Source organism: Spirillospora albida (assembly GCF_000718255.1).
GTDB lineage: Bacteria > Actinomycetota > Actinomycetes > Streptosporangiales > Streptosporangiaceae > Spirillospora > Spirillospora albida.
The window spans coordinates 1-55,941 of sequence record NZ_JOFJ01000010.1 but is presented as its reverse complement, the minus strand read 5'-3'; the positions used below and the strand labels follow the sequence as shown (position 1 = coordinate 55,941).

Sequence of the window (55,941 nt, the reverse complement as noted above, 5' to 3'; positions counted from 1 at the left end):
AACCCCGCTCCCTGAGTCCGGCTGCAGCGCTAAGGGTCATCGCTCCTCTGGGGTGCAGGCCCGGGTGGTGTCGATCTCAATCGACCGTTGGCCGGCGCGGCTTTGGCGAGCGCGGAGTGGACCGGTTCTCGGCCCGACCGGCGATGACGCGGCGAACACGACGCCCTTGAACGCTGGACCGGTGTCGGCAACCAAAATGATCTCGCTGGCCTCGCCGTGATCGGGTCGACCCAACGACTCGGCCGGCATCCGTTCTCGCAACATCCTTACCGAAGGCTTCGGACGGTGCTTCACCCCAGCCGCGAACGTCTTGTTTCCGCAATACAGTGATGTCGTGAGTGTGGCGAGGCCGGTGGGTGCGTCCAGTGAGGGCGTGCGCAAGAGCATGCAGAGCAACAAGGGGCGCGACACCAAGCCAGAGTTGGCGCTCCGTCGTGCCGTCCATGCGCAAGGGCTGCGCTACCGGGTGTCCGTCCGTCCCCTGCCGAAGATCCGCCGCACCGCAGACCTGGTGTTCACCAAGATCAAGGTGGCGGTCTTCATGGACGGCTGCTTCTGGCACGGCTGCCCGGAGCACCACACGAAGTCCGCCACCAACGCCGCTTATTGGGCGGACAAGGTGAAGACCAACCGCCGCCGCGACGCCGAAACGGATCGCCTCCTTCACGAGGCCGGCTGGACGGTCATCCGGATCTGGGAACACGAGGACATCGCCGAGGCCGCCGAGCGGATCACCCACACGGTCCACGACCTCCGAGGCAATACCTGACTGGACCCGTGAGTGTTCATTCGGGTAGGTCGAAGAAACCGGCCTTCGCTCGCTTGATGAATTGCGTCCACGCCGGTCTATCGAAGGCGAGGGCCGGGCCGTTGGAAGCCTTGGAATCGCGTGCGAGGTGTGTGCCGTCCAGGACGGCGACCTCGACGCAACTTCCTCCGTTGTTGCTGCGTCTGCTCTTGCGCCAGGCAAGCCCGGAGTGCGCGGCGGCCGGGGAGTGTGTGTCGGATGAAGCGATCATGTGACCTCCCGAATCAGTCGCTCGACGAAAGCGAGGGACTCGTCCGGACCCATGGCCTTCGCTCGCAACTGGTCGAAAATCGCATTGTATCGAGCGACTTGGAGGCTTTCCTCCAGGTACAGAGCCCCGGTCTGCGATTCCATGTACACCACATCGAGATCGAGGGACTCGGGGAAGCCGAGGATCTCGAAGGGCCCGTCCATCGCAGGGTGCATGCCGGCTCTGAACGACAGCACCTGGATCGTGACGCAGGGGAGTTTCGCTCGCTCGACGATGTACTCGAGTTGCTCCCTGTGGAGTCGTCCGTCGCCGGGCGAGCGGAGGAGGGCGGCCTCGTTGATGATCGTCCAGTACGAAGGGGCGTCGGGCTTCTCGAGACGGGCCTGGCGCTCGGCGCGCACAGCCAGCTTTCGTTCCACGTCATCCGGTGTGCTGACGGATATGGACCTGGCCATGAAGGACCGATAGTAGGCGGGAGTCTGGAGCAGGCCATGGATCAGCTCCGACTGATATGTGCGGATGGCGGTGGCCTCGGTCTCCAGGCCGAGGAACGGCTCGAACCATGCGGGGACGGCGTCGCCGTAGCTGTGCCACCAGCCCTTGCGGCGGGCGTCGCGGGCCAACTGGATGATCGCGTCCGTCTCCTCCTGGCGTTCCGGGCCGACGAGACCGTAGTGAACGAGGAGTGCCCGGACGTCGGGAACACGGATCGGGATGTTGCCGCGTTCGATCTTGATCTGCTTGGACTCGGACCAGTCCATCTCGTTCGCGACCTCGAGCTGGGTGAGGCCGGCCTCCTCGCGTAGGCGACGGAGCTTCTGGATCAGCAGCCGGTGCCGCACGGTGGTGGGGGTTGCCGCTCCCATGGGATTGTCCTTTCTTGTCGCGCTTTGTCGCCAATGCCAGCGGTGGTGACAGGGAAAGGGCTCACACTTTCCACCTGGAAGTTATTGCGATCATGACTTGGCGGGTGGAGGGTGTGGAGCGTCATGTGGTTCCGCATTGAACTCTAGTTGCATCGGTGGTCGGTCATCAGGCGAAGTACTGCAGGTCGTCCACGGCATCTGGGTTGCGTGATCCGTGATTGCCGTGCAAAGGCCATCAAATGGAAGGAAGTGGACATTGGAGAAGCGAGAAATGAGATCGGGCTCTCCGGGAGAGTGGCTCTGGGGGCCGGAGGCGATGCGCTGGCGGCGCGTCTTCTCGGGCCGAGCCGACCAGGTGAGGTCGGCGCGCGACTTCGCGACGCTGCTGTTCTCCGGCACCGGCCGCGAGGACGACGTCGCCACCGTCGTGGCTGAGCTGGCGGCCAACGCTGTCCGGCATTCGCGATCGGGGTTGCAGCACGGCTGGTTCGGGTTGGAGATCACCCTGGCGCGGGTCGCCTACATCGCGGTGACCGACCAGGGCGGCGGCTCGGTACCGCTCGTCCGCACCGAGTGCGCTGCGGACGAGCTGGCGGAAAGCGGTCGCGGGTTGCTCATGGTGTCGCAGCTGGCTCTCGCCACCGGAATCCACGGCAGCCCCCGCATGGGATTCACCGTGTGGGCCGACATGGACCTGCGGTGCACCGACCGGCAGGTTTCGCTGGCTTCGTGAGGAGGGTCCAGCCTGCCGCTAACAGGCTGGACCCCAGGGCAGGATAGTCAGCGTCTGCCGCAAGGGGTCGGTTCCCAAGGACCCGTGGCCGATCACCAGGTAGTCGCGGCCGGGCTAGCGACGCGTCCAGCTTGCGCATGAAGTGCAGGGGACGGGGTCTGGGCGGCGGACTATGCCCGCCACCAGATCGCCTTCGTGGAAACCGCTGCCTTTGCGGGCTCGGATGACGCCCAGGAGGCGGCCCTCCACAAGAAGGTCGTCCGGGCCCGGGGTCGGGTCGGGACGTCCCGGACGCTCGTCTCATCGGGCTTTCCTGGCACAACCGTGATCGCCTTCATCGGCGGGTCCCTCATCGTCGCCATCTGTCCCGCCTACCCAACGCAGTAGTGCAAGACGCTCAGCGTGCTCGAAGGAACCCGTCGCGGCGGGGGTCCCTATGTGGGTGACGGATATGAAGCGAGCCGTCCGGGCTGGTGTCGGGTGCATCTGCTCGGTGGCTGGGGGCCGGGCGTGTCTGGAACGGGTCTGCGGCGATCAGCAGGTTCAGGAGGACGGGGCCCAAGGCGACGCTGAAGAGGGCGTCGGTTAGCCAGTGCTGGTCGTCCAGCGTGACGGCCGCTGCGGTTATGGCACCGGTCGTCAGCGCGATGATGTGGCGGCGCCGGGTTGGGATGGCTCGCGCCGCCCTGGGGAAGGCCACTACGGCGAGTTCGAGGATGACCCAGATGAGCAGGAACCCGTTCAGCGTGTGGCCGGACGGATAGGCGTCCCCGTACGTGAAGATCACGTCCCTGCCGCTGAAAGGTGACGTCCGCGGGATCACCGCCTTCAGCTCGAGCTGGAGCACCGATAGGGCTACGACGATCAGGGTGGCGGCTACGAGTGGCCGCCATGAGCGGGTCCGCAGCGCCGCGATGACCGCCAGCGGGACCATGACGGCCAGGAGGTCGGCTCGCTGACCGATGATGACCGCGTCGGCGACGGGTGACTGCGTGTGGGCGTCGCAGAAGCGGTGGACGATGTGGTCGAGTCGCCTGAGCGGGCCGTTGAGGGCCACGTCCAGGGTGATGAGCACCATGGCCAAGGCCGGCAGCCCATACCTGCGCATGCTTCGTGTATCCCCGGGTTTCCGGCTGCAATCGCGTGCACGGTCGAGCGGAGGTTGTGGCGCGGACGCGTCAGAAGAGGGCCGCCTTCGCGATGGCCTCCTCCGGGGTTTCGGCGTAGGCCACGCCTTCGACGGGGTTGCCGTCGGCGTCGGTGATGCGCCAGCCGCCGAGCTGGACGACCGTCTTGCCGCGCCGGCGGGCCAAGGCCAGCTCGGACAGGGTGGCCCAGGAGCCGCCGATCACGATCACCGCGTCCCCGGCCAGGGCGATGATCGCGTTGCGGGCTTCGCCTATGCCGGTGGGGATCGCGAGAGTCAGGTACGGGTTGGCGCCATCGCGGGTGGGCTGCGACAGGATGCCGATGACCAGGCCGCTCGCGGACGCGGCTCCTTCGGCGGCCGCCTCCATCACGCCGCCGTAGCCGCCGCAGATCAGCGCGGCGCCGCGCTCCGCGACGAGTCGGCCGACCTCGCGGGCCTGGGAGAGTTCCTGTGGCGTCGCGTCACGCGGTCCGCAGACGGAAACCTGGATCATGTCGCAGAGCCTTCCCCGATTCAGGGGCGGAGACGGTCGGCGATGAGCGCCTGCTGGGCGGGGTTGGCGGTCAGGGTGAGTGCTCGGCGGTCTGCCGCGTCCGCTTCCTCGTGTCGTCCCAGGTCACGTAGCAGATCGGCGCGAGTGGCGTGGTACAGGTGATAGCCGTCCAACACCAGGGAATCGAGCTCCGCCAGGGCCGCGGTCGGGCCTTGGACGTACCGCAGCGCGATCGCCCGATGCAGCCGGACGACCGGTGTCGGCGCCATCGCCAGCAGCATGTCGTACAGGACGAGGATCTGCGCCCAGTCCGTGTCGTCCCATGACGGCGACTCGGCATGGCACGCGACGATCGCGGCCTCGACTTGGTACGGCCCCGGCCGATGGTGTGCTGCAGCCCGTTCCAGCAGGTGAATCGCGTCCGCGATGGCATCGTGGTCCCAGCGGGTTCTGTCCTGGTCTTTCAGCAGGACGAGACGTCCAGCACCATCGAAGCGCGCCGCGATGCGGGCTTGATGTAGGCGGACCAATGCCAATAGTCCCAGCACCTCGGGCTGCTTCGGCATCGACCAAGCCAGGGTGGACGCAAGGAATTCGGCGTCCGCGGTCAGGTCGGGCGCGTGCGGACGGACGCCGCTGCTGGTCAGGTACCCCTCGTTGAACAGCAGGTACACGACGGACAGGACCTGCCCCAGCCGTCCCGGCAACTCGGCGTCCGGCGGCACGCGGTAGGGAATCCCCGCGTCCGTGATCTTGCGCTTCGCCCTGGTGATGCGCTGCGCGACCGTCGTTTCCGGGACGAGGAACGCGGCGGCGATCTGCGCGGTCGTCAAACCGCAAACGGTGCGAAGCGTGAGGGCCACCTGGGCGGTTTCGGGGAGCGCCGGGTGGCAGCACGTGAAGATCAGCTTCAGGCGGTCGTCCGGCTCTTCCGGTACCGGCCATTGCAGGCGGGCGAGCTTGTCCCGATAGTTCGCCTGGCGCCGCAGAACGTCCAGCCCTCGACGGCGGGCCACCGTGAGAAGCCACGCATCCGGGTGATCGGGGATTCCCTCCTCCGGCCAGCGCCGGAGAGCGATCTCGATCGCGTCCTGAACCACGTCCTCCGCGGCTGCGAAGTCACCCAGGACGCGAATGAGGCACGCCGTCAGCCGGCCCGCGTGTTCCCGAACAACGCGAGCCAGCTCGACGTGCACCTCGTCCATGGTCAGGTGAGCGGACGGATCTCGATGACCGGGCATGCGGGCCACGACTTCGCCATGGCGAGAGCCTCGTCGAGGTCGGCGACCTCCAGTTCGGCGTAGCCGCTCACGACCTCCTTGCCCTCGACGAACGGGCCGTCCGTGATGACCGGGTCGCCTCCCGAGAGCCGCATGGTGGTGGCGGTGTGCGGGGGAGCCAGGTGGCCGTGGTGGACGATCTTCGGGGCGTGCTCGGCGAACCATTGGGACACGCGCTCGTACGCCGCCTGCCGGTCGTCGCCGGACATCTCCGCGAGTTCTTTGGCGTACTGCTCGGTCTCGACGAACATCAGCACGTACTTCACGGGTTCCTCCCTGGTGAACGGTATCCGTCAGGCGGGCAGCGGGGCGTACAGGTAGACGCCGTTTCCTCCCGGGTCCAGGACGGCGGCGAGGCGCATGCCCCAGTAGGCGTCCCACGGCTCGATGGAGCTCTCGTATCCGGCCGCGGTCAGTTCGGCGTACTTCGCGTCCACGTCCGCTGGGGCGGGCGTCTGGAAGGACAGGTAACTGCGGGGGCCGCCGGACGTCGGGCTCCAACCGGGGGCGGTCGAGGCATGGGACTCCTCGGTGTCGAGCATCAGGTGGAGGCCGTTGGGCAGGTCGCAGCCCGCGTGGTCCGGGTACTTCGGGTCGACCTCGAATTCCAGGCCGAGCAGCCGGTAGAAGGCGGTCGCCTTTTCGATGTCGGTGACGATGAGGCCGACGATGTCCATCGACAGGTTCATGGTCTGCTCCTTGGTCGAACGTGCTGTCCTTCACCCCCCAGACGAACGGCGGAGGCACCGGCACGACACGTCCAGGAGATTTCTCCGGACGCGGAAGTAGAACTTGTTCTTGCCGAATCCGGCCTGCGGCGAGCACCCTGTGTCCCATGGACCTGATCACGCTGGAAGAGATCCGCCGCCTCAAGGCCCGCTACCTGCGCTGCGTCGACCTCAAGCTGTGGGACGAGTTCGCCGAGGTCTTCACCGAGGACGCCGTCGCCGAGTACGACACGCCCGTCCTCGGCAAGACGCTCAGGCTGGGGGGACGCGACGCGATCGTCGGCTACATGCGCAAGAACCTCGGCCCCGGGAAGATCAGCACGCACACCGCGAGCAGCCCCGAGATCGACATCGACGGCGACCGCGCCACGGGCATCTGGGCCCTGGACGACTCGATCATCATTCCGGAGTCGCGGCTGCTCATCCGCGGCGCGGCCTTCTACCACGACGTCTACCGGCGGGGCGATGACGGCGCCTGGCGCGTGGAGAAGACCGGGCACACGCGCACCTACGAGTACATGGTCTCCCTGGACGACATGCCCAGCCTGAGGTTCACCGCCGGGACATGACCATTGACGGTGGCTAGAACGCGTTCTAGTCTCCGAGATCCAGCCGTTCACCGGCGCGGGCCGCGCCGGTGATTCCCAGGGAGCAGGGAGCCCGGTGGCCACCGACTCGACCCCCACGCCATCCACGCGCGCGTTCACCGAGGCGGTCGCGGAGGCGGAGCAGATCATCCGTTCGGCGCCGCACGTCAAGACCGAGCAGGACCTGGCCGAGGGCCTCGACTACCTCGCCGGCAGCATCAAGGCGTCCCTGCACATGGTGGCCGCCTACCAGCACGATCATCCGTTCTTCGCGTCCTCGACCGGCCCCTACACCAAGCTCGGCCTCGACAATCCGGACACGCTCTACTTCCACGCCTACATCCGCGACGACGCCGAGTACGTCGTCACCGGACGGCGGGGGACCACCGCCGACCTCAGCTTCCAGGTCATGAACGGCGACTACTCGCCGTCCCGGTCGCCCGACAGCCTCACCGCGTTCGACGACCGCGAGCTGGACATCGCCGAGGACGGCTCGTTCCGCCTCACGTTCGGCCCGCCGAAGCCGGACGCGGGACCCGGCTACGTCGCGCTCGCCCCCGGGTCCGCGATGCTGATCGTCCGGGAGGTGTTCAGCGACTGGGAGAACGAGCGTCCGGGCGAGATCCGCATCCACCGCGCCGACACGCTCGGGGCGTCGCCGCAGCCGGTGTCGGCGGCGCGGATGGCGCGGCGGTTCGACATCGCGGGGAAGATGCTGGTGTCGCGGATCCGCACCTTCCTGGCCTTCCCGGAATGGCACTACCTGCAGCTGCCGGTGAACACCATGACGGAGCCGCGCCCCACTCCGGGCGGCCTCGCCACGCAGTTCTCTTCCGTCGGGCATTACGACCTGGACGACGACGAGGTCATGGTGATCACCGTGCCGGCGGCCGGCAAGGACGTCGCGCCCTACCAGGGGTTCCAGCTCGGCAGCATGTGGTACGTGTCGCTCGACTACATCAACCACCAGACGAGCCTCACCGCCGACCAGGCCCGCGTCGATCCCGACGGCAAGATCCGGTACGTGGTCGCCGAGCGCGACCCCGGCCTCGCCAACTGGATCGAACGGACCGGCCACCGGCGCGGCTACCTGCAGTTCCGCTGGCAGCGCATCACCCGCGACCTCACCGCCGAGGACGGCCCGGAGGTCGAGGTCATGCCGTTCGGCGAGTTGCCGAAGCGGCTCCCGTTCCACGACCGGCAAAAGGTCGGCCCAGAGGAATGGGCAGCCAGGATCGCGGGCCGCCAGGTCGCCGTGGCGCGCAGGATGCTCGGCTGATGGCCGCCGAAACGACGTCCGGCGGGCTGCTGGCCGACCGCGTCATCGTCGTCTCGGGGGTCGGGCCGGGGCTCGGCCGGAGCCTGGCCGTCCGGTGCGCCGAGGCCGGTGCGGACATCGTGCTCGCCGCGCGCAACGAACGCCGGCTCGCGAAGGTCGCCGCGGAGGTCGAGGAGGCCGGGCGCCGCGCGCTCGCCGTCCCGACCGACATCACGGACGAGGCGGCCTCCGTGCGGCTCCTCGAGAAGGCCCACGAGGCGTTCGGGCGCGTCGACGGGCTCGTGAACAACGCGTTCGCGGTCCCGCCGCTGATCGACCTCGCCGAGGTCGACCTGGACGGCGTCCGGGCCGGGTTCGAGACGAACGTCCTGTCCGCGCTGCGCCTCACCCGCCTGTTCGCGCCCGCGCTCGCGGCCCACCACGGCTCCGTCGTGATGATCAACTCGGCGGTGCTGCGGCACTCCCGCCGGACGTTCGGCGCCTACAAGATGGCGAAGGCCGCGCTGCTCGCGATGGCGCAGAGCCTCGCCACCGAGCTCGGGCCGTCCGGCGTCCGGGTCAACACGATCGCGCCCGGCTACATCTGGGCCCCCAACCTCAAGTGGTACTTCGAGCAGCTGGCGAAGGAACGCGGCGTCCCGGCGCAGCAGATCTACGACGAGATGGCCGAGACCACCGACCTGCGCAGACTCCCCGAGCCCGACGAGATCGCGGACGCCGTGGTGTTCATGCTGTCCCCGCTGGCCCGCGCGGTCACCGGGCAGTGCCTGGACGTCAACTCCGGCGAATGGCACCACTGAGCCTCCGAACGGAAGGAACCCGATGACCCCGGGCCGCGACAGCGTGGGCACGGTCGAGGACCTGCACGCCTCCGCCAGCAAGATCACCGGTATGTCCGAGTTCGGCGACGACGGTTATGTCGAAGGGCTGGAGGTGCTCCTGGAGTCGTTCGCGCGGGACGCGGCGCTCACCCCGTTCGGCAACCGTGCGCAGAGGTCGATGCTGCGCGGCGCCCTCGCCGCCCGGCTCTGGTCGGAGTCGGCGTGGCGGAAGCACCCCGAGTACGCGGACGTGCCCGTCCAGCGGCCCATCTTCGTCACGGGCCTGCCCCGCACCGGGACGACCGCGCTGCACCGGCTGCTCACCGCCGACCCCGCGCATCAGGGGCTCGAGGTGTGGCTGGCGGAGGTGCCGCAGCCGCGCCCGCCGCGCGACACCTGGCCCGACAACCCGATCTTCCAGGCGATCGACGCGGGCTACCGGCGGCACCATGTGGAGAACCCCGAGTTCATGGGCGTCCACTACATCTCCGCCGACGCGGTCGAGGAGTGCTGGCAGCTCCTCCGCCAGGACTTCCGCTCGATCTCCTTCGAGTGCCTCGCGCACCTGCCGACGTACTCGTCCTGGCTCGCCGGCCGGGACTGGACGGACGCCTACCGCCGCCACCGCCGCAACCTGCGGCTCATCGGGCTGAACGACCCCGGCCGCCGCTGGGTCCTGAAGAACCCCAGCCACCTGTTCGCGCTGGACGCGCTGCTGAAGGTCTACCCGGACGCGCTGATCGTCCAGACGCACCGCGCCCCGCGCACCGCGATGGCGTCCATGTGCAGCCTCGCCGCGCACGCCACCGCCGGCTGGTCGGACGTCTTCACCGGCGCCACGATCGGACGCGACCAGCTCGACCTGTGGTCACGGGGCCTGGAGACCTTCCGGGCGGAACGCGCCCGGCACGACCAGCGCCAGTTCTTCGACGTCCACTACGAGGACTTCGTGACCGACCCGATCGGGACGGTCGAGGCCATCTACACACACTTCGGCCTGCCGCTCACCGACGAGGCGCGGACGTCCATGACGTCCCTGCACTCCGAGAGCACCACGGGCGCCGCCCGCCCGGCCCACCGCTACACCCTCGAGGACTTCGGCCTCACCGCCGCCGAAGTCGACGACCGCTTCGCCGACTACACCGCCACCCTCAACCGCTGACCTCCACGCGGTGCGCGGAGCAGCGCGAACGCCCGGACGGGCCGACCGGACGATTCCGCGTGGTCAGGCCGGGTACCGGGTGGCTTCGTCCAGCTTGGAGACTCCCGGCTCGCAGACGGCCTGCGACTTGGGCGGCACCTCCTGGCCGGTCGTGAGGTCCTCCAGCGGTGTGCGGGGCGGCAGCGTGCGCCACCGGCCCGCCTCGTCCTCGTTCTTCAGGTTCTCGCCCATGTGACCATGATGCACGGAGCGCGCCCGCCCTGGCCACCGTCCCGATCCGGGATCGGCCGAGGTCCGAGGGGGGCTCGCGTGCCGCGCGGACGTGGACCGGCCGGGGGCGTGCGGCCGGTCCGCGTCCGGCTCCCGTCAGGGCTCGGGCATCCTAGCGGTCGCCGGCCTTCTGGCGATCTTCGATCCCGGGAGGGGTCAGAGGGTGCCGGCCAAGGCGGCTTCCAGTTGGACCCGTTCGAACTGGACCGCCATCGCTTCGGCCACGGCGCGGATGCCCGACATGGGACGGACCATCACCGTGAACTCGGTGATCTTGCCGTGCTCGTCGAAGCGGAGGACATCGACACCCTGGACCTCCAGGCCGTTCACGGTGGCCCTGAAGAGGAAGGCGTGGTCCCGGCCGTCGCGGGCGGCGATCTCGCGGTGGTAGCGGAAGTCCTGGAACACCCGCAGGACGCCGTACAGGATCGGGAGGGTGTTGGACTTGCCCCGGTAAGGCCGGTACATGACCGGGCTGAAGAACGCGACGTCGTCGGCGAGCAGCGCCCCGATCGCGTCGATGTCCCGAGCCTCGACCGCCTGACGGAAGGGGTGCATCACGCCTCCAGAGCCCCGAGGTGAGGTGATATCCGACGATAAGGCGGCTCGGCACCGTCCGTCCAGCATTGGTTGGTAAATTAGTTGGTTAATCAACCAGGTGAGTAAGGTGTCGCCATGGCACTGCGCAACGCGATCATGGCCGCGCTCCTCGAAGGCGAGGCGTCCGGCTACGACCTGGCGAAAGGGTTCGACGCCTCGGTCGCGAACTTCTGGATGGCGACGCCCCAGCAGCTCTACCGGGAGCTGGAGAAGATGGCGGTGGACGGGCTCATCGAGGCGCGGATCGTCCGGCAGGAGCGCCGCCCCGACAAGCGCGTGTTCTCGCTGACGGACGCCGGCCGCCGCGCGTTGCGCGACTTCACCGCCGCCCCGACCAGGGCAGGGGCGATCCGGGAGGAGCTGATGGTGAAGGTCCAGGCCGTGGACGAGGGCGACGTCGACGCGGTGCGCGCCGCGATCGCCGAACGGAAGGCATGGGCGCAGGCCAAGACCGCCCGCTACGAGCGCCTGAGGGCGCGCCTTCTGGACGGCCGTTCCGAAGCGGAATTCCTCGCAACGGCCGAACGCGTCGGCCCCTACCTGACGCTGATGCGCGGCATGTCATTCGAGGAGGAGAACACCCGCTGGGCCGACCGCGCACTCGCCGTCCTCGAACAACGCTCCACCCGCGTCGGCTGAGCGAGGCGGGACGCGGCTCAGGACACCTTCGACAGCGACGGCCGCTTCGCCGTCCGCCCGTCCCCCGAGGAGCGGCCGCGGATGCGCCGCAGCATCCACGGCCCCAGGAACGCGCCGACCCACGCCGCCTCCCTTCCGACCTTCGCCCACACCCGGGGTGGCGGCAGGGCGGGCAAGGGGTCGGCCCAGGACGCGTCGCTGCCCGGCAGGCCGAGCGTGTGCGCCACGGCGGCGGCGATGCGGGCGTGCCCGAGCGGGGTGGCGTGGATGCGGTCGGTGCTCCACAACCGGGGGTCGACGGTCACCGGATGGTGGAACGTGTCCACGACCAGGACGCCGTGCCGCTCCGCCGCGTCCACGATCCGGGCGTTGAAGTCGATCACCCGGGGGCGCAGGTGCCGGACCAGCGGCGCGATGCGCGCCACGTCCGGGAACGTGAACGTGACGACCTGCGCTCCGGCCCCGGTGAACGCCGCGTACATGGCCTCGAGTTCCGCGGTCACCGCATCGGCGGAGAATCCGGGACGGACCATGTCGTTCATCCCCGCCATCACCGTCACCAGATCGGGCCGCAGCGCCAGTGCGGGAGCCAGTTGCTCGGCCCGGACCTGCGCCGCCACCCGTCCCCGCACGGCGAGGTTCGCGAACCGGAAGTCGGGTTCCAGCGCGGCGAGCCCCTCGGCGAGCCGGTCGGCCCACCCGCGGTACCCGGTGACCTCGTCCCCGTCGTTCAAGCCCTCGGTCTGACTGTCCCCGACCGCCACGTACCTGAGATAGCCCATACCGGACGATGCTAATCAACAAGATGAATAGTCGCCATGGCGACTAGATGCGGCCATCGCGCCGCCGGGTGGCGGTACCGGGCCTTGCGGCGCGTTCAGCCGCGGATGTAGCCGATGACCAGTTCGGCGAGCTCGTCCACCATGCGCTCGCGCGGGATGGGCGGGCGGTCAAGGACGTACTTGATGGACAGCAGGCCGACGGTCTCCGTGATGATCCACAGCGTCGCGTCGATGTCGAGGTCCTCCCGGAACTCCTGCCGGTTGAGCAGCAGGTAGACCCGGACGAGGTCGGTGAGGCGCCGCTGGAGCGCCGCGAGCTTGTCGAACGGGCCCAGCCGCGGGATCTGCTCGACGATGACGCGCAGCAGGTCCGCGTGCTCCTCGAACAGCCGCAGCTGGACGTCGAGCAGCGCGCGGCCCGCCACCTCCCACGACCCGGCCATCGTCGTCTCGATCTGCGCGCCGAGCCGCTCGGCCAGATGGTCCGCGAACCGGTCCAGGACCGCGACGACGATCGCGTCCTTGTTCGGGAAGTACTGGTACAGCGACCCGTTGCTGATCCCCGCCGCGCTCGCGATCCGGTTGGTGGACGCGCCGTCGTAGCCGCGCTCGCCCAGAACACGAGTGGCGGCGTCCAGGATCCGCTCGACCGTCTGCCGGGAACGCTCCTGACGGGGGATTCTGCGCGGTGAAACCCCTGGCGAACGGGTCATCGGCCATCGCCTCCCGAAACGCGACTTGTAAGCGACCAATTATTCACGTTCAACTTATAGGGAGAGAACCCCGCTGTCAGGAGGTGGCGCACATGACTTTGATCCATGAGACCCCGGCCGAGACGTCCAGGCGCGCTGAGCCCGTCCCCTTCGGCCCGGGTTCGCTCATGTGGGACACGATGGGCCTCTACACGTCCGCCATCGCGGGCAACAGCGTGTTCATCCTCCAGGTGATGCACCCCGCGATCGGCACCGTCGTCGACAAGCTGTCGAGCTTTCGCACCGACCCGGTCGGACGGGCCGCGCGCAGCTTCGCGTCCGTCCAGACCTGGGTCTACGGCGGGAAGACAGCGATCGAGGAGGGAAGGCGCCTGCGCGAGATGCACAAACCCCTCAGCGCGGTGGACGAGGACGGCAACCGCCACCACGCGCTCTCCGCCGAGCCGTGGGCATGGGTGCACCTGACCGGTTTCTACGCCGCCGTGACCGCTTCGCGCTACTTCGCGCCCGCCCCGATGACGCCCGCCGAGGAGCAGCAGATCTTCGACGAGTTCATGCGGCTCGGCCGGATCCTCCAGGTGCCGGAGCGGATGCTCCCCGCGACCATCGACGACTACTGGACGTACTTCGACGCGATGGTCAACGACACCCTCGTCCCGCACAAGGTGGCGCACGAGGTCCTCGCGCAGATGGGCGAGGTGCCGCCGAACGTCCCGAAGGCGCTGCGCCCCGCCATCGCGCCGCTGAGCAAGGCCGGCGGGCGCCTGGGCCGCCTCATCACGGTCGGCACCCTCCCGGAGGCCGCGCGCGAGAAGCTGGGCGTCTCCTGGACCGCGTCCGACGAGCGCCGGCTGCGCCTGGTGGCCCAGGCGATCGGCCGCGGTACCCCCCACCTGCCGGAACGCGTCCGCTACATGCCGATCGCCTACCGGGCCCGCCAGGCCGCCCGCGCCCAGGCGCGCCTGGAGCGTACCCTGGCCCACCGCCCCATGTGAGCCGGACGCTCCCCCGTGCGCCAAGATGAGCGCATGGGACAAGTCGTGGCGACTGCGGAGAGAACGCTGAAGGCGACCCCGGAGCGGGTGCTCGAGGCCCTGGGCGACTACACGGGCGTGCGGTCCAGGACGCTGACCGAGCACTTCAGCGAGTACGAGGTGCGCGAGGGCGGCCAGGGCGAGGGCACGGTGGTGCACTGGAAGCTGGCCGCCACCAGCAAGCGCGTCCGCGACTGCCTGTTCACGGTGAGCGCGCCCGCCCCCGGCACCCTCGTCGAGCGCGACGCGAACTCGTCCATGGTGACCACCTGGACGGTCTCGCCCGCCGACGAGGGCGCGCGCGTCCAGGTCAAGACGACCTGGGACGGAGCCGGCGGCGTGGGCGGCTTCTTCGAGCGGACCTTCGCCCCCAAGGGCCTCCGGGCCATCTACGAAGCCCAACTCGCCAAACTGGCCACCGAGCTGACTGAGTAACCGTCCACGATCGCGAGATGCATCGGCGGCCCATGTGAGAGACAGAAGTCATGGACGTCTCTCCGAAGGTTTGGCACAGCCTTCTCGCGGCGGGCACCGAGCGGCCATTCGCAGCAGGTGAAGTCCTGCTCCGGCAGGGTGATCCGCCCACACACGTGCTCTTGCTGGTGACCGGGCGAGTGAAGATCGTGCTCGGGCTTCCGGAACAGGACATGCTGCTGGCCGTACGGTGGCCGGGCGAGCTGCTCGGTGAGATCGCCGTGCTCGGCGGCGAGGACGATCACCGTTCCTCGACCGTCGTGGCCCTCGAACCCTGCCTCACGCGCGTCCTGACCGCCGACCGGTTCCGTGCTTTGATCCGGACGGCGGGGCTCGAGGTGGAACTGCTGCGCCTGGCCATGCGCCGCCTCCGCGAAGGCGAGGCATGGCGCGCCGAGATCGCCACACTTCCCGCCGGGCCGCGCGTGGTCCGGGCGCTCCTCCGGCTGGCGGCGCCGAAGGCGTCGGGACCGTTGGACGTGGGACTCGGACAGGCGGAGATCGGCCAGGCGGTCGGGCTGTCCCGAGGCATGGTCGCCGCCGAGCTTGCACGCCTCCGCGACCGCGGACTCGTCACCACGGCCCGCCGCCGGGTCGTCATCACCGATCCGGCCCGGTTGCGCGCGCTGGCCGAATCGGGCCACGGCAGTGTCTGATTTCGAACAGCGCTCCTGACGCACTGTCGCCACAGTGGTGCGGACACCAGCGGCCACTTGGAGACAGGACCATGGAAGAGTTCCGCGCACTGCTCGTCGTCGACGCCGAGAAGTTCAGCGCGCACCGCGATGCGCAGCTGCCCGAACTCCATATGCGGATCCGGCATGCCCTGGAGGCGGCGTGCACCGCCAGCGGGCTCGGTGAGACGTGGAGGGCCGTCCGGTTCATGGAGAGCACCGGAGACGGCATCCTGGCCACGCTGCCGCACGAGTACATCCCCGCGCTGATCGATCCGTTCCCGCGCCGTCTCCAGGAGACCCTGGCCTCGTCCGCGGCGGAGCGGCGGGCGCGTGGCCTGCGGCTGCGGCTCCGCGTCGCGTTGCATTTCGGCCTGGTGGACGACGAGCGTCCGGACGCGCCCGGCATCTCCACCGCGACCATCGACGTCAACCGGCTCCTGGACGCCGCGCCGCTGCGCGACGCGCTCGGCACCAGCGACCCAGAGGTCACCTTCGTGGCGTTCCTCCTCTCGGCGGAACTGTTCACGACGTATGTCGCGGGGGGCCGCACCGGGCTCCGGGAGAGCCAGGTCACCCCCGTCACGGTCAAAGTCAAGCAGTACGAGCGACCGGCCTACCTCTACGTGCCGGTGCCGTCGACGGCCACCGGCACAGCGGCGCCGTCCGAAAGCGATCCCGCCGGAGGAGCGCCGCCCGCGCCCCCGATACCGTCGATCAGCGGCGTCACCATCAGCGGGGATGGCGCGCAGAGCGCGTTCGGCAACACCGTCGGCGGTGACTTCCACCAGGAGCGCTCGTGACGACGATCGAGGACGTCACGATCACCGGGGATGGCGCGCAGAGCGCGTTCGGCAACACCGTCTCCCGCGACCTGATCCTCACGCAGCTCACGTTCGTGCGCGGGCGTCCGTCGATGGTGCTGTCCGAAGCCGAGGTCGTCGAGCGCGTCGCTGCGTACGTACCGGTCCTCAACCACGACGAGATCGTCGAGACGCTGAGGCGCTCCCACGTGGTCGCGCTGGCCGGTCCCGCTGGTGCGGGGGCGGCGACGGCGGCCATCGCGGCGCTGCGGCAGCTGCGGCCGGGGCTGCCCATCCGCCTGTTCTCGACCGGAGAAGACGACGTAGAGGAGATCGGCGCCACGGAGCCGCGCGGCTACCTGGTCCGTGCGGGCGATGAGGAGGAGTCGCGGTTGCGGTCCTGCCTGGAAGCAGTACGCGCGTCCGGCGGCTTCCTCCTGACCGTCGGTACTGCGGCCGAATTGCGACGCTTCGCGGATTTTCTCCGGCCCGTCCCGGTGCAGCCTCCTCCAGCGGATGAGGTCTACCGGCGCCGGCTGCTCCGGCGCGGGCTCGGTGAAACCTGCTGGCCCGACTGGCCGCAGGCCCGGGAGCTGCTGAAAGACGCGCTGCCCGGGGATGCCCGCAGGCTCGCCGACCTGGTCGCCGACCTACATTTGGAGGGCGGCGACGAGCGCGATGTGTCGCGCGCCTACCGAGGATGGGCCGAGCAATTGCGAGGCTGGTTCGGCGTGCACTCCGCGCACCGGGACCAGACCCTGATGGTGGCCGCCGCGACGATCACACCGGCCGACGAGACGAGTGTCTATGGGGCTGCGCTGTCGCTTGCCCGCCAACTGAAGGTGGAGGTGGCGGGGGGCGGGCTCGCCTGGTGCCCGTCCACCGGACTGAGCGAACTACTGGACGCCGAACGCGAGGACGGCCGGATCGTCTTCCGCCGGCCGGGCTTCGCGCAAGCGGTGCTGCGGCACGTGTGGAACGACTACCCGCTGGCACGGCTGGACCTGCTGGCCTGGCTGTCGTCCCTGCCTGCGGACGATGCGATCGCCCTTGAGGCCCCGCTCCGGATCAGGATCGCGAGCGTCTTCGCCGACCTGGCCGCAGAGCACGGAGCGGTCGAAAAGGTCGTGCAGACGGCGGGGCGGTGGGCGGGTGGTGCACAGCGTGCGGATCTGGCCTACGTGGCGCTGGCCCGGACGTGCCTTCATCCTCTCATCGGAGGCCGGATCCGCCGCAGGCTCTACGAGTGGTCGAAGGAACGGCGTGCACCGCAGACGCTGAAGCTCACGGTCGTCCGTGTGTGCCAGGTCCTGGGCGAGACGCACATGTCGATCGCGCTCACCCGCCTCAAGCACCTGGCCACCCACGGGGACGAACAGGTCCAGGACGAGGTGTTCGAGGTGGTCCGCGCGCTGTCGGAGACTCGCTCCAGGGTCGTCTTCGAGGCGGTCATCGCGTGGTGCCACAGCGCCACCACGCTGTCCGGCGGGGATGCGGCCCGCCGGATACGGGTCGGGCTTCGCGTTCTGCTGTTCCTCCTGGGCATCGGCGAGTCCTCGGCGCGCCCGGCGGCCGAACCGGCCGTCCACCGGGTCGTCGCGCTGATCGGGCGTCTGGCGACGCGCGACGACGCGCAGGTCCGCGCCGAACTGCTCGCGGCGGCGCGGGGGCTGGCCGCCGCGCACCCCATGGTCGTCCTCGAAGCGTCGCTGGCCTGGGCGGGCAACTCCGAGGCGTACCGGCCCGACCAGGCCGTTGCGCTCGCGACCACGGCGACGGAGCTGTTCTTGGCGCTGGCCGCCGAGCGGGACGTGGAGGGCTTGCCGGTGATCCTCACGGGAACGGCCTCGGTCACCCCGACGGACTGCCTGGCGCCCTGGAGCGTGGCGTTGTCCGCTGAAGCGGCGGCGGAAGCGGGATACGCGCGGGACGCCGCCTTCCGGAACTTCGAGGACATCACGCGGCTCTGGCTGGACGCGGCCTGCAGAAGGCCCGGCCTGCGGCAGGGCATCGTTTCCCTGTTCGTCCAGGCAGCCGACCATGATCCCGCACGTAGGCGGCTGGTGATGGAGATCGTCCAGAGGTGGTCGGGGCAGGATTCCGAACGGCGGCGCGTCAAGGAAGACGTCGATGTATGGCTGCTCCAGCCTGAATGGAAACGCCTCCTGCTCCGGCTCTGGGTGCGGCTTCGTAGAGCGGCCACGGGTGAACGGTGACAAGGGCCTCCGCTGTGGGGAGGAGGCGGGTGGCCGAAGCGACTGCCGTCGGGCTGGTCAGGCGTCCGAGCCAGGCCCAGTGCCCGTTGAGGTGCGTGAGCGGGCGTCCGCGGGGACGGTGAAGGTGCACGGGAGGCGTTTGTAGCCGTTGATGAAGCCCGAGAGCAGGCGGTCGGGTTCGCCTGCGGTGATGTCGGGGAGGCGGGTCAGCAGCTCGCGGAACATCACCGTGATCTCTCTGCGGGCGAGGTTGGCGCCGAGGCAGAAGTGCGGCCCGGGGCCGCCGAACCCGATGTGCGGGTTGGGGGAGCGGGTGATGTCGAAGGTCTCGGGGTCGGAGAAGACGGTCTCGTCCCGGTTCGCCGCCCAGTAGAACAGCTGGACCTTGTCGCCCTTGCGGAAGCGGTGACCGGCGAGCTCGTGGTCGCGGGTGACGTTGCGGCGCATGAAGATGACCGGGCTGCTGTAGCGGACGATCTCCTCGACCGCGCCGCCGATCCGCGCGTCGAAGTCGGCCAGCAGCAGCTCGCGCTGGTCGGGGTGGTCGGTGAGCAGTTTCAGGCCGTGCGCGAGCGCGTTGCGGGTCGTCTCGTTGCCGGCGACCACCAGCAGGAGGAAGAACGCGCCGAACTCGCGGGGGCTCAGCCGTTCGCCGTCGAGGTTGGCGTTGACCAGCAGGGACGTCAGGTCGCCGGTGGGGTTCGCACGCCGCTGGCGGCCGATCCGCGCGGCGAGGCGGTGCAGTTCCCAGCCCGCCCGCGACACCGTGCCCAGCAGCCGGACGGTGGCCAGCCGCCCCATCTTCGCCCGGCCGTCGACGTACTCGAGGCCGGCGCCGACGTACTCGGGGTCGGAGTAGCCCACGATGATGTTGGTCAGCTCGATGACCCGCCGGTGGTGGCGGGCGGGGATGCCGAGCATGTCGCAGATGACCTCGGTCGGCAGCCGGGACGCCACCTGGTCCACGAAGTCGCACGGCCCGGTCCGGATGAGTTCGTCCACGATCCGCGTGGCCCGCGCGGCGATGTCGTCCTCGGCCTTGGCCAGCATCTTCGGGGTGAACGCGCGGGAGACGATCCGGCGGATCTTGGCGTGCCGCGGATCGTCCATGTCGATCATCGAGTTGAAGTACTTGTTCATCCAGTTCGGCATGTCCGCCGGGGCGGTCGCGCTCGGCTCGCTGGAGAACACCTCGGGCAGCCGGCTGATCTCCGCGACGTCGGAGTGCCGGACGATCGCCCAGTAGCCGGGGCTCTGCGGCAGGAACGGCATCTTGGGCAGCTCGAAGAACCGCGGGCCGCGCGTGCGCAGATCCGCGAACACCGCGGCCCGCTCGTCCAGCGGACGCGCCCAGAACCGCAGGTCGCTCAGGTCCGTCGTGGCCGTGTCGGCCGCCGCAGTGCCCATGGTGCCCCTCCCGTCTTCTGGTGATGACGCACACCAGAATTTATGGTGTCAACCATCACCAACTTTCGCCGGGCATGTCAAGGGGTGGGGCACAATCGGGACCATGAGCCAGCAGCGACCGGCCACGCGGCCTTACAGGGGAGTGCCGGCGGCCGAGCGGAAGGCTCAGCGGCGCGCCGCCCTGCTGGCGGCGGCGTGGGACATCCTGGGCACCGAGGGCTGGCAGACCGTGACCGTCCGCGGTGTCTCGGCCCGCGCCGGCCTCAACGACCGGTACTTCTACGAGAGCTTCCCCGACCTGGACGGCCTGCTCCTGGCGGCCGTCGACGACCAGGCCGCCCGCGGCATGGCGGCGATCCTGGCGGCGGTCCGCGGCGCTCCGCGCCACCTCGGGGTTCGCACCCGCGCGGCGGTGACGGCCGTCTTCGACTTCTTCGCCGAGGACCCGCGCCGCGCGCACGTCATGGCCCGCGAGTTCGCCGCCTCGCCGTCGCTCCAGGACCGGAAGTACACGATCATCCACGGGGTCGCCGGGAACTTCATCGCGGAGGTCCACGAGATCCTGGACGACGTCGCCCTGTCGCCCCAGGACCTCCAGCTCACGGCGCTCACCATCACCGCCGGGATCTGGGAGACCATCACGCTGTGGCTGCGGGGGGACATCGTCACGAGCCGCGAGCATCTCATCGACTACATCGTCGCGCTGCTCCTGGCCACCACGGCCCTGCCGCCGACGCTCGACGCCCAGCTCCCCTGAAAGCCCGGCCGACCGGCGCTTCGGTACCCCCTACGGGGAGGCCCGCCAACCGGCTCGCCCCATCCCCGGCACCCGCCTAACCGTTCCGTCCCGCTTCCCGGTCTCCTAGCCGTGTGTGTCGTGTCGTTGGGACGCTCGTGCGCTGTCGGCGACTGGTCCGGACCTGATCTCCCGCCGGTGCGGCACGCTAGGTCGGGACTCGCCGGCAACCACGTCCCAAGACAGATCGCGGACGACCGCTTGGTCTGGAGGTTCCGCGGCTCACGGCAAGTGCATGTCCCTCTCCGGCGTCCGGGGGCGCCTCCCAGCGGGCCAGTTGTAGCCCGCGACGTCCTGGGGTTCGAGGGGCCCAGGTGTTCTCACGGCCGCTGTCGGCGGATCTCGCGAGCTCATGAATAACTCATTTTCTGGTTGTTCACCTGCTGAAATGAAGACGAGATCCCCAAAACGTCTGCTGCGACCCCCCAAAACGTCTGCTGTCTTGCTAGAGTGGTCCTGCTGGTGTAGACCTGCAGGAGGGTTGGCCGGAGTGAGCACCTCGTGGGCGTGGCTTCTCGCCGCGTCGATGACGATGAACGTGGCGTTGGTGGCTGGCATCCTTGAGTACGCACGGCACAAGGACCTGCTTGGTGCTGTGCAGAGCAGCGGCAGCGCGTCCGCGGTGGTGGCCGCGATCGCCGTTGCCATCGTTCTCGCTTATCGTCGCTGACGCGGCAGGATGGGATGGATGGAAACGACAAGGCATCAGGTCGACAGGCTGCTGCGGGCAGTGGACCTGTTGCGCGAAGACGGCGGCCAGGAGGCGACTCAACAACTCGTCTTGGCCGCCGTCTTCCTACGATATGTCGCGGACGTAGCGGATGATCCGCGGGGACGCCCAACCTGGGAACATCTGAAGCGTCAACTGCATGAATCGGATCCTGGCGTGGTTTTGCGTACCGCGTTGGGTGCCTGGAGCGGCGTATACGGGAACCTCACTGTTGATCTTCGTGACGAGTCGGACTTCGCATCACTGAGATCGCATGCCCATCGACGTGCGGAGGGCGCGCTCCGAGGGCTCATCGACCTCCTCGACACGATCGACCTACCGCCGTGGAAGCTGTACGAGGAGTGTCTCGCCCGGTTCTCAGAGGATCGTGTGGGAGGGGAGTACTTTACACCTCGCGAAATCGTCAGGACGATGGTGGAACTCGTGAAGCCGCGCCCGACAGAGAAGGTCTATGACCCAGCCTGTGGATCCGCAGGTTTGTTGATCGCGGCGGCAGGCTCGGCGTCACTCCAAGACAGGAAGCCTGCAGATGCTCGCACTCCCAGGCTGGCAGGGCGGGACATCCACCAGGGCAACCTTAAGGTCGCGGCGATGAATTTGATACTTCATGGATTGGAGAACGATCTGCCGCACGGGCTTGAGTTGGGAAATAGCCTTTCGTATGGCTCGTGGCCGGGCGAGCAGTACGACGTTGTCCTCGCCAATCCGCCCTTCGGATCGTCCCGCTGGCAGGAAAAATTGGACCGCCGATCCATATCCTGGCGCTATGGCGAGCCGCCCAAGAACCATGCTGACTTTGCATGGGTTCAACATGTGCTGGGTTCTCTCAATCCCACCGGTCGCGCTGCTATTCTGCTTGCCAATGGAGCATCTTTCAGGGGTAGTGCCGAACATCGTATTCGCGCCGGACTGGTACGGGATGATGTTCTCGCCGCTGTCATTCAGCTTCCATCTGGGATCTTCCCTCATACTCGCATTCCTGCTTGCCTATGGGTTTTCAACAAGCGAAAGCGAGATCATTCCAAGGGGCGAGTTCTTTTCGTCGATGCCCAGGATGTAGGCGTCCAGGTCAGCCGGAGTAGGCGTGTCCTGACCGAAGAAGACGTTATGCGGGTCATGGGTACGTTCAGGGATTGGTCAGAAGGAAGAAAGAACGACGATCCGGAGTGGTGTAGAGAAGTATCGCTTGAGGACATCGAGGCGGCGGAGTATAACCTCGTCCCATCCCGCTATGTTCGGCCGGCGGTCACAGTAGCCCAGCCTGGCGATGGCGAGCGGCGTGTGCGCGAACTTACCGAGGAGTTGCATAGGCACTTTGCGGAAGCGTCACGCCTGGAGCAAGAACTTCGTGATGTCCTGGGGGAATTTTGAGTAGCTCTTCGCAGAGAAGCGCGCTCGCTGAAATCCCCGGCGTGGAAGTAATCGGATACGGGATCAATCGTCCCGGGCCGCCGACCCCGGGAGGCATTCCGATGGTCAGGGCGGGCGACATCGTCGATAGTCGTATTACTACCGCGGACATTGTCAATGTTGAACGCGAAATCGCAGAAGTTCGCCATCCTCGAACGCTTCTTTGGCCTGGTGATCTGCTCGTTGTGCTAGTAGGGCGGATCGGCGATGCTGCCGTTGCCGGGCCCGAGCACGCTGGCTGGAACATCGCGCGGTCGGTGGCCCTGATCCGTTGCACTGAGCCGGAACTCGCCCAATGGTTGAGGATCTGGCTCCGTATGCCCGCAGTGCGTTCTTGGTGCGAGGCGCAAGCCGTGGGCACGGTGCAGCGGACGCTTGGGCTCAAGGCATTGCGAGAACTGCCGGTTGTGCTGCCACCATCAAGTGATCGGGATGAGATACTGCGCGTGATTCAGGCCGCCGAGAGCCGGTCTGAGATCAACGACCGGATCGCGCGGACGGCCGTCTCGCTAGCGGACGCGCATTTTAATGTCCTGGCAGCGGACAAGAAAAGTTGGACTGGAAGGACCTTTGGACGCGTTCTACGTGAAATTCAGGCCGGGACTACGCAGCGATCAACCGGCCGACTGGCAAATTCGTCTTTTGTTGCGCCCGCAGACATCTTCAATAGCTACTTGCCCCACTTGGCAGCACCAGACAAAATCGAACCTTCTGAAGCCCGCAGCGCGATCCTTGTTGCCCCTAAATCGGGTCATGTGTATGCCGTGGTCACGCGGTCACCGGTCATCGCGGGCCGCGGAGTTCTCCAGTTGACGCCACGGAGAGACGATGAGGTCTGGTGGTTGCTACATGAGATCCGCTCAAGGAGCGTTGAACTGTCGCAGTTTGCCCAGGGCACGGCTGCCCGTGAGCTCAGTGCGAGGTCCTTCTCTCAAGCCAAGGTTGTTTGGCCGCCAGATAACGTCATCAGGCGTTTTGCGCGGATCGCGAGAGTGCTGCACGAGCGAGCGCAGGAAGCTCGAAATGAAAACAGTACTCTGGAAGTTCTACTTGAGGCCTACCTCAGCATGAAAAGTGAGACCTTCGGGTTCATTGCAGGCACCAAATGTGGCCCCAGCCCAGTAATTATGTGAAGCTCTAAGTGTTTGATGGCCGACATTGATGTCGCTGCATAGAGGGCTTACGAGATGCCAGCCGCACGGTAAAGCTGCAGCACCGTGCCGGGGCGACTCCTCTACCGGATCCGCATCGGCGCTACCGTCTCTACATCAGTACGGGCGCCAAGCACAACTCCAACCCATCCGCCCAAGATGGCCAGGAGTTACCACATATGGCCTAGGGAGATGCAGTGGCGCTAGGTTACTGCCATGCATCACATGCGGACTGCACTGTATTTGGACTTTGACAATGTTTTCAGCGGTCTGTGTGAGTTGGATCCGCTGGCGGCTGAGAGATTCGCGACGGACCCCGGGGCGTGGCTGCGGCGGCTATCGGAGATCTCGGAGTCTGGGGCGCGGCGGCGATGGCTCGTGCTGCGGTGCTACCTGAATCCCAGCGGTTACGTGCCGATGGGTACGGAGCGTAGGTACTTCTCCCGCTACCGGGCCGCGTTCGTGCGGGCCGGGTTCGAAATTGTCGACTGCCCGCGATACAACGCGACGAAGAACGGAGCAGACATCAGGGTGGTCGTCGACGCGATCGACGCGATGTTGACGGAGCCGGTGTGTGAGGAGTTCATCATCGCCTCGGGCGACTCCGACATGACGCCGCTGCTCCAACGGCTGCGCCGCGCGGACCGGCGTACGCTCATCATGTCGCCGCTGGACGCGGCCGAGGCGTACACCTCGATCGCTGACCAGGTACTCAACGGTCATCAGATGCTCGCGCTCGTCCAAGGCGAATCCATCGACCTGGACGACGACTCGAGCGGAGAGATAACGTCGGAAGGCGACGGCACCGGACACCCGGGAACCGTTGCCGCCCATAGTTCCGGCGCCTACGAGTCTTTCAGGTCGATCGTGTCGCGGGAGTACAACGGCGCTGCCGAACCGCTCAATCTCGCGTCGCTGGCGCAGCAGGTGCGCGATGAACTGGGCGCCGCTGCGATCGGTCCGAACTGGTTCGGCCTCGGCGGCTTCGCCAGGGCGTTGTCGAGCCTGGACCTGCCGGGCCTGACTATGTCCCAGTACTTGCTGTGGGACGGAAGCCGGCACCAGCCGCCCGAAGGCGGCACGCAGAAAGTGCCGGTGCCGGAGCCCATCGAGCGTCTCGGCGACCTGATGAACCTGCCCCGGCTCCCCCAGGACTGGTGGCCCGCTGTCTACGGTGCGCTCTCCGACTACGCGTCCGAGCACACGTTCAACATGACCGAGTGCACTGCCTGGTCGCGGGACAGACTGGCGGACCACGGCCTGCGGGTGAGCCGCCAAAACATCGGGTTCGTCATGAACGGCGCGGCCAGAGGCGGCTCCCCGCTCTACCGGGATCCCCCGCCGACTGCGGAGGAGATCCGTGAAGCGTTCGTACGCAGCGTCCTGAAGCGCATTGACTCCAGCGAGACGGCGTTCTCCGAGGAGGACCTCGCCGTCGTCCAGGAGTGGCTGGACGCGCCGGTGGACCATGCGGCAAGCGGCCCGGAGTAGGGGAGATGACCGCTGAGCGGGTCTGGAAATCCACGGCGCCGTGCCAATCAGCAGGGTCCCTTGGGGCCTCCTGGGTGCGAGGCGGCAATACGATCCAGGTACGCCCCCCAACACTTCTCTCTAGCCCACCCGGAACCGGCATAGACGGTTGGCCACGGTGCGGTCACCGTGTCGACGGCTCGATCACCACTGTTGAGTTCGGAACGTCAGTCAACGACCCGCCCCGCGGCGGGGTCAGGGGAGGCGAAGCGGGACGGGATTGTGGCGGGCGCCGGGGGTGGGACGAACCGGTTGGTGAGCATCCTCGTAGGGGTACGTCACAGAAGGGTGCAGGCGCGCCGGGTACCGTCTCCGCAGTGGCGGGCGGACAGCTGGTGATAAGTTGCTCGTTCGGAGTTGGCGCCTGATGATCGTCGCCTTCCGGGCCGGGGCCCGATTGGAACAAATCCCGCTCCTCACCTGCCGGGCCTCACTTTGGGAAGCAGGTTCAAACTTCAAAGCGTGAACACTCAGCTACGGCTGGCCTGATGGCGGTGCAGGGCTATGGACTTCTCGGTCGGTGGTGGGGGCTGCAAGGACAAGCCGCGGCGAAGGCGGAGATGCCGAGGGTTCTTCTCGGTCGTACCCGCCGGCGCACACACCAGATTTGCATACGTGCGACCAGCGTCTTCGTCTGGGCGCTTAGTCATGGAAACAGGTATTCCTTGGTGATTCCCCAACGCCAGAGCCGGGTCACATTGTGAACCATGGAGACTTAATCTCGCCATCCCATCCGCTGAGTCCGCTACCGCGGATCGAGGGCGACGATGGCCTTCTTAATAGCCGAGGTTAGTTCGCCTTTGAGTCGATTGTCGTAAAAATTACTGGTGAAGGCACCGTGTGCGGGCCCGTCGTGGCTGAGGAGGATGGGCAGGGAGTCCCGGAGCAGTGTGCGCAGGCATGCGTCGAGGCCAGCTGCGCTGAATGCGATGGCGGCTCGTACTTGGTCGCGGTGTAGTTCGGAAATCGCTCCGCGTGGGTCGTTTTGTGCAGCGCGTAGGTCGTTCAGGGTGGTGAAAGTGATCCCCTCTGGGCGGTAATAGGCGGCCGACGCGCAAGAGCACTCGGTGAATGAGGCGCGACGCGAGGGTATCAACGCTATCCGGCAACGTAGTTTCGGCTTCTCAGCGCTTCAGTTTTCCGATGCGTGCTGCTGATCCAGGCTCGCGGTGACGGGTGCTGGATTGTGGCCGGCGAGTGCAGAAAGTCGGGGGGCCTGTGTGCAAGCAGCCGAGCCGCGCTGACCAGTGAGGCGATGGGGGCGTCCCCGCGCCCAGCAGTCACAGTCATCTCGGTGAAGTCTACATTGAGACTGGCCAGGGACCCGTCATCGCCATCCCGGTGGAGGTGGACTTCGGTCACGTGGAAGCTGTCCTCAAGGGAGGCTCGCATACGCGCCACGTCTGTGCTGACATCGCCGCTTCCCTCGGCCCCGACGTAGTAGACCGCGTAGATCTACTGCGCGAGTGCGAGACCGCTGATCAGCGGAGAGATATCGTCCCAGCTCGCGGCAGCGCTGTCCGCGCGTCCAGAGAGGGACGTGCGCGGTTAGAGCTTGAAGCCGGCTGCGTAGGCCTTGGCGCGGAGTCTGAGGGCGTCTGTTGCGATGCCTGTCCGGATTGGTTCGGAAGCTTGGAGGCGTCGGCCGACGAGGGCGAGACGTTGGCGCTGGTCCGGGAGGAGGTTCCTGGTCTCCTTGGCCCAGCGTTGGATGGCGAACCACTCATCGGGAGGTATGGAGGAGGCCTCGGCAACGTCGGGGTGGGATTCGGTCTCGGCATCGAGTTCGGTTGTTGGGCCGACCGGGTCGACGATCGGGGTGGGAAGGAGTTCGGACTCCAGATCGGCGGGGAGGTTCCAACGGATGCCGCAAACGGTGATCCAGCAGTCCTCTTTCTTGGCCCATTCGCCGGAGTGGTTTCCGGATCTGGGGTTGTCGATCACGTGCATGACGCGGTCGACCAGGGTTTCGACGGCTGCTGCCGTTGCGGGGGAGATGCGTTGTTCGCGCCAGATGCGGTCTAGGTCCAAGCGCTGGTTGGTCGCTTGGACCAGATACGACATCGTGTAGGCGGTGACGAAGGATTTGAGGCTGCCGGCCCCGTGCTGGAAGGCGATCCTGTCGATGTCCTTGAACAGCTTCGCCTTGGCAATCAACCGCTGGCAGAATGGCACGTCCACTCGGGGTGCGCGGTCCTCAGCCATTGCGGTGTCCAGTCGGATCATGAACTCGTTGAAGTTCTTCTGGGCTCCGCGGCTGACCCAGTGAGGAAGCATCTCCCAGCAGTGCATGAATTTGGCAAGGTCTGACTTGGTGAACTTCTGCTTCGTGGGGTGGAGGAGCTTGAACTGTTTCTTGGCTGCGGGAGTTCGCGCCCGGGCCTGGGCGTCGGTGTACTGTCCCCGAGCCCGTTCGTAGAACCAGCGTGTCTCGATACCGCTGCCGTCGGCCGCGGGGGCCCACAGGGTACGGGTGACCTGCTCCACGCGCCTGTGGAAGGGGTTGTTGGAACTGAAGTCGACCAGGCTTACAGCGTTCTGGCTGTTGGAGTACTTCGAGATCTCCGGCACGACGTCGAGAAGTTGGGACTCCTGAAGCACGGTCAGCTTCATCTGCACGTGGACTGCGGACAGATCCGCTTTGTCGCGGGTGCGGGCGTAGTAGATGGAGGCGGTTGTCTGGCCGCCGTTGACGATCTGGACTCCGTGTATGCGGTGGATCGCGTGCTGCCCGTCCGCGTCCCTGACGAAGTCAACGGCCGAGGCGGTTGCGGTGATGCCGTTGTTGTAGGCGAGGAACCACTCGGGCTTGTCAAGCAGGGTTCTTCGGATTCCACTGTTGACCTTCACGCGTGTTTGGAGGAACGAGCGGACGTTGAGTTCCAACAGACGCGTGCCGTACTCCCGGTACAGGTCGGCGAGGAGCTGGCCGGGCAGGACGCCCAGAACGACGGAGAAGTCGCCGGTTCTGGGCGCGGCGAGGCACGGCAGGGGTTGCTGGAACTCCACGACGATCGGCTCGCTCTGGGCCCCGGAGCTTGCCAGGCGGTGGAACCGTTCGAGATCCCAGATCTCGTGCGTGACCTCGAGCTCGTTGAAGACGCCTGGAGGTGGGGCCTTGACTGTGCAGACGGAGTTGGTCAGCAAGAAGACCCGGATGCTTGATGCCTCGAGGAGGGCTTTCTCGACTCCAGTGCAGAGGTCTTGGACGTCGGTGGCCTCGTCTGCGGCCTGTCGGATGTCGGACGTTTTGCGAAGGAACTGCAGGGGGCGCTTGAGCGCTGCCTCCGCCGGAGCTTTGTGTAGCTTCCCCATTAGGGGTGACTGGCTGAAGTCGACGACGAACAGGTCCAGACTACCGAGCGTGTTGTTGACGCCGAAGCCGTGGATCTCGATGCCGTGGGATCGGTAGTAGGCGAGGAAGTGGTTCTCGACGTCGCCGGCTACTTCAAGGTCCTCGAGCATCAACTGGGCGAACATCTCGGGGGCGGTGGTGCTCTCGGCCTCCGCGCTGGCCATGACGTTGGCGACCAGGCTGTGGGCGAACTCCTCGAGTGAGGTTTCAGCCATGGCTCCCTCTGATCAGCTTTCTCACCTCGTCCTTGGTTATGGCGTAGGCGTCGAGTCCGGCGGTCTGGATGCGGTAACTGCAGGTGCTGACGCCCGGCCGCAGCTCGGATTCGACAATCCGCGGAAATTCCCCGTGAACAGACCAGAACCTGATCTCCCGAAGGGTATACCGGGGCTCGTCATAGTTATTGGCGTGTTGGGGGAAGTAACCGATTCTGGCCAAGCGCTCTTCAAGACCCGCCTGCGGAGGGCCTGGCAGGGCTGCTCGGACACTTTCCACCATGGTGTTGAGGCTGGTGCCCATGCCGCCGCGGCGCTCGTCCAGGACCACGAGGGCGAAAACCAGGTCGGCGGTTCCGGTGCCGTCGAGCTGACGCTCGTTGGCGATCGTGATCTCGGAGGACGCGCGGGCGGTTGTGGTCTTGACCTCGATGGCGCAGTCGGTGAGCTGAAAGTCCTGGTTGGTGCCCGAGGGGCCGGTCCAGCCCTGGATACCGCTGGCGGGGCCCAGTTCGGGTATCACGTAGTCCTTCAGCAGGAGCAACTCGCCGTACAGTCCTCTGCGTGCCTCGGTGCCGAGGCCGTCCTCGCCGAGGCTCTTGAGCAGGGTCTGCCACCGCTCGAACTGGTTGATCGCGGTGGTCACCGCGCCGATGCCGTCGGGGGACTGGCTGATGGCCCAGGCGATGTCCATCACGAGGGGGGTGAAGACGTTCTTGAGGCTGTCGGAGGTCAGCGTGATCGTCAGTTCGTAGTGCTGCCGGGTCAGCCGGGTGAAGGCGAGATCGAGTCCCTGGGTGCGGGGTAGGCGTCCATAGGCAGCGGCGGCGCGCTCGTAGGCGCGGTCGTCGGTGTCGAGGACGAGCATACGTCGCCGCTGCGGGTAGGTCACGGCGATGTAGATGTCGTGCGCAGTCTCGGCGTGGATGCGGCGCATGGAACGGCCGGGCGTGTGTTGCGGGGTCTCAAGCTCCTGCCAGTGTTCTTCGGTGATGCTCACCCGTCGTCCTCGACTTCCTGGTCCTCGAGCCCAAGGGACTGCTCTTTCAGCCAGGGCGCGTTGACGAAGTACTCCGTCTTCTCAAACTGCTCGGAGTTGGGAAAGCTGAAGGCGTAGCCGACCAGAGGCACCGCATCGGTGTCGGCTCCCTCGTGGCTCTGCTCGATCGGATAGATCAGCAGGAGCCCCTGGTCGGGAGTGCGCACGTTCCGCACGAAGAGGTCCAGGGGCTGCGTGGGCACCTTGACCGGATTGCCCTTCTTGTCGAGCTTCCCCTCAGCGGCGACGCGCGCGTTCCCCAGCGCGGTCCTCCACTGGGCTCTGGAGAGATCCTTGGCCTCATCCGGCGGGTTCATCACACGGCGGATCCGGTACCGGCCATCGTGCAGCGGATCGGTGCCTTTCACTGGGTTGCGGGTGACGAGCCCGACCTCGTGACCGCCGATGTCGACCGGCTTTCCCGCCGACTTGCCCACCAAGCGCACTGTCCAGTTCCCGAGTTCGCCGACCTGGTCGCACCTGCGGATGTAGGTGGCGATCTGGCTGGCCCGCGCACGGTGGGCGAGCTTGTCCGACTGGTAGCCGTCCAGGAAACCCACGATCTCCTCGGCGGGGACGCTGGACCAGACCATGCTCCCGTCGTCGGGAGAAGCGGGACCGAGACTGTCCAACCTTCCCACGAACGATTCGAGGTTCGCGAAGTTCTTCTCCGGTAGCTGGTTCCTGAGATCGAACATGACCGTCTCGGGGTGGTCACCGGAGTAACTGAGCCTCACCCGCGTGCCCGAGCCCATCTTAGGGCGGCTGGTGATGTTGAGACCGAGCGAGGAAGACTTGATCTTCAGACCGAAATCTATGGGCTTGGCCCGCAGCGCCGCCATCTCCTCGATCTCCCTGCGGAGCTCGTCGGTGGTCTGCGTGATCTCGATGTAGTGGTCGATGAGGCCCGGGGTCGTGTAGAGCCTGCACAGATCCTCGTACCCCGGCCGGTACCCGAACCAACGTCCCATCTGGAGCAGGGTGTCGTAGGCTTTGGCGGTCCGTAGGTAGTAGCTGACGCTCAGGCCCTCGAGCGTCAACCCCCGGGACAACTTCTCGCCGCCGACCGCTATGACGGACAGGCCGTTCTTGCGGTTCTCGTAGTACTCCAGCGCGTCCTTTGCAGCCCCGTTGATGGCCCGGACCTGGATCTTCTGCACGGCGGGTAGCAGGTGCTCGGCGACCTCAGGCCACGAGACGTCCTTGACCTGGTCGGCGGGAAACGCCCTCGTCGTGGGCATGAAGTCGGTGTTCCACAGATCGCGAAGCTCGGTGAGCCGTTCGGCTGCGGTGACGCTGTAGCGGTCGCGCATGCTGTCGGCGAGCAGTTGGACGTGGTCCTCGATGATTTCTCGGACCTGGCTCTGCACTGCGGTGAATCGGGTGACGTGCACGAGCATCGAGTTGTGCTCTGTCTCCTGTCCTCGAGCACGCCGTGCCGCGCAGGTGAGGACGAATGCGTTCACGGCTGTGCGTAGAGAATCTGGGAGTTCGGTAGGGACAACGTGGTAGCTCTTGTGCTTGTCCGGCATCCAGGCCTGGCAGTCGTCCACCGTACGAGTCACGGGCAGTGGTTCGACGTCGTCCTCGTCAGGATCGTCGACCGTCAGGCCGAAGACCCTCTCGGGTCCGAAGTAGTTCGACGGAGCCGGAAGCACCCGGATGAAGCTGCCCGGGAAAAGATCCCGGCCGAACGTCTCGTGATCGGTGTCGGGATCGATCAGGATGTTCGCGTATGGGGTAGCGGTGTATCCGACGTAGGCCGCCTGCTCAAACACCTTCAGCAGCTTCCGGATCTCGCCGTTGACCTTCGACGGGTCGGTCTCGGATTCTTTGGAGACATCGATGCCCGCATGGTCGGCCTCGTCATCGATGAGAAGCACGGGCAGGTCCCGGACGATCACGCCGTCCTCAGTTCCATCAGGCGTGCCGTGGACTTCCATCAGCCAGCGGCGAACATTCCTCAGGATGCTTCGATGCTTCTTCACCACCAAGACGACGGGGAAGCGCCCGAGTGGAAAGTTCAGCTGCAGGGCCTTGGCCTTGGTGAAGTCCCCCTTCTCCGTGCTGTCGGTGACCGATCCGATCCCGAGCCGCTTGGCGTGGGACGGCGCGCCGGCGCCGATGTAACGCGAAGCGTCCTCGTCGTAGCGCTTCTGGAACTGTGTGTCGAAGCCGAGCAGCCCTTGGTCGATGCGCAACTGGGTCTGGCTGCGGAGGTCGTTGTGGATGCCCGCCAGGATGATGATCATCTGGAAGCCGGCGTCGGCCGCCTTGCACGCCAGGCCGGTGTAGTTACCTGTCTTGCCCGACTGCACTTGGCCGATGACCAGCCCGGCACGCCGCCAGGGAACCTTCGACTGGGGATCTTCGAACTCGCCGAGGATGTCGTCGGTCGAACGGTCGAGCGCGCGGACCACTCTGGGTGGGAGGCGCACCGAGTGGTCGAGGTAGTCGCGATAGCGTTCCCAGAACTCCCATGACCGGTTCGACTTGGCGTCCGGCAGCCACGGCGTGTGCTGGTCGTCGTCGGAGATTCCCTTGCCGACCTCCTGGAACACCGAGACGAGTTCCTCCACCCTGCGCAGCAGGGTGTTCGCCACGAGCCCGGGGAACATGGGCGCTGCCTGGGAAACGGCCTGCTCGACCTCCTCAGGCGTCGCGTGCCGCTCACGAGGGAGCAGTACAAGGACGACCTGGATCGCCTTGGCGATGACTTCCTCGGTAGCGCTCATGCGTTTCCTCTGCGGGTGACGACTCCAGCCAGTACGAGGCTAGACGCTGCCACCGACAGTCGTTGGTCACTCGTTCCAGAAGCCGTCGAGCCGACTGAACGGGTCCATGTTCCGGATCATGGCCTTGGCATCGTGCGGACTTTTGCCCTGGTTGATCAGCGCGGCCAGGACGGCACGGGCCACATCTTCCTGTTCCTGGCTCGGTTCGCCGGCGAACGGCACAGGGTCGTCGGCGGCGTCTGCCTCATGGATCACGCGAAGCGCCTCGACAGGGACGGTCTCCTCCAGCAGCTTAAGCAGGGCCTTGAGGGTCTTGCTCCGCTCGTCACCAGTCCGTAGCGCCTCACGCACGAGCGGATGGTCCCGGTTGATACGGCACTTGATCCGTCCATCAGGGCGGTCGACCCTCCAGGGGTAGACGAAGGCCGATCCGTGTCTGCGCGCTGCGATCTGCCCTCGGTGCCTGATCACATCCGCGGCCTGTTCCCTGGTGCGTCTGGCGATGCGCCTGAGGTGCCGCCGGAGCGCCACCGGCGGAACCACCTTGGATTTGCGTACGTCAACGCTCCACTCCGCGTCCAACTCCGCGGGAACCTCGATGGAGATGCGCGCCAGATTGAACTTCTCCTCCTGACGCATGCCCTGCAGCCCGAGCCAGTCGCCGGCGAGGATCAAGCGTTTCCGCCGGTAGACATAGAATCCCTGCTGCCTCAGCCATCCACCGGGCCCGCCCGCGGCGAGATACTCCAGCTTGGAGAGCCTCTGGGCGCTGGGCAGCACGTACGCCTCGACCCTGACCGAACTGCCCCCGCAGGAGAGGCCCTCGGGCGGCAGCCGCTGAAGGGACAGATGACCGGTGAGAAACGGATCCCAGGCGGCAACGGGCTGGTCCTGCACCCGGAGATCCACGTCCCTCAGAAAGCGTGCGAACACCATGCCCAAGTGACGTTCGACCCGGGACGCGTCGTCGTAGAACTGCTTCTGGGTCGTCTGGTCGAGGTCTGTCCCGTCGGCTCCGTAGCCGTTGAGTCGACGCCAGAGCACGACGGTCCCGCTGCCCCGCTCCTGGCGGAGAAGGCCGAGGATCCTGGTGGTCTCAGAGTCGGCATCGTGCATCAGGCGCCACTCCCGGCTGGCCTCGACCATGTCCAGGTCCCAGGTACGGGTGTGCCACGCCCCGCCGGGAGGTCGGCTGGTGACCGTCAGCTGACGGGCCTGGGAGAACGAGGCGGTTTTCAGGCCCAATCCGAACCTGCCGAGGTCCTCGGCACTGCGTTCGGCCCCAAGCCCACGCGCGGCCGGCGTCATCGCCGTGATGAGATCCGGCAACGACATCCCGCTCCCGTTGTCGACCACTGCCACCCAGGAGCTCTCACCGGCCCATGTGAAGACGACCTCTATGTTGGTCGCCCTCGCTGACACGCTGTTGTCGACCAGATCAGCGACAGCGGCTTCCAGTGAGTAGCCCAGCGAACTCAGTGATGCCACCATGCCCGCAGGGTCGGGAGCTGCTATGTCGAACCCGTCCGTCACAGTTCTGTCATCCCTCTCCGAGAGAAGTTGCCCGTGTAACACGGCACGATCTGCGGTTCTGCGTGCTATTTATCGGGCCTATTCGCGCAGCGGCTGGCCCGAAAATGTCGGTGGCGGCCGATAGCCAATGCTCTGCGGAGCGTCGATTCGGGGGCGGGGCGCCAGCCCCCGCGCCTGCGGGTGCCTGGCGGGTTGGGGTGCGAGCACACGCCAAGATACGCCAGAATACTTGCCGGGCGCCGGGAGTATGTGTTGTCCTGGAGGCCATCGAGGGGTGGTAGTGGACGAGGGAGCCAGGTGTCGTACTACGGTGTCAAACTGCATCGCAGTGATACCCTCCGGCTGGACCAGCATCCCGAGGCGTGCACCGAGGAGAGCTTCGTCGCCTGGTGCGACCAGCAGGTCGCTTCAGGCCGTCGGCTGGCCGTCGACCTGTTCTCCGGTGCCGGTGGACTCAGCCTCGGCGTTGAACGGGCTGGCTGGACGGTCGCCATGTCCGTCGACAACGACCCTCGCGCCCTGGAAACACACCGTGCTTACTTCCCCGGCTTGGCTCTGAACATCGACTTGGGCGATCCCGCGGGCAGGGCCGAGTTGATCGGCCTCCTCCGGAAGGCCGAGATCGACCTGATAGCCGGTGGGCCGCCGTGCCAGCCGTTCAGCAGAGCCGGCCGGAGCAAGATCAAAAGCCTTGTCGACGAGGGGCGACGGGACCCGCTGGACCTCCGCAGGGAGCTCTGGAATGCGTACCTGGAGGTCGTACGCGAGGTCTCCCCCCGCGCCGTGCTGATGGAGAACGTGCCCGACATGGCGTTGGGCGACGATTTCCGTGTCGTCCGTACCATCGTCGACAAGCTGGAAAACGACGGGTACTACACGGAGGCCCGGCTGGTCGATGCCTGGCAGTACGGCGTTCCCCAACACCGGAAGAGGCTGATCGTCCTCGCACGGAAGGACTCCCACGCTTTCACGTGGCCCGAGCCCGGGGAACGCGTGGTCCTGCATGACGCCATCGGTGATCTCCCTGAACTTCCCGAGAACGACCCAGTCGGTGACCGGAAACTGCCCTACAGAGATCCCAACGACAAGTCCAAGTTCCTCGAACTCATGCGTGAGGGGATGGAAGACAACAAGGACCTCGTCTGGGATCACATGACCCGGCCCGTGCGTGCGGATGATCTGGTCGTCTTTAGAATGATGACTGCCAAGACGCTTTATTCGGCCATCCCGGAAAACCTTCGCCGTTACAAGGCAGACACGTTTGACGACAAGTACAAGCGTCTGGATGGCAAGGACCTGAGCCGCTCGATCACCGCGCACATCGCCAAAGACGGCTACTGGTACATCCATCCGGAACAAAACCGGACGCTCACTGTCCGAGAGGCTGCTCGGATCCAGACATTTCCTGACCGGTTTCGTTTCGCAGGCACAAGGAGCGACGCGTTCCGTCAGATCGGCAACGCCGTCCCCCCGAGCCTCGGCGAAGCCGCTGCGCGAGCGCTGGACCCGGCAACGGGAGGCAAGCTCCGCGAACCTAATCACTGGAAGGATCTCCACAGCGCGCTCGTGGAGTGGGGAGAGAAGCAGATCAGTTCGAAACAATGGTTTCTGTTCCCCGGTACTGACACGAAACAGGCGGTCGCAGCGATCGTCGCATTGGTCGGCACCAATCGGCTCGACAAAAGAGAGATCAGCCACGCGTTCGAACCGCTGCGCGGTCGTACCAAGCCCCTGACGCGGGAGATCAACATGGTCTCCATTGCCTTGGGTTCGGAGCGCGCAGCCGCCAGGCTCGCCGTGCTTTTCGACCTGGTGAAGAAGCAGAAAATCTGGGATGAGCCTGACGAACTTGGTCGCGAGCTGCGGTTGAAGCCGGCGGAACGAAGTGTCTTCCACCACCTGCTGGGCGATGACCTCATGCTCGCCACCGCCCCCGTCCTCAGGCTGACTGCCCGGTTCTTCGACAGCGAGTCCGACCAGAAGAACCGGCTGACCGACGGGCGCGTGGAGCTGGCCCGGCTGGTCGGCGGCGGAAAGCCCGCACCCCTGCGGATGGCCGCGATTCGACGTCTGGCCGCCTCTCACTGCATTGTCGGAGACACACCCAGATGTGCAACGTGCCCCCTCAGTGAATGGTGTAGTTACGCGAATTCTAAGGAGAGAGAGGCCACCCTCTTCTAGTCTGGTGATTCTGTCGCTGACTTGACGCGGTCCGCAGCAGCGCCGACGTTTTGTTTTATCTCGCATTCCCAAATACGAACGACCTGCCACCCGGCGGCGGTCAACTCGGCGTCATTTCGACGGTCTCTGGCGCGATTGGTGTCGATCTTCTGCTTCCAGCGGTCGGCGTTGGGGCCTTTGAACTCACGAGGTGAGTGCTTCGGGCAACCGTGCCAGAAACAGCCATCAACGAACACCGCCACACGCCAGCGAGGAAGCACGAAGTCCGGCGTGCATCGTGGGAGCGCGGAGACATGTAGCCGGAACCTGAGCCCCATCGCGTGCACCGCTCTTCGGAGGGCAATCTCAGGCGCAGTGTCGCGGGTCCTACGTGCCCGCAGGTGGCTGCCTTTTTCGGTAGGTATCCAGTGATTCACGGCGACCTTCGGCGTGACTGATCGGCTGTTCGAGTCTATCAAAGCTGGCCCTGGTTTGGATCCGGCGGATCCGTCCGCGATTCTGATAGTCGGGCTCGCTGTGCGGGGGGAGCGGCCAACGCGAGTCGCCCGCAGAATTTCTTCGGCAAGTTGCATTGATTAATTAGGTGATCTCAGCGATTCACCGGACGTAGCCGTGTTCGAAATGGGTGAGAACGAGCGCGGCCTTGGCGATGTCTCCTGTTCGGCTGGGGCTGGCGGTGATGTGTTGCAGGATGCGCCAGCGTTGGGTGAGCGGGGCGAGGCCGCGTTCGCCCAGGCAGCGCGCACAGTAGCGCGTTGTGGGCCTGACCGGCGTCCAACCGGTGACCTCCGACGCCCACACCCATACCTGAGCAACCTGCTGCCCCGGGTGCCCAAGTCGGCGCGGCCGTGGGTGGCCACGCTGGTGCGCACCATCTTCGACCAGCCCGCCGCCGAAGAGGTCCACGCCTAGCACGCCCGGGTCGTCGCCTCGCTGGAGGCCAAGCCCCCTGAAGTGGCCGAGCACCTGGGCTGGCCTTCATCGCGTTTCCGCGGCAGATATGGTCCAACAACCCGCAAGAACGTCTCAACAAGGAGATCCGCCAGCGCACCGACGTGGTCGGGATCTTCCCCGACCGGGGCCGCGATCGTCCGCCTCGTCGGTGCCGTGCCGATGGAGCAGGCCGACGAATGGACCGAGGTCCGCCGCAACATGGGCCTGGAGTTCCTGGCCAAAGCCCGCCTGCGAGTAGATCAACTCTTACACCACTCCAGTGGACGTGACCAGCAAAGCGGACCGGTCGAGGCCTCCGTGTGAGGTCGAGGATGACTAGGGAGGCGGCGGTGGCCCCTGATCGGGGCGCTCCCTGCTGTTCCTCGCCTCAGCGGCTGTGTGCAGTTCGTGGCGTCCTGACGCCAGCAGGTGATGCGCCGTCATCATCGTCTCTTGGCCGCAGGTGAGGGTGAGATGTACCAGAGCCGTATCCATCGCGCACAGGGCCTGTCCGTCCGGCTGTATGGCCGCCTCCTGGTCACGGAGCCGCGTCGCCTGCCCGGTCATGGCCACCGAAAGATGGTGTAGCACCTCGACCGTAGCTGTGAGCGCCTCCAGCGCCTTGATGGTCTGTGCCAGAGTGAGGGCGTCGGTGGATTGACGTGCCTTCTGCAGGACAAGATCCGCCAGGCCCGCCAGGGCGTCCAGTGCCTCGATCATGCTGATTCCGGCAGTGCCGTGGTGGGCTGGTTCTGCTTCAGGGGTCGGTTCGCGGGTCACGGCCGTCCCTTGCCGACCAACCGCTCAATGACCTGCTCGTCGACCGGCTCGGTGGCCAGGGTGGCGGAAGTGGGTGGAAGCCCTGCTCGGCGGTCGAGGCTTGCTTGGCGCAGGGTGGGCGGGTGTTTGATGAGGCCGGTCGCGCCGCGGGTGGTCAGCAATGCCCACGAGGCCAGGACTGTCGCGGTCAGCGCGAGGAGCGGGGGGACGTTCTGCGAGAGCGGTAGGTCATCGGCGGGTTCCTCTCCGGATGGATCTGTGGGCAGTCTGGGGGTGATGGTGGTGGCGAAGCGGGTGGGGGCCAGGGGCCCAAATTCCCGCAGGACGTTCAGGGCCTGGTAGCGCGGCCGGCGACGCTGGAGGATGTCGTCGCCGACGGCGACCCGGTTGTCAGCCCACCACGCCATCCATATCCCGTCCGGAATGGATCCCCAGTGGCAGGCGATCAGCGGCACGCCGAGCCCGTCGTAGCCAATGCCGTTTGCCCACCGAAGGAGGCCAGCTTGGGTGGGTGGTTCTGCGATCGGAGTCAGGCCTCGATAGGTGTCCTTCGCGGCGTTGCGCGAGGTGTAGCTGACCATCTGGCTGCCGAGGGTCACGGCGGCGGTGGTGACCGCCTCGTCCAGCCCGTACACGTTCGCCTTGGCGAATCGTGCGGCCTCGTCAGCCGCCAGTGCTCTGGGCTGCCGGTCGGCGGGGAGGGCGGCGATGGCCGGTGGGGCGTTGAGCCTTCCGGCGAGGGCGTGCTCGCTGGCCCATAGTGCTTCGCCGTACCTGATGATGCAGCGATGGGTCGCGCGGCGCAGGTGGAACAGGTGATCGATCCGCTTGTGGGGATCAGGGTCGGCGAACGGGTCGATGTTGAGGGGATCCGGCGGGGTCATCGCACGAGTTCTTTAGGTTCCGTTGGGCGCTGGGTGTTGGGCTTGCTTCGAAGCCACCGGGGCGCGGCGTTGGGGGCGCTGGCGAGGAGTACGGTGGCCACCACCGGGGCTGCCAGCAGCACTGGGGCTCCGACCGGCCCGGTGAGGGCGAGGGCGTTGAACAGCGTGTGCCCGATGATGATCGGGCCGACCCGGTGGGTGACCCGGTACATCCACCAGGCCGCGGCGGCGAATGCGACAGATGACAGGGCCGCGGCGCCGAGGTGGGCGTGCGGCACCACGCGCTGGGCGCACACCGCCAGGAGGATCTGCCAGGCCGGTCGGCGTACGGCGGCCATCAGCACGGCGGGCAGCGCGAGCAAGGGGATCTCTTCCCGCAGCCCGGCGGCCAGGGCTTGGGCTGCGAACAGAACCGGATTGTGCAGGCCGGTGGCGTCGGCCTGCTCGGCCTGGCTGGTCACGGCCGGGCACAACCGCGTGATCCAGGTGTCGGAGAGCATCGCGATGGTGTGCCCGGCCAGGACAACGGCGCAGGCAGCGACCGCGTCCTTATCCCAGCGCCGCGTGACCTTCGAGGCCAGTCGGCCTTGCCAGAGCGGCGTGTTGGCGTCCGCAGCGATCTGTGCGCATAGCCACGCGCCCGCCCCGGCCAGGAGCAGTGTTGCGGCAGTGTCGGCGGCTTGGCCCAGGAGCGGCATCAGCACGGCGCCGGCGATGGCGAGTCCCGCCGCGCACCCCATCGCACCGCGATGCGTGGCGTGGCGGGCGCGGATCAGCAGCCAGATCCCGGCGGCGGTGAGGCTGAGGGCAGAGACGTTGACGTGGAGCGGGAGTCCAGGCCAATCGGTGTCGGCTCCGGCCATCTCTGCGAGGTCGTTCAGAGCCGTCGCCGCGGGGGGACCGAACAGCACGGTTATGGCGGCCGTGCCACGTAGCAGGGGGGACTGCGACATTGCGGGTTGCTCATTTCTGGGGCGGATCGGGGACACCAGTTCTTCGGGGGAGCGCGCTGGTGAAGTGGGCCGAGTGATGCGCGACCACCGGCGCTCCTTCATCGGCGCGGGGCTCAGGGGACAGGGCGGTGGGCGATGCGGTCGGCTAGAGCCGCTCGCAGTGCCATCGGCGGATGCGTCGGTGCCAGGGACGCGGCTATGGCACCGGTGAGCCGAGACAAGCCCGTGCGGGTGGGCTGCGCGGCGTGGCGCATCGTCCAGAAGGCGCGGGCGGCGTCGGGGCCGGTGGTGCGGGCGGCGGTGTCGGCGGCGAGTTCGTTAGTCCAGCGCAGGAGCATCGTCGCCGCCCATACGGCTGGGGCAACGGCCATCAGAGCGGACAGGGGAAGGAGCAGGCCCATGCCCAGCCAGCCCGCCAGGCCGACCACCGCCAGCAGGTGGTTCAGCTGCAGCCAGGGGCGGCGGACGTGGTTGGTCTCGTGCGTCAGGACGTAGGCCAGCACGGCGGGCTTGTCCAGGACCCGGTCGCCGACCACGATGATTGGATGCCGCCGGTTGGGCAGCACGCCGGCGTTGAGGCGCATACGAGCGCAGTCACAGCCGGTGGTGTCCAGGGTGCAGTGATGGTCGGGCAGCCGGTCGGGGGAGTACACGTGGACGCGATCGGCTGCGGGGAACCGTTGGCGGATCCGCTCTTGGGCTCGAGCCAGGGCCGCGCGCGCGTCCGGATACAGGCCGGTGGTGAGTTGCTGCTCGTAGGCGTCGGCCGTGGCCCAGTCCACGCCTTGAAGGGGGTCGGCGCGGAAACCCACCCAGACACCCAGGACCGCCCAGGCACCGACCAGGACGGCCAGGGTGCCGGTCACGCCCGTGGCCCAAGCGGGGGACAGCAGGGCCCGGGTTGCGATACCCAGGCCGGTGCCGCTGGCCAGGAGCAGTGCGGGGACGATCAGGATTCTTCGTCTGCTGGCAGCGTGGCCGTCCTTGACGACGTACTTGGCGTGCATCGCCTCAGCGAAGTTGCGCTGTCGCGCCGATGTCTGTGCTGCTGGGGTGGGAGAGGTCGTATCGGCCACTTCTTCGCGTTCCCTATGGGTCGGATTGATTCTCTGGCGGAGGGGCTGGGGTCCTCCCCGCCCCGCGCCGGGCGGGGAGGACGGTCGTGGCGGACTGGGCTAGGCCGCGTGCTCCGGCCTGGTTTGCGTGTGTGCGGGTGGCAGCGCGGTGACGTGGGTCAGCCGGCGTGACCACTGGCCCTTGCCGTCGCCCAGGGCCGATTCGGCTAGGCGTCGCAGTTGGATGTCGCCGGTCCCTGCGGGCGCGTCGATGTGGAAGGCATCGCGGACCATGCGTTCTATGGGACGGTCGCGGCGCAGCCCGGCCGCCGCGTGGATCTTCATCGCGGCCAGGACTGATTCCATCAGCGATTCCACGCCGCGGTACTTGGCGCTGATCAGCTCGTTGTCGCAGGGCTGCCCGCGGTCGAGCATGTGCGCTGCTTGGTAGGCGAGGGTGCGGGCGGTCATCACCCGCTCGTTGATCTGCCCGATCCGCTGCTGGATGGTGGGCAGTTTGGCCAGTGGCTCGTTCCGGCGGTGGCGTTCCTTGGCGAACGCGACGGTCTGCTCCAGCAGGGCCTGGTGGATGCCGAGCGCAACGGCAGTGAGGTTCGGGCGTCCGTACAGGACGCTGGAGCTGTAGGCGACGTCTAGGCCGTCGCCTTCGCCGCCGATCATGTTGTCGGCGGGGACCCGCACGTCGTTCAGGACCAGTTCACCGAAGGAGAATCCGTGCAGCCCCAGGGATGGCTGATGCGGGAGCACGTGGAGTCCGACCTGGTTGTCTTCGACCAGGAACGCCGACAGCGACCGGGACCCGGCTGAGGCGGGCCCGGTGCGGACGACCACGCCGTGCGGGCCGCCGAGGTGGGAGTTGCCGACGTACTGCTTGCGGCCGTTCAGCACCCAGTAGGCGCCGTCGCGATGGGCGGTGGCCTGCATGTCCAGCACGTTGCCGCCCGACCCTTCCTCGGTCACCGCGATCGTCGGCATGCAGTCACCTGCGGCGATCCGCGGCAGCCACAGGCGTTTTTGCCCCTCGGTCCCGTAGTGGATGACCTTGGCGGCTCCGAGCTGGGACGCCTGGACCATGGCGCCCATCGCCCCCGACACCCGCGCCAGCTCTTCGATGAGGATCGTTTTGGCGAGGTGGCCGGCGCCCATGCCGCCGTACTCGCGGGGGATGGTCACTCCGAGCCAACCCTGCTGGGCGATCAGAGCGGAGGTCTCGACGTCGACGGATTGGCTGGACTCCATCCGGGCCACGCGCGGTGCGACCTCGGCGAGCGCGAAGGCACGGACGGCCTTGCGCAGGTCCTGGTGGTCGTCGGTCTCGAACACAGACACCATCCCCTTTCACATTCGTGGGGCCACTGCCGGACGGTCGGATCCGGCAGACGTCATCGCCGCGGCCTACTCAGCCGCCTTGTCTCAGCCGCCTTGTCGGCCGCCTGGTCAGCAGCCCTGGTAGTCGGCGCTGCGTCCGGTGCTGCGGCTGGCGTCGCCGTCGATGAGCTTCATCAGCTGTTGCGCGTGGTCTCTGATGAGTACGCGAGAGGGTTCTCCAGTGGACAGCGGCAGCCCGGTGGTGCCGACGATGCAGACGGTCCCCAGGAGTTGGCCGGTGTCCTGGTGGATGAGCGGGGCACCGGCGTAGGTACGGATCCCGATCAAATCGACGACCGCGTTGGCGGCGAAGCGTGGGTGGGCGTACACGTCGGGCAGCACCAGGGCGTTGCGGCGTTGGACGACCTCGGGGCAGTAGCCGTGGTCGCGCCGCATGGTCCGCCCGACCCGGGGCTTGCCGTCCGGGCAGTGCAGGCCGATGAACTGCTGCTCGCTGGTGACCAGGTTGACCATGGCATAGGGGACCTCGGCGCCTACGCCGAGCTGGGCGGCGAAGGCGGTGGCCAGATCGGCGGCGAAGGCATCGAACCGCTCGGTCGCCTGGCCCAGGCCCAGGTCGGTCAGCAACTGGATCCGCTGCTGAAGTTCTGTCTCGGCGCCGGTATCGGCGGGGGTGTCGTAAGGCACGGGTGGGCTCCCAAAGCAACGGGGTGTGAGGTCAGGTGCGGGCGGACAAGGCATGGCGGACCAGGATGATCAGCACGTTGATCACCGAGCGGGCATCGCGGGCGTCGCAGTCCGCCACCGGCACATCGGCGGGCAAGTCCAGGGCCTGGCGGACCGCCTCCGCCGGGTAGCGGTGGGCGGCGTTGTCGAACTGGTTGACCGCCACGACGAACGGGACATCGCGCTGCTCGAAGAAGTCCAGTGCGGGGAAGGCGTCGGCCAAGCGGCGGGTGTCGGCCAGCACCACGCCGCCGACCGCGTTGTGGGCCAGTTCGTCCCACATGAAGTCGAACCGGTTCTGGCCGGGGGTGCCGAACAAGAACAGCGTCATCGGCAGCGGCTTGGTGAGCGTGCGGCGGCCGAAGTCCAGGGTCACCGTGGTGGTGGTCTTTCCGTCCACGCCGGCCAGCGAGTCGACGTGCGCACCGGCGGCGGTCAGCCGTTCCTCGGTGGTCAGCGGCGGGATCTCGCTGATCGCGCCGACCATGGTCGTCTTCCCGGCACCGAATCCGCCGGCGATGAGAATCTTCAGCGCCAGCCGACGGGCCGAGTGCTCCAGTTCAGGCGACGGCGAAGTCATGAGCTTCCAGCCCTTCCAGCAGCGCCTGCAGCAGGTGGGCACTCGGGCGCCCGGTGTCGGGGTCGGGGTCGGGCGGCGCGGCGGGTTGTGCGATGACCAGCGCGCCTGTGTCGATCAGGTCCGACAGGAGCGTCTTGGTGACCAGGATGGGCTGGCCGATGGTGGCGGCGATCTCGGCGACCGAGCAGCCGCCCGCCCGGCACAGCCTCAGGGCGTGTGCGGCCTCAGGTGGCAAGGCCCCTGCCTGGGTAGTGCCCGGAGCCGCGCCTGCGGTGGTGTGGGTCGCGGTCAGTACTGTGTCCAGCCGCATCTGGTACCGGGGGCAGGCGCGGCCATCGGGGACCACCACGTAGGGCCGGACCTGCTGCACGTCCTGATCGACCCAGGGCACGCAAGCCGCCGCAGACGGCTGGCCTTCGGGTTGGGCGGCGCTGTGGGCGTCAGTGCTCATCGTTGGAACCTGCGTCTCGCAGTCCCGCGCTGGCCTCGGATTCGGTACTGGGGACTTGAGGTGCCGGGGTGTCTGCGCGGGGAGTGCGGGTCGCGGTGACCAGGTGCCGGGCGACGCTCGCGATCAACATGGCCATCCCGTCCGCGACCAGTCCAGTCTGCGCGTCGGGCCCGGCCAGCACGCCCAGAACGCACCCGACCACCGCAGGCCGACCCGTCCCGGCCTCGGTGGCGTGCGCCGGGGCGTCGGGGTGTTGGTCGGGGGTGTTCATCAAGATCAGGTATTGGGCGTCGTGCTGGACGATGATCTGCTGGACCTCGCCGACGGGCGGGGAAGTGATCTTTCCGGCGGCTCCACCGGCGGAGTACAGCGCAGCGGCCACCGCTGCGGCATGGTCGGCTTCATCCGTGGTCAGACCCACGGCCGCGAGCACCAGCCCGTCCCGCGGCACCAGGAACGCGCCCTTGATACCGGGTACCTGGGCGCGGAAGTCCTCCAGCAGCCACCCCAGACCTTCGCGCGATGCGCTGGCCGGTGCACTGGCCACGCCGGACCCGGCGAGAGCGGTGGAACTCAACGCGGCAGAAGTCGTAGGGATCGTCATTTGAGCATCTCCTGGTCGAGGTCGGCGGATGCGGCTGGGAGCTGCCGATCAGCCGGATGGGTGGTGGTCGCGGGGGCTAATCCGTCGGATCACCGGCAGGCGGGTCGGCCGGAGGAACGGTGGTCCCGGAGCTTGGGGAAGCAGAGTCTGCGGGGCCATGGTCGGCCGGATACTTCGTGGGGTTGCGAGGGCGGCCCGCACCGGCGAAGTCGGCCAACAGGCTCGGGACTGGCCCCCGGTTAGGGCCGTCCTCGCGCTGCAGCCCCTGGCCTTGACCGGCCCTCGACCCCGTCGCGGCCTGCTGGCCGCCCTCGGCGCCAGCCGCAACGTCGGCTACCGACCTCTGCGGGCCCTGCCCCCGACGACGCTGGGGAAGCTCGGGCATCCCGCTAGTGCTGTCGGCTCCGGGCGGAGCAGCGATGCCGACCGGCCCCGGGGGCTCGGTCGGCGACGTAACCGCGCTCCTCGGCAGGGCAAGCTGTGACGGCGCTGTCGATGCCAGAGGCAGTAAGGCAACGGGGCGGAGCGGTTGCGCGGCAAGGCCGGCGGCCCTGGCCGGAGTGGCCGACTGCGGTGTGGTGGGCCGAGGTCCCTTGAGCAGGGCGGCCGGGAGGGCGACCACGGCCCGCGTGCCTTCCGGTACGACCGGGTGCAGACTCACCTGGATCCCGTGGCGCTGCGCCAGCCTGGACACCACCAGCAGCCCGATCGGCCCCGCGATGATCTGGTCGCGGACACTGACGGTGTCCGGGTCGGCCAGCAGCCGGTTCAGCGCCGCATAGGCGTCGGCCGATATCGGCAGTCCACGGTCGGTGATCTCGATGCTCACCCCCGACGGCGCCGGAACCGCCGTCATCTGGACCTGGGCATCGGGCGGGGAGAACTTGGTGGCGTTCTCCACCAGCTCAGCCAGCAGCAGCGTGATCTCCGGCCCGGCATATCCGGGCAGGTCCACATCCACATCCGGGGGCGGCACCTGGACCCGCACCCTCCGGTAGTGCTCGATCTGCGCGACCGCCTGGCGCATCACCTTGGCCAGCGTCAGCGGCTCATTCACCTGCCGCGCCGTTGCACCACCCAGAACCGCCTGCCGCTCCAGCCCCCTCAGCGTCCGCGTCGTCAGGTGATCGATCTTGAACAGCTCGTGCAGCAGGACAATGTCCTCCACCTCCCGCTCCACCGAGTCCAGCAGCGCCAAGGTTCGGTAGACCAGCAGATGCAGGGGCCGCCCCAGACGGGTGAGGAACTGCTCCTCCAACTCGCAGTCACCTCTGCCCGACTCGACGCCGACATGCGCCGAACGGGCACGCTCGCGCACGTCGATATCGATCGCCCTGGCAACGGCATCGGCAGCCTCCTCCGGCTTGGCGGCCGGAGCGAAAGCCTGGAACCAGCGCGCTCCGATCCACCGGCGCCCCCGGAAAGGCCGCTGCCAATGCCAGTACAACTCGCTCGTATCGCCGGGCCCCGGCAGAAGCACCACCAGCCGGCCCACGTAAGGGTGGACGTCCACCCGCTGCGCGGAAACCGCCATCGCATCCGCAGGCTTCCCCAGCAGCTCCGCCGCCGACGCACGCAGCCCTCGGGAGGCCAGGCGATAGGTCAGTTCGCCGGCGTGCCTGCGCGCATCCTCGGACGGTTCGCGCACCTGATCCTCACCAGGCCGGACACCGAAGTCCACGTCACCGGTCACCGGACCTTCCTTCCGACCCGGCAGGAGCCTCGACATCGACCGCTGGCGCAACAAGGGCGAGTTCGGGACACCACATGTATGGAGCGACCGCGTGGCCGCGCTCCTTGGGATCCACCAACTCCAGCCCGTCAAGAACCCGGCGACCTGGCCGCGGGCGAGCCTGTGCGTACGGTGGCGGGGGGCCGGTGTGGACCCCTCTCCCGCCACCGCGATCGGAGACCGCCGGAGAAACGGGCTGGGACGAACGTGGCGCGATTCCGTGAACGGGTTCGAGTGACACGCGAACCGTCTGGGCGCGGTCGATCTCAGAAGTCCACGGTGACGGCGCACCCCAAGTAAGGGCGAATGAAGGGGACACGGTCGCGCACTCTTCTCGTTCGGCGGAGAACCTTGGAGTTCAAGTCAAATGAGTGCGGACACCAGGAGAAAAGGGGAGGATGAGCGAGGCTCAGGGGAGGAATTCCTCCCCGCGGTCTGCTGGGAGGCGCTGGCATGACCGCTGACAGAGCTCGCATCGGCGCCTTGGGGAAGCACAGGAGACGCCAGATAGTGGCCACTGATGTGGGTGGTAATACTTCGCGCCATGACCGCCGAGCGGAACCGGCAAAGGCCACGGCGCACTTCCCCAGCCCTTGCTAGGGGACGTCATGCCCACCGGGCTGTTTTCGCCGGTGCGGCATGTCTGAAATTTGCAGAGCAAGCTGCGGCACCCGGAGTGGTGAGAAGCCGACGTCATCGACTGGGACGGGCTCGCGAACGGGCCCGAACGGTGCCTGGCGCACATGAGCCGATCCTGTCTCAGGGGTCTGGTTGTGAGGGCGCGAGGTGGACATACGATTCGTTTGTGCGAACGTTGGTGCTCTGGGACATAGACCACACGCTGATCAGCATCGGTGAACTCAGCAACGAGATCTATGGCGAGGTCTTCCGCCGGGTCACCGGGCGCCCTCTAGAGAAGCTCGCAGACATGACCGGGCGCACAGACCTCGCGATCACTGCCGAAACCCTGCGGCTCCACGGTATCGACCCCACCGATGAGATCATGAAGACCTTCGCCGAGACGCTGGCCGAAGCGTTCTCGGCGCGGCAGGACGACATCAGGACGCGCGGCCAGATTCTGCCGGGGGCACGTGCCGCAGTTGAGGCGCTCGACAGCCGGAGCGACGTGATTCAGTCCGTGCTGACCGGCAACATGCGCCCGATCGCCGTGTGCAAGCTGGCCGTGTTCGGGCTGGATGAGTTCGTTGATTTCAAGATCGGCGCGTATGGCCTGGATGACGCCGAGCGGCCGCCTCTGGTGAAGCTCGCCCAGGCGCGCGCGGAGCGCCGGTACGGCGAGACGTTCGACGCCTCCACCACGGTCTTGGTCGGCGACACTCCGAACGATGTGCTCGCCGGCCACCAAGGGGGCGCCCGCGTGGTGGCGGTCGCCTCCGGGGCGAGCAGCGCAAACGATCTGCGGGCAGCCGGCGCGGAACTCGTCCTTGAATCCCTCGCCGACACCGGAGCCGTTATCCGGGCGGTGCTCGACGTCAGCCGATCGTGACGCGGTCCACCAACGCCTGCACCTCTGGGACGTCGTAGGGCTGCATCCGTGAGACCAGCTCGTCGAACCGTTCGTCTATGCGCGCCGACCCGATCCGCGATGCGAGGTCGTACGCTTCGCCCGCCACACGGGCCGCCTGCTCCGGTTCGTCCTGGAGCAGATGAGCAGTGGCAAGTCGGGTCTTGTAGTGCGCGATGTCGCGGGCGTGGTCCGGCGTGGTGGTCTCGGCGAGGTGAAGCGCGTTCGTAAGCGCAGCGACAGCCTCAGCAGGTGAGAGCAACTCCTGAAGTGCCAGGTCCAGCAGGCACGCGCCGCGCTGAGCCACGATCTCGACTTCGCTGACGTAGGCCGTCCATTGAGGCTCGTCATGGGGGTCGTCACGGGCGTGCTCTGTGGCGGCGAGGTCGAGCTGCTCGCGGGCTGTGTTGACGTCTCCTAGCCGGGCGTGCGCGCGTGCCGCTCGGTTGTGCAGCGCGGCGCGGGTGCGAGGGGTCGCTTCGGCGCGGGCGAGGCTGAGGGCGGCTTCGGCCAAGGCGCGCGCCCGTTGGGGCCTGTCGCGGTAGAAGGCGTGCAGGCTCATGTATCCCATGGCGTGTGAGGCCAAGCCCAGGTCGTCGGTCTCGTGCGCGGCGTACACCGTCGCGGACAGGTAGCGGGAGGCGTCTCCATGTCGGGTGGCGTCGATCGACAGCCACCCTGCCATCTGGGTTAACCCTGCTACTGCCGTCAGAAGCCGCCGCTGAGTTCGGAGCTTGAGGGCCGTATCGTTGAACAGCCGGAAGGCCGCAGTGACGTGCCCTTCGATGACATGGCACAGCTCGTTTCCGCCGAACTCGTCGTCGAGCCGGTAAAGCCTGCTGAGCAGCGCTTCGACCCCCTCAACCGCCAGCGGGCGGGAAGACTCGGCCTCCGCGGATGGGGGCGACACCAGCAGGGACAAGGGATGGGCGTCACCAAAATTCGGGGAAGTCTGAGCGTCGGTCTCCGCGCCGAACAGCTCGTCCCAGGTGCGGGCGGTTGCGCGAACGTACAGCTCGCGGTACCGGGCGGACGGCGCCCACTTGCCTGCCTCCCACTGTTTGATCTGGTCGACCAGGCTCGCCACGTGCGGCAGGCGGACGCGCTCGTCAGGGTCGGCGGCGGCCCGTAACCGGCGCGCCATCTCCGAACGCGACCAGTGCGGCGGCGCCTCCCGGGCCGCGCGCAGGCGCCGCCCGATCTCCTTGCTGCCGGGGGTCACTGCGATGCACCTTCCGACGACGTAGGGAGGATTTCCTCCCCTGCCCACCTCCAGTCTTCCCCTGGAGGTGTGGCGCCTGCCACCGGTTCACTAATGGTGACCGCACGACGACCATCGATCGAAGCCAGGACGGCCCCTATGAACTTGATCCTGCACCACCAGGGGCAGGACAGGGATTCACTGAGAGCAGTCTTGATATCACTTACGGCGATCAAGCAAGCTCGCCAGACCTGAATTGGCCCCCGTCCGGCTCGGCCCATCCCGGCCGACCGACTCCGACGAACCAGACATTTCAAGGAGGCTTTTCCGCGATGACATCGCAGAGTGCCCCGTCCCTAGACCGGGTCGCACCCACCCCCGGAGGCGCGTTGTGAGTGTGGACACCGCGAGCCGCGCGGACCGGGCAGAGGAGCTCCGCAACGCCCTGGTCGACACGATCATCGCCGACCACGAAGCCAAGGGCCTGACGATGCCCGCCGAGGTGGAACGGGCGATGCGGACGGTTCCACGCGAGGTGTTCACCCCGGGCGTCCCGCTGGAGAAGGCATACGAGAACACCGCGGTCATTACCAACCGACACGGCGATGAGGCCACCAGCTCGGTGTCGGCGCCATACCTGATCGCGGAGATGCTCGGTCAGGCCTCCGACGCACTCGGGGGCTTGGAGGGCCGCGATGTCCTGGAAATCGGCAGTGGCGGCTACAACGCCTCACTACTGGCCGAGATCGTTGGCCCGGCGGGGTCGGTCACGACCATTGACATCGACCCCGAGGTCACCGATCGGGCGACCGCATGCCTGAAGAAGGCGGGCTACAACGACGTCACCGTCGTGTGCGCGGACGCCGAGCACCCGGTCGAGCCGAGCCGCCGCTTCGACCTGGTCATCGTCACCGCAGGGGCGTGGGACATCCCGCCCGCGTGGCGGGAGCAGCTCGCTGGTAATGGTGTGCTCGTCGTCCCCCTACGCACGTTCGGGATGACCCGATCGTGGGCGCTGCGGCGATCAGAAGACCACCTGGTCAGCCACAGCCACCGCCAGTGCGGGTTCGTCTCAGTGCAGGGCGAGGGCGCCCACCAAATGCGTTACGTCGACATCGCCGACGGCGTCCACCTGAGGCTCGATGAGGGGCAGCAGACCGCCCCCGACGTCCTCGCCGACATCCTCACCCAGCCCCGCCAGGAAGCGTGGGCTGGCGTGAGCCTGCCGCCCCGCACCGTGCTGGCCGACCTGGACCTCTGGCTGGCCACCCGACTCACATGCGAGGCAGGCGAGTTTGTGATTCTGACGGCGCAGGAGGCGGCCGTCGAGTCCGGAATCGTCGCGCCGTCGTGGCGATTCGGAGCCCCCGCCACCCTCGATGAGGGCACGTTCTCCTACCGGTCGGCGCTGCGCTGGACCGATAGGAAGTTTGATCTCGGCGCATACGCCCACGGGCCCGAGGCCGCCGCGGCGGCCGGGCGGATGGTCGAGCACATGCGCGCGTGGCTGGACGCCGGTAGTCCGTCTCCGGCCCTGCAGATCCTGCCCGCTCGCACTCCCACCGGCGATTTGCCGGACGGGACCGTCCTGGACAAGCGGCACAGCCGCATCGTCCTTACCTTCCCCACCGCCAGCTCTCGATGAGAAGGGAACCTTCCTGATGGGCGACGACGAGTACACGCTGGACGTCCGCCTGGTCGACTCCGGGGACACCGGGAGCGGCCACGCCACCAGCACCGACGACAACTGCGGTTCGGGCAACACCGGCTCGAACGCCTGCACCACCAACGCCGACATCGGCGGCGTGCGCTGACCCCCGCCGGGCCCGGCTCTTTGCGCACGGGGCCGGGCCCGGCACCCGTGCGCGACCACCCTCCTTCCAACCTTCCGGGGCGGTGAGCGACCCATGTTCCAAGCGACAGGTGCGGCGCTGATCAGAGCCGCCGCCTACCCCGATGACCTGGTTCTGCCCGCCTGGCCTGACCTGACCGCCGACCAGCCCGCGCAGTGGCTGCAGTGGCTGCGGCAGGCGTGGGCGCTGCCAGAGTTCGCGGCCACCGTCACTCCCGCCGCCCCCGACTTGGCCGCCCAGGTCACCCGCGCTCTGGACGGAGAGGCGGTCCAGACGCGCCGGTTACGGCGCATCGTGGAGGCCACGATCCGGTATCTGCTGAGGTGGACGACCCGCGCGACCCCGTTCGGCCATTTCGCCGGCGTGGCGCCGGTCGAATTCGGCCCGTATGCAGCGGTCCACTGGAGCGGGCGGCACCGTGCCGTGGCGCGTCCCGATGACCGTTTCGTCGCCAAGTACACCGCGCAGGCCGAGCGGGATCTACCGGTCCTGCGCACGGTCTCGGTGATGACCAACACTCTCGGATACGCCCGGGGCGGGCGGTGGGTGCTCCCGTGCGCCCGCGCCGAGCACGACCGGATCTGGGACGTCGAGATCGCCCTGACCGATCCGGTACGGGTGGCGGTCGAGACGGCCGCCTCCGCGATCGCTTTTAGGGACCTGGCCGCCAAGGTGGCCGACACACTCCCCGGCGGTACGGCCGAAGCGGAGCAGCTGCTGACCGCGCTGGTGAACGCAGGGGTGCTGCTGTCGGCGATCCGGCCACCGATGACCGTGACCGACCCGGCCCCACACCTGGCCCACCACCTGGACAGACCCGAGCCCGGCGGCCAGGCCGCAGTCGACCTGCGGGTCGGCTGCTCGGTGACGCTGCCCCCAGCCGTAGTCGCCGCAGCCGAAGACGCGGCCGGAACGCTCACCGCCGTGGCGCCACACCTGCCCGGCTGGGCCGCCTACCACCGCGCGTTCATCGAACGGTGGGGCCCTGGCGCCGCCGTGCCGCTGCGCGAAGTAGTGAACATCCTGGGATTCCCTGCCGGGTACCGCGGCTCATCCCACCGCGACATGTCGGCATTCACCACCCGCGATGCGTTGCTCGCCGACCTCGCCCAGCGGTCGGCCCTGGACGGCTGCGCAGACATCGTGCTGGATGACGAGCTCGTCGCCGCGCTGCGCGGCGACGATGCCCGGCCACCGATACCGCACACCGAACTGCGGTTCACCCTCGCCGCGCACACACCACGCGACCTCGACCGGGGCGCGTTCACGTTGACCGTGACCAGCGGTGCCCGACACGCCGGGGTCGCGGCCGGACGGTTCCTGCACCTACTCACCGCTGGCGAGCTGGAGCGCTTTCGCGACGTCTATGCGGGCCTTCCGACCGCGATGCCCGGCGCGGACATCGTGCAGTTGTCCGCGCCTCCGCTCCAGGCCCGCTTGGCCACCGTGGCCCGCACGCCCGAGCTGCTTCCCGTGCTGCCGGTCGGGGACTTTCACCCCGATCCTCACTGGACGGTCGCGGACCTAGCAGTGGCCGGCGACGGCGAGCGGCTGTGGCTGGTATCGGCCCCCACTGGGCGGCCGGTCGAGCCGCTCCTACTCAACTGCGTGATGTTGCCGACTGCCCAGCAGCCGCTCGTACGGTTCATGACCGAGATCTGGACGGCATGGACGGCCCCGTGCGCCAGGTTCGATTGGGGGCACGCCAGCGGTCTGCCGTTCCTGCCGAGGGTCCGGCGAGGCCGTGCCATCCTGCATCCGGCCCGCTGGACCATCCCCGCGGCCGCACTACCCGGCCGTGCTGTGTCATGGCCGCAATGGCAGGACGCCTGGCAGCGACACCGCGAACAGCACAGGGTGCCGCGTGAGGTCCTGATCAGCCAGGATCGCGGGTTCGACGATGTGCGGCTGCGCCTGGACCTGAACGAGCCCGCCCACCTGGCGGTGCTGCGCAGCCATTTCCACCGGTACGGAGGCGCCGCCCTCACCGAAGCTGACGGCCCCTCCGGTTGGTTCGGTGGCAGACCTGCCGAACTCCTGCTCACCCTCACCGCGACACCGCAGCAACCTCCGCGCCCGGCCCGACCAGCCCGTCCAGCCTGCACTCTGCAGCACCGGCCCGGACGGTCGCGGTGGCTGGATGCCCGCCTGTACGGCCGATCCCCGGACATCCTCACCGACATCCTCGTCCGCCTCCCCGACCTCCCCGCAGGATGGTGGTTCCTGCGCTACCCCGACCCGGCCCACCACCTGCGACTACGGATCCCGCTGCGCGATAGGAGCCAGTTCGCGGGCGCCGCTCATGACCTCGCCCAGTGGGCGGAGCGTCTGCACGACGACGGACTGGTGGTCGACTACACCCTGGCGACCTACCGGCCTGAAACCCGATACGGAAGCGGGCCCACCCTGATCGCAGCCGAGAAGGTCTTTGCCGCTGACTCCCGCACCGTCCTCGGGCGGCTGTCAGGCAACCGGGAGGCCGCTACCGCCGCCGGAATGATCAACATCGCTCACAGGTTCACCGGTGGCAACGGCCTGCATTGGCTCGTCAACCACGTGCCGCACCGCAGCGGACCGCGCCTGGATCCCGCGCAGCTCGCCCGCGCCGGCACGCCCTACCCGGACGACGACCCGGACAGCTCAGCATTGGCGGGGACGCTGGCCACGTATCGGGCCCGCGCCGACCAGGACGGGCTGGACACCGATCAGGTGCTAGCGGACCTGCTGCACCTCCACCACGCCCGCATGATCGGCGTCGACACCGCATCCGAGGAGCACTGCCTACGGCTGGCGCGCGCGATCGCCCACACCCACCTCCACACCGGACGCCATGACCGAGACACCGTGGCCGACATCCCATGAGCAGGGAGCAGAACCTCGCCGAGGGAGCCGCCGGCGTTGCCCTTCACCACTTGGAAACCGGCAACTGGGACGCCGCCTACGCGGCGCTGCAGGAAGCCGTCTCCGGAGGCGTCAGCGTCGCCACCGGGGCCAGCCTCTACTACGGGGCTCCGGCCCTGGCGTTCGTCCTCGCCGCGTCGGACCAGCCGGGGCTCACCCGCGCCAAGGCCGTCGCCGCCGCAGGTACCGCGACGGTGACACGCCAGCGCCTGGAGGCCGCCCACCGGCGTATCGACCAACACCGGCGCCCGGCTTACGCCGAGTTCGACCTCATCCGCGGCCTTACCGGACTCGGTGTCGCCCTCCGCCGCATCGGCGCCGTCGATCTGCTCCGCGACGTGCTGACGTACCTGGTCCGGCTCACCGAGCCGCTCGACGAACTCCCCGGCTGGTGGTGCCCGACCGGTCCCCACTGGAACAAGCCCGGCCTCGCCGGAGGCCACAGCAATCACGGGATGGCCCATGGAATCACCGGGCCCCTCGCCCTGATGGCACTGACAATGATCGACGGAGTCCACACCGACGGGCAACTAGCGGCGATCGCCCACATCTGCCAGTGGCTCGACCACTGGGAACGCCAGACCGATGAAGGCCACGCATGGTGGCCACAGATCACCACCCTGGACGAGTTACGCCAAGACGCAGGGGGCCAGCCGTACCCGTCGCAGCCATCCTGGTGCTACGGGACCCCGGGCATCTCCCGCGCCCAACAACTCGCCGCCTGCGCCCTCGGGGACACCGACCGCCAGAAGAAGGCCGAGACGGCCTTCGTGGCGTGCATGAGCGACCCCCAGCAGTTGGCGCGCCTCACCTGCCGCGGCCTCTGCCACGGAACCGGCGGCCTCCTGGCGGCTGGCCGGCGCATCGCCGCCGACGCCCTCAGCCCGATTCCCGTCCCTCGACTGCTGGACCTGCACCGGCAAGCCACCGCCGCACCCGACGAGCCACCCGGCCTTCTCGACGGAACGGCCGGTGCGAACCTGACCGCCACTGGGATCGCCACATCCTGGGACGCCTGCCTCCTGCTGTGCTGACGAAAGGCCAGAGCATGGACGAAACCTCCCCGGAAACCTCCTGGACGCAGGTGAACATCGACTTCCCCAGCCAGGACCCCCAGGAGCGCGAACGCCAAGCCGTCGCCCATCTGGGCTCAGTCCTCCCCGACGCCGAGGCGGACGGCCTCATCACCTCTTGGTTCTTCATCCGCAAGGACCGCTGGCGCATCCGCTACCTACGCACCGAAACAAGCAACCGCGGCGACTGCTCCGTCCACCCCCTGCTCACCCAAGGCGTCGCCTGGACCAGCGACATCTACGAACCCGAGATCCACGCCTTCGGCGGCCACGCCAGCATGGACACCGCACACGAACTGTTCCACGCCGACAGCCGCAACCTGCTCGCCTTCCTCAACGGCGCCCCCACCGACCGCAGAGAACGATCACTGATCCTCTGCACCGCTCTCATGCGGGCCGCAGGCCTGGAACTCGAAGAGCAAGGCGACGTGTGGGCCCGAATCGCCGAGCAACGCTCTGTCCTACGTCGGGAACCACCCGACCCCGCAATGTGGACCTCCTTCACCGACGACGTCCGCCACCTCCTGCTTGGCGCAGCCCGGCCAGAAGACATCGGTAACGACTGGCTCACTGCATTCGAAGGGGCGGGCGGACAACTGAAATCCCTGCGGGACGGAGGCCACCTGACGCGTGGAATCCGCAGTGTGACCGCTCTGCATGTGATCTTTCACTGGAACCGGATCGGAATCCCCGGTACGGCGCAGGCTGCGCTGGCGAAGGCCGCGAAAGAGGCGGTCTTTCCTGACATGGCCGCCGCTGACCTGGCTTGACCAGGTGATTTCCTGGCCGAGGCCGTGCCGACGCCGGTTCCACCCCATGCGGGCAAGGTCATCGCCCTGAGGGGCCCCGCGCTTTCCGGACAGCTGACTGATGGTGATCTGCGGGCAGATCTACGCTGCTTGCTGCCGGTCCAGGTACTCGGTGTGGACCTCAAG

53 protein-coding genes and 1 pseudogene (1 of these 54 only partly in view) are annotated in these 55,941 nt (G+C 67.6%); 26 read left to right on the top strand and 28 right to left on the bottom strand.

From position 1 onward, the window contains the following. Positions 1-15, top strand: partial view of an ATP-dependent DNA helicase gene (locus IE99_RS0114985; protein WP_211258816.1) — the end only. 3,129 nt of this gene lie to the left of the window's left edge; 15 of the gene's 3,144 nt are visible here — the last part of the coding sequence; its start codon lies off the left edge, out of view; the stop codon is at positions 13-15. 358 nt (positions 16-373) lie between these two features. Further along, on the top strand, positions 374-769 hold the full coding sequence (locus IE99_RS0114980) for a very short patch repair endonuclease (protein WP_281176541.1): 396 nt from the start codon (positions 374-376) through the stop codon (positions 767-769). A gap of 16 nt (positions 770-785) precedes the next feature. Here the strand turns inward: IE99_RS0114980 and IE99_RS31200 are convergent, their stop codons facing one another. Then, positions 786-1,019 carry a DUF397 domain-containing protein gene (locus IE99_RS31200; RefSeq protein ID WP_084219510.1) on the bottom strand — a complete coding sequence of 78 codons (234 nt, stop codon included), beginning with the start codon at positions 1,017-1,019 and terminating at the stop codon, positions 786-788. Continuing rightward, positions 1,016-1,885 (bottom strand): helix-turn-helix domain-containing protein, encoded by an 870-nt coding sequence (locus tag IE99_RS0114975; protein WP_030170053.1) that lies wholly within the window; start codon positions 1,883-1,885, stop codon positions 1,016-1,018. Before IE99_RS0114975 ends, IE99_RS31200 begins: the two co-directional genes overlap by 4 nt. A gap of 271 nt (positions 1,886-2,156) precedes the next feature. Between IE99_RS0114975 and IE99_RS0114970 the strand changes: the two genes are divergently transcribed. Next, positions 2,157-2,618, top strand: coding sequence for an ATP-binding protein (locus IE99_RS0114970; RefSeq protein WP_051712526.1), 462 nt, complete (start codon positions 2,157-2,159; stop codon positions 2,616-2,618). Between the two features lie 397 nt (positions 2,619-3,015). Here the strand turns inward: IE99_RS0114970 and IE99_RS0114960 are convergent, their stop codons facing one another. From IE99_RS0114960 to IE99_RS0114940, 5 genes are all read right to left on the bottom strand, one after another. Then, on the bottom strand, positions 3,016-3,696 hold the full coding sequence (locus IE99_RS0114960; protein WP_211258815.1) for a phosphatase PAP2 family protein: 681 nt from the start codon (positions 3,694-3,696) through the stop codon (positions 3,016-3,018). A 100-nt stretch (positions 3,697-3,796) separates the two neighbouring features. After that, complete coding sequence (locus IE99_RS0114955) at positions 3,797-4,261, bottom strand: TIGR00725 family protein (protein WP_030170045.1); 465 nt, start codon at positions 4,259-4,261, stop codon at positions 3,797-3,799. Positions 4,262-4,281: 20 nt separating this feature from the next. Beyond that, positions 4,282-5,466, bottom strand: coding sequence for an RNA polymerase sigma factor (locus IE99_RS0114950; protein ID WP_030170043.1), 1,185 nt, complete (start codon positions 5,464-5,466; stop codon positions 4,282-4,284). Positions 5,467-5,468: 2 nt separating this feature from the next. Then, complete coding sequence (locus IE99_RS0114945) at positions 5,469-5,807, bottom strand: YciI family protein (protein WP_030170040.1); 339 nt, start codon at positions 5,805-5,807, stop codon at positions 5,469-5,471. A 27-nt stretch (positions 5,808-5,834) separates the two neighbouring features. Next, a complete protein-coding gene (locus tag IE99_RS0114940) occupies positions 5,835-6,230 on the bottom strand; it encodes a VOC family protein (RefSeq protein ID WP_030170036.1) in 396 nt (131 codons plus the stop codon). 146 nt (positions 6,231-6,376) lie between these two features. Here IE99_RS0114940 and IE99_RS0114935 point away from each other — a divergent pair, with 146 nt between their 5' ends. The 4 genes from IE99_RS0114935 to IE99_RS0114920 all read left to right on the top strand — a co-directional run bounded on the left by IE99_RS0114935 (position 6,377) and on the right by IE99_RS0114920 (position 10,118). Beyond that, positions 6,377-6,838 carry a nuclear transport factor 2 family protein gene (locus IE99_RS0114935; protein ID WP_030170033.1) on the top strand — a complete coding sequence of 154 codons (462 nt, stop codon included), beginning with the start codon at positions 6,377-6,379 and terminating at the stop codon, positions 6,836-6,838. Between the two features lie 94 nt (positions 6,839-6,932). Continuing rightward, positions 6,933-8,135: a hypothetical protein gene (locus tag IE99_RS0114930; protein WP_030170030.1), complete on the top strand. Its 1,203-nt coding sequence runs from the start codon at positions 6,933-6,935 to the stop codon at positions 8,133-8,135. After that, complete coding sequence (locus IE99_RS0114925; RefSeq protein WP_030170027.1) at positions 8,135-8,935, top strand: SDR family oxidoreductase; 801 nt, start codon at positions 8,135-8,137, stop codon at positions 8,933-8,935. The genes IE99_RS0114930 and IE99_RS0114925 overlap by 1 nt, the downstream gene beginning before the upstream one ends. Positions 8,936-8,957: 22 nt before the next feature. Continuing rightward, entirely contained in the window at positions 8,958-10,118 is a 1,161-nt protein-coding gene (locus IE99_RS0114920; RefSeq protein ID WP_030170024.1) for a sulfotransferase family protein, read from the top strand. A gap of 63 nt (positions 10,119-10,181) precedes the next feature. On the opposite strand, the gene IE99_RS31875 is transcribed toward IE99_RS0114920, so the two are convergent. Together IE99_RS31875 and IE99_RS0114910 are read right to left on the bottom strand one after the other, a co-directional pair. Beyond that, the gene (locus IE99_RS31875; RefSeq protein ID WP_157610306.1) at positions 10,182-10,349 is read right to left on the bottom strand and encodes a hypothetical protein; all 168 of its coding nucleotides are present in this window, start codon (positions 10,347-10,349) and stop codon (positions 10,182-10,184) included. A 195-nt stretch (positions 10,350-10,544) separates the two neighbouring features. After that, positions 10,545-10,946 (bottom strand): nuclear transport factor 2 family protein, encoded by a 402-nt coding sequence (locus IE99_RS0114910; protein WP_030170021.1) that lies wholly within the window; start codon positions 10,944-10,946, stop codon positions 10,545-10,547. A gap of 117 nt (positions 10,947-11,063) precedes the next feature. Here IE99_RS0114910 and IE99_RS0114905 point away from each other — a divergent pair, with 117 nt between their 5' ends. After that, complete coding sequence (locus IE99_RS0114905) at positions 11,064-11,627, top strand: PadR family transcriptional regulator (RefSeq protein ID WP_030170019.1); 564 nt, start codon at positions 11,064-11,066, stop codon at positions 11,625-11,627. A 17-nt stretch (positions 11,628-11,644) separates the two neighbouring features. On the opposite strand, the gene IE99_RS0114900 is transcribed toward IE99_RS0114905, so the two are convergent. Continuing rightward, positions 11,645-12,409: an SGNH/GDSL hydrolase family protein gene (locus tag IE99_RS0114900; RefSeq protein ID WP_030170017.1), complete on the bottom strand. Its 765-nt coding sequence runs from the start codon at positions 12,407-12,409 to the stop codon at positions 11,645-11,647. 95 nt (positions 12,410-12,504) lie between these two features. After that, positions 12,505-13,122: a TetR/AcrR family transcriptional regulator gene (locus IE99_RS0114895; protein WP_030170014.1), complete on the bottom strand. Its 618-nt coding sequence runs from the start codon at positions 13,120-13,122 to the stop codon at positions 12,505-12,507. A 92-nt stretch (positions 13,123-13,214) separates the two neighbouring features. Between IE99_RS0114895 and IE99_RS0114890 the strand changes: the two genes are divergently transcribed. The 5 genes from IE99_RS0114890 (at position 13,215) to IE99_RS0114870 (ending at position 18,323) form a co-directional block, all read left to right on the top strand. After that, complete coding sequence (locus IE99_RS0114890; protein WP_030170013.1) at positions 13,215-14,117, top strand: oxygenase MpaB family protein; 903 nt, start codon at positions 13,215-13,217, stop codon at positions 14,115-14,117. A gap of 33 nt (positions 14,118-14,150) precedes the next feature. Further along, positions 14,151-14,591, top strand: a complete 441-nt coding sequence (locus IE99_RS0114885; protein WP_030170011.1) for an SRPBCC family protein — start codon at positions 14,151-14,153, stop codon at positions 14,589-14,591. A 50-nt stretch (positions 14,592-14,641) separates the two neighbouring features. Beyond that, positions 14,642-15,286 (top strand): Crp/Fnr family transcriptional regulator, encoded by a 645-nt coding sequence (locus IE99_RS0114880; RefSeq protein WP_030170008.1) that lies wholly within the window; start codon positions 14,642-14,644, stop codon positions 15,284-15,286. Positions 15,287-15,357: 71 nt separating this feature from the next. Continuing rightward, positions 15,358-16,107 (top strand): hypothetical protein, encoded by a 750-nt coding sequence (locus tag IE99_RS30325; RefSeq protein ID WP_051712525.1) that lies wholly within the window; start codon positions 15,358-15,360, stop codon positions 16,105-16,107. Beyond that, a complete protein-coding gene (locus IE99_RS0114870; protein ID WP_030170001.1) occupies positions 16,104-18,323 on the top strand; it encodes a hypothetical protein in 2,220 nt (739 codons plus the stop codon). Before IE99_RS30325 ends, IE99_RS0114870 begins: the two co-directional genes overlap by 4 nt. A 57-nt stretch (positions 18,324-18,380) precedes the next feature. Here the strand turns inward: IE99_RS0114870 and IE99_RS0114865 are convergent, their stop codons facing one another. After that, entirely contained in the window at positions 18,381-19,730 is a 1,350-nt protein-coding gene (locus tag IE99_RS0114865; RefSeq protein ID WP_051712524.1) for a cytochrome P450, read from the bottom strand. Positions 19,731-19,833: 103 nt separating this feature from the next. Between IE99_RS0114865 and IE99_RS0114860 the strand changes: the two genes are divergently transcribed. The 5 genes from IE99_RS0114860 (at position 19,834) to IE99_RS0114845 (ending at position 25,308) form a co-directional block, all read left to right on the top strand. Next, positions 19,834-20,487, top strand: coding sequence for a TetR/AcrR family transcriptional regulator (locus tag IE99_RS0114860; RefSeq protein WP_030169991.1), 654 nt, complete (start codon positions 19,834-19,836; stop codon positions 20,485-20,487). A gap of 529 nt (positions 20,488-21,016) precedes the next feature. Next, entirely contained in the window at positions 21,017-21,196 is a 180-nt protein-coding gene (locus IE99_RS0114855; protein ID WP_030169989.1) for a hypothetical protein, read from the top strand. Positions 21,197-21,214: 18 nt separating this feature from the next. Beyond that, a complete protein-coding gene (locus tag IE99_RS31195; RefSeq protein WP_169744431.1) occupies positions 21,215-22,627 on the top strand; it encodes an N-6 DNA methylase in 1,413 nt (470 codons plus the stop codon). Between the two features lie 41 nt (positions 22,628-22,668). Next, complete coding sequence (locus IE99_RS31870; RefSeq protein ID WP_157610304.1) at positions 22,669-23,799, top strand: restriction endonuclease subunit S domain-containing protein; 1,131 nt, start codon at positions 22,669-22,671, stop codon at positions 23,797-23,799. A 243-nt stretch (positions 23,800-24,042) separates the two neighbouring features. Then, entirely contained in the window at positions 24,043-25,308 is a 1,266-nt protein-coding gene (locus IE99_RS0114845) for an NYN domain-containing protein (protein ID WP_245623209.1), read from the top strand. A 1,587-nt stretch (positions 25,309-26,895) separates the two neighbouring features. Here the strand turns inward: IE99_RS0114845 and IE99_RS0114840 are convergent. From IE99_RS0114840 to IE99_RS0114825, 4 genes are all read right to left on the bottom strand, one after another. Beyond that, on the bottom strand, positions 26,896-28,917 hold the full coding sequence (locus IE99_RS0114840; protein ID WP_030169983.1) for an AIPR family protein: 2,022 nt from the start codon (positions 28,915-28,917) through the stop codon (positions 26,896-26,898). Further along, the gene (locus IE99_RS0114835) at positions 28,910-29,917 is read right to left on the bottom strand and encodes a PD-(D/E)XK motif protein (RefSeq protein WP_030169980.1); all 1,008 of its coding nucleotides are present in this window, start codon (positions 29,915-29,917) and stop codon (positions 28,910-28,912) included. The genes IE99_RS0114840 and IE99_RS0114835 overlap by 8 nt, the downstream gene beginning before the upstream one ends. Next, positions 29,914-32,691 (bottom strand): Z1 domain-containing protein, encoded by a 2,778-nt coding sequence (locus IE99_RS0114830; RefSeq protein ID WP_030169976.1) that lies wholly within the window; start codon positions 32,689-32,691, stop codon positions 29,914-29,916. Before IE99_RS0114830 ends, IE99_RS0114835 begins: the two co-directional genes overlap by 4 nt. Before the next feature lie 66 nt (positions 32,692-32,757). Further along, a complete protein-coding gene (locus IE99_RS0114825) occupies positions 32,758-34,182 on the bottom strand; it encodes an ATP-binding protein (RefSeq protein ID WP_051712544.1) in 1,425 nt (474 codons plus the stop codon). 339 nt (positions 34,183-34,521) lie between these two features. Here IE99_RS0114825 and IE99_RS0114820 point away from each other — a divergent pair, with 339 nt between their 5' ends. Then, the gene (locus IE99_RS0114820; RefSeq protein ID WP_030169965.1) at positions 34,522-36,405 is read left to right on the top strand and encodes a DNA cytosine methyltransferase; all 1,884 of its coding nucleotides are present in this window, start codon (positions 34,522-34,524) and stop codon (positions 36,403-36,405) included. Here the strand turns inward: IE99_RS0114820 and IE99_RS31190 are convergent. Next, positions 36,402-36,977 (bottom strand): very short patch repair endonuclease, encoded by a 576-nt coding sequence (locus tag IE99_RS31190; RefSeq protein ID WP_084219507.1) that lies wholly within the window; start codon positions 36,975-36,977, stop codon positions 36,402-36,404. The two genes, IE99_RS0114820 and IE99_RS31190, sit on opposite strands and share 4 nt — an antisense overlap. Before the next feature lie 188 nt (positions 36,978-37,165). On the opposite strand from IE99_RS31190, the pseudogene IE99_RS33645 reads away from it, so the two are divergent. Continuing rightward, positions 37,166-37,662 (top strand): annotated as a pseudogene (locus IE99_RS33645) (transposase); the annotation flags it as partial. Between the two features lie 12 nt (positions 37,663-37,674). Here the strand turns inward: IE99_RS33645 and IE99_RS0114810 are convergent. The 10 genes from IE99_RS0114810 to IE99_RS30320 all read right to left on the bottom strand — a co-directional run bounded on the left by IE99_RS0114810 (position 37,675) and on the right by IE99_RS30320 (position 46,414). Further along, positions 37,675-38,058: a hypothetical protein gene (locus IE99_RS0114810; protein ID WP_030169959.1), complete on the bottom strand. Its 384-nt coding sequence runs from the start codon at positions 38,056-38,058 to the stop codon at positions 37,675-37,677. 56 nt (positions 38,059-38,114) lie between these two features. Next, positions 38,115-39,002, bottom strand: a complete 888-nt coding sequence (locus IE99_RS0114805; RefSeq protein WP_030169957.1) for a hypothetical protein — start codon at positions 39,000-39,002, stop codon at positions 38,115-38,117. Continuing rightward, positions 38,999-39,955 carry a hypothetical protein gene (locus tag IE99_RS0114800; RefSeq protein WP_030169954.1) on the bottom strand — a complete coding sequence of 319 codons (957 nt, stop codon included), beginning with the start codon at positions 39,953-39,955 and terminating at the stop codon, positions 38,999-39,001. The genes IE99_RS0114805 and IE99_RS0114800 overlap by 4 nt, the downstream gene beginning before the upstream one ends. Before the next feature lie 113 nt (positions 39,956-40,068). Next, on the bottom strand, positions 40,069-40,962 hold the full coding sequence (locus tag IE99_RS0114795) for a M56 family metallopeptidase (RefSeq protein ID WP_030169952.1): 894 nt from the start codon (positions 40,960-40,962) through the stop codon (positions 40,069-40,071). A 168-nt stretch (positions 40,963-41,130) separates the two neighbouring features. Continuing rightward, positions 41,131-42,363: an acyl-CoA dehydrogenase family protein gene (locus tag IE99_RS0114790; RefSeq protein ID WP_030169949.1), complete on the bottom strand. Its 1,233-nt coding sequence runs from the start codon at positions 42,361-42,363 to the stop codon at positions 41,131-41,133. 105 nt (positions 42,364-42,468) lie between these two features. Then, the gene (locus tag IE99_RS0114785; protein WP_030169948.1) at positions 42,469-43,047 is read right to left on the bottom strand and encodes a GAF domain-containing protein; all 579 of its coding nucleotides are present in this window, start codon (positions 43,045-43,047) and stop codon (positions 42,469-42,471) included. A 31-nt stretch (positions 43,048-43,078) separates the two neighbouring features. Next, positions 43,079-43,666: a GTP-binding protein gene (locus IE99_RS0114780; protein ID WP_037559443.1), complete on the bottom strand. Its 588-nt coding sequence runs from the start codon at positions 43,664-43,666 to the stop codon at positions 43,079-43,081. Continuing rightward, on the bottom strand, positions 43,647-44,117 hold the full coding sequence (locus IE99_RS0114775) for a DUF742 domain-containing protein (RefSeq protein WP_051712522.1): 471 nt from the start codon (positions 44,115-44,117) through the stop codon (positions 43,647-43,649). Before IE99_RS0114775 ends, IE99_RS0114780 begins: the two co-directional genes overlap by 20 nt. Next, positions 44,107-44,721: a roadblock/LC7 domain-containing protein gene (locus IE99_RS0114770; protein ID WP_030169940.1), complete on the bottom strand. Its 615-nt coding sequence runs from the start codon at positions 44,719-44,721 to the stop codon at positions 44,107-44,109. The genes IE99_RS0114775 and IE99_RS0114770 overlap by 11 nt, the downstream gene beginning before the upstream one ends. Positions 44,722-44,797: 76 nt before the next feature. Further along, the gene (locus IE99_RS30320; RefSeq protein WP_051712521.1) at positions 44,798-46,414 is read right to left on the bottom strand and encodes an ATP-binding protein; all 1,617 of its coding nucleotides are present in this window, start codon (positions 46,412-46,414) and stop codon (positions 44,798-44,800) included. 844 nt (positions 46,415-47,258) lie between these two features. On the opposite strand from IE99_RS30320, the gene IE99_RS0114760 reads away from it, so the two are divergent. After that, complete coding sequence (locus IE99_RS0114760) at positions 47,259-47,960, top strand: HAD family hydrolase (protein WP_030169936.1); 702 nt, start codon at positions 47,259-47,261, stop codon at positions 47,958-47,960. Here IE99_RS0114760 and IE99_RS30315 read toward each other — a convergent pair. Next, positions 47,947-49,200 carry an NsdA family TPR-like regulatory protein gene (locus IE99_RS30315; protein WP_051712520.1) on the bottom strand — a complete coding sequence of 418 codons (1,254 nt, stop codon included), beginning with the start codon at positions 49,198-49,200 and terminating at the stop codon, positions 47,947-47,949. The two genes, IE99_RS0114760 and IE99_RS30315, sit on opposite strands and share 14 nt — an antisense overlap. Before the next feature lie 376 nt (positions 49,201-49,576). Here IE99_RS30315 and fxlM point away from each other — a divergent pair, with 376 nt between their 5' ends. The 5 genes from fxlM to IE99_RS0114730 all read left to right on the top strand — a co-directional run bounded on the left by fxlM (position 49,577) and on the right by IE99_RS0114730 (position 55,776). Further along, the gene (gene fxlM, locus IE99_RS0114750) at positions 49,577-50,824 is read left to right on the top strand and encodes a methyltransferase, FxLD system (RefSeq protein ID WP_157610326.1); all 1,248 of its coding nucleotides are present in this window, start codon (positions 49,577-49,579) and stop codon (positions 50,822-50,824) included. Positions 50,825-50,840: 16 nt separating this feature from the next. Then, positions 50,841-50,993, top strand: coding sequence for an FxLD family lanthipeptide (locus tag IE99_RS31175; protein ID WP_084219503.1), 153 nt, complete (start codon positions 50,841-50,843; stop codon positions 50,991-50,993). A gap of 93 nt (positions 50,994-51,086) precedes the next feature. After that, positions 51,087-53,894, top strand: coding sequence for a lantibiotic dehydratase (locus tag IE99_RS0114740; protein WP_030169929.1), 2,808 nt, complete (start codon positions 51,087-51,089; stop codon positions 53,892-53,894). Then, entirely contained in the window at positions 53,891-54,967 is a 1,077-nt protein-coding gene (locus IE99_RS0114735) for a lanthionine synthetase C family protein (RefSeq protein WP_030169926.1), read from the top strand. Before IE99_RS0114740 ends, IE99_RS0114735 begins: the two co-directional genes overlap by 4 nt. Positions 54,968-54,981: 14 nt before the next feature. Further along, entirely contained in the window at positions 54,982-55,776 is a 795-nt protein-coding gene (locus tag IE99_RS0114730) for a thiopeptide-type bacteriocin biosynthesis protein (protein WP_030169923.1), read from the top strand. The last annotated feature ends 165 nt before the right edge of the window (positions 55,777-55,941 follow it).

What these genes read in the sequence shown, in the direction of transcription:
- IE99_RS31200 (WP_084219510.1), bottom strand. Translation starts at nt 1,019, where the DNA reads ATGATCGCTTCATCCGACACACACTCCCCGGCCGCCGCGCACTCCGGG.
- IE99_RS0114975 (WP_030170053.1), bottom strand. Translation starts at nt 1,885, where the DNA reads ATGGGAGCGGCAACCCCCACCACCGTGCGGCACCGGCTGCTGATCCAG.
- IE99_RS0114970 (WP_051712526.1), top strand. Translation starts at nt 2,157, where the DNA reads ATGAGATCGGGCTCTCCGGGAGAGTGGCTCTGGGGGCCGGAGGCGATG.
- IE99_RS0114960 (WP_211258815.1), bottom strand. Translation starts at nt 3,696, where the DNA reads ATGGTGCTCATCACCCTGGACGTGGCCCTCAACGGCCCGCTCAGGCGA.
- IE99_RS0114955 (WP_030170045.1), bottom strand. Translation starts at nt 4,261, where the DNA reads ATGATCCAGGTTTCCGTCTGCGGACCGCGTGACGCGACGCCACAGGAA.
- IE99_RS0114950 (WP_030170043.1), bottom strand. Translation starts at nt 5,466, where the DNA reads ATGGACGAGGTGCACGTCGAGCTGGCTCGCGTTGTTCGGGAACACGCG.
- IE99_RS0114940 (WP_030170036.1), bottom strand. Translation starts at nt 6,230, where the DNA reads ATGAACCTGTCGATGGACATCGTCGGCCTCATCGTCACCGACATCGAA.
- IE99_RS0114935 (WP_030170033.1), top strand. Translation starts at nt 6,377, where the DNA reads ATGGACCTGATCACGCTGGAAGAGATCCGCCGCCTCAAGGCCCGCTAC.
- IE99_RS0114925 (WP_030170027.1), top strand. Translation starts at nt 8,135, where the DNA reads ATGGCCGCCGAAACGACGTCCGGCGGGCTGCTGGCCGACCGCGTCATC.
- IE99_RS0114920 (WP_030170024.1), top strand. Translation starts at nt 8,958, where the DNA reads ATGACCCCGGGCCGCGACAGCGTGGGCACGGTCGAGGACCTGCACGCC.
- IE99_RS31875 (WP_157610306.1), bottom strand. Translation starts at nt 10,349, where the DNA reads ATGGGCGAGAACCTGAAGAACGAGGACGAGGCGGGCCGGTGGCGCACG.
- IE99_RS0114910 (WP_030170021.1), bottom strand. Translation starts at nt 10,946, where the DNA reads ATGCACCCCTTCCGTCAGGCGGTCGAGGCTCGGGACATCGACGCGATC.
- IE99_RS0114905 (WP_030170019.1), top strand. Translation starts at nt 11,064, where the DNA reads ATGGCACTGCGCAACGCGATCATGGCCGCGCTCCTCGAAGGCGAGGCG.
- IE99_RS0114900 (WP_030170017.1), bottom strand. Translation starts at nt 12,409, where the DNA reads ATGGGCTATCTCAGGTACGTGGCGGTCGGGGACAGTCAGACCGAGGGC.
- IE99_RS0114895 (WP_030170014.1), bottom strand. Translation starts at nt 13,122, where the DNA reads ATGACCCGTTCGCCAGGGGTTTCACCGCGCAGAATCCCCCGTCAGGAG.
- IE99_RS0114890 (WP_030170013.1), top strand. Translation starts at nt 13,215, where the DNA reads ATGACTTTGATCCATGAGACCCCGGCCGAGACGTCCAGGCGCGCTGAG.
- IE99_RS0114885 (WP_030170011.1), top strand. Translation starts at nt 14,151, where the DNA reads ATGGGACAAGTCGTGGCGACTGCGGAGAGAACGCTGAAGGCGACCCCG.
- IE99_RS0114880 (WP_030170008.1), top strand. Translation starts at nt 14,642, where the DNA reads ATGGACGTCTCTCCGAAGGTTTGGCACAGCCTTCTCGCGGCGGGCACC.
- IE99_RS30325 (WP_051712525.1), top strand. Translation starts at nt 15,358, where the DNA reads ATGGAAGAGTTCCGCGCACTGCTCGTCGTCGACGCCGAGAAGTTCAGC.
- IE99_RS0114865 (WP_051712524.1), bottom strand. Translation starts at nt 19,730, where the DNA reads ATGGGCACTGCGGCGGCCGACACGGCCACGACGGACCTGAGCGACCTG.
- IE99_RS0114860 (WP_030169991.1), top strand. Translation starts at nt 19,834, where the DNA reads ATGAGCCAGCAGCGACCGGCCACGCGGCCTTACAGGGGAGTGCCGGCG.
- IE99_RS31195 (WP_169744431.1), top strand. Translation starts at nt 21,215, where the DNA reads ATGGAAACGACAAGGCATCAGGTCGACAGGCTGCTGCGGGCAGTGGAC.
- IE99_RS0114845 (WP_245623209.1), top strand. Translation starts at nt 24,043, where the DNA reads ATGCGGACTGCACTGTATTTGGACTTTGACAATGTTTTCAGCGGTCTG.
- IE99_RS0114840 (WP_030169983.1), bottom strand. Translation starts at nt 28,917, where the DNA reads ATGGCTGAAACCTCACTCGAGGAGTTCGCCCACAGCCTGGTCGCCAAC.
- IE99_RS0114830 (WP_030169976.1), bottom strand. Translation starts at nt 32,691, where the DNA reads ATGAGCGCTACCGAGGAAGTCATCGCCAAGGCGATCCAGGTCGTCCTT.
- IE99_RS0114825 (WP_051712544.1), bottom strand. Translation starts at nt 34,182, where the DNA reads ATGGTGGCATCACTGAGTTCGCTGGGCTACTCACTGGAAGCCGCTGTC.
- IE99_RS31190 (WP_084219507.1), bottom strand. Translation starts at nt 36,977, where the DNA reads ATGCAACTTGCCGAAGAAATTCTGCGGGCGACTCGCGTTGGCCGCTCC.
- IE99_RS0114810 (WP_030169959.1), bottom strand. Translation starts at nt 38,058, where the DNA reads ATGATCGAGGCACTGGACGCCCTGGCGGGCCTGGCGGATCTTGTCCTG.
- IE99_RS0114805 (WP_030169957.1), bottom strand. Translation starts at nt 39,002, where the DNA reads ATGACCCCGCCGGATCCCCTCAACATCGACCCGTTCGCCGACCCTGAT.
- IE99_RS0114800 (WP_030169954.1), bottom strand. Translation starts at nt 39,955, where the DNA reads ATGTCGCAGTCCCCCCTGCTACGTGGCACGGCCGCCATAACCGTGCTG.
- IE99_RS0114795 (WP_030169952.1), bottom strand. Translation starts at nt 40,962, where the DNA reads ATGCACGCCAAGTACGTCGTCAAGGACGGCCACGCTGCCAGCAGACGA.
- IE99_RS0114790 (WP_030169949.1), bottom strand. Translation starts at nt 42,363, where the DNA reads ATGGTGTCTGTGTTCGAGACCGACGACCACCAGGACCTGCGCAAGGCC.
- IE99_RS0114780 (WP_037559443.1), bottom strand. Translation starts at nt 43,666, where the DNA reads ATGACTTCGCCGTCGCCTGAACTGGAGCACTCGGCCCGTCGGCTGGCG.
- IE99_RS0114775 (WP_051712522.1), bottom strand. Translation starts at nt 44,117, where the DNA reads ATGAGCACTGACGCCCACAGCGCCGCCCAACCCGAAGGCCAGCCGTCT.
- IE99_RS0114770 (WP_030169940.1), bottom strand. Translation starts at nt 44,721, where the DNA reads ATGACGATCCCTACGACTTCTGCCGCGTTGAGTTCCACCGCTCTCGCC.
- IE99_RS31175 (WP_084219503.1), top strand. Translation starts at nt 50,841, where the DNA reads ATGGGCGACGACGAGTACACGCTGGACGTCCGCCTGGTCGACTCCGGG.
- IE99_RS0114740 (WP_030169929.1), top strand. Translation starts at nt 51,087, where the DNA reads ATGTTCCAAGCGACAGGTGCGGCGCTGATCAGAGCCGCCGCCTACCCC.
- IE99_RS0114735 (WP_030169926.1), top strand. Translation starts at nt 53,891, where the DNA reads ATGAGCAGGGAGCAGAACCTCGCCGAGGGAGCCGCCGGCGTTGCCCTT.
- IE99_RS0114730 (WP_030169923.1), top strand. Translation starts at nt 54,982, where the DNA reads ATGGACGAAACCTCCCCGGAAACCTCCTGGACGCAGGTGAACATCGAC.